The 56,112-nt window shown below is 68.4% G+C and carries 54 protein-coding genes (1 of these 54 only partly in view); 27 read left to right on the top strand and 27 right to left on the bottom strand.

All coding sequences use genetic code 11. The annotated features are described in order from the left end of the window. The 9 genes from AC3FOF_RS28040 to glnH all read right to left on the bottom strand — a co-directional run. On the bottom strand, positions 1-610 hold the beginning of the coding sequence (locus AC3FOF_RS28040; RefSeq protein WP_488728458.1) for an amidase family protein. The gene continues 800 nt to the left of window position 1, outside the view; only the first 610 of its 1,410 coding nucleotides appear in the window; its start codon is at positions 608-610; its stop codon lies off the left edge, out of view. Positions 611-717: 107 nt separating this feature from the next. Further along, entirely contained in the window at positions 718-1,494 is a 777-nt protein-coding gene (locus tag AC3FOF_RS28035; protein ID WP_276264743.1) for a FadR/GntR family transcriptional regulator, read from the bottom strand. A 641-nt stretch (positions 1,495-2,135) separates the two neighbouring features. Continuing rightward, positions 2,136-4,421, bottom strand: coding sequence for a hypothetical protein (locus AC3FOF_RS28030; RefSeq protein ID WP_488728457.1), 2,286 nt, complete (start codon positions 4,419-4,421; stop codon positions 2,136-2,138). A gap of 86 nt (positions 4,422-4,507) precedes the next feature. Then, positions 4,508-5,314 carry a hypothetical protein gene (locus AC3FOF_RS28025; protein WP_488728456.1) on the bottom strand — a complete coding sequence of 269 codons (807 nt, stop codon included), beginning with the start codon at positions 5,312-5,314 and terminating at the stop codon, positions 4,508-4,510. A 50-nt stretch (positions 5,315-5,364) separates the two neighbouring features. Further along, positions 5,365-6,333, bottom strand: coding sequence for a MurR/RpiR family transcriptional regulator (locus AC3FOF_RS28020; RefSeq protein ID WP_276264748.1), 969 nt, complete (start codon positions 6,331-6,333; stop codon positions 5,365-5,367). 226 nt (positions 6,334-6,559) lie between these two features. Then, positions 6,560-7,606 (bottom strand): C45 family autoproteolytic acyltransferase/hydrolase, encoded by a 1,047-nt coding sequence (locus AC3FOF_RS28015; RefSeq protein WP_017225493.1) that lies wholly within the window; start codon positions 7,604-7,606, stop codon positions 6,560-6,562. 1 nt (position 7,607) lies between these two features. Then, positions 7,608-8,336 (bottom strand): glutamine ABC transporter ATP-binding protein GlnQ, encoded by a 729-nt coding sequence (gene glnQ / locus AC3FOF_RS28010; RefSeq protein WP_017225494.1) that lies wholly within the window; start codon positions 8,334-8,336, stop codon positions 7,608-7,610. Further along, the gene (gene glnP, locus AC3FOF_RS28005; protein WP_488728455.1) at positions 8,333-8,989 is read right to left on the bottom strand and encodes a glutamine ABC transporter permease GlnP; all 657 of its coding nucleotides are present in this window, start codon (positions 8,987-8,989) and stop codon (positions 8,333-8,335) included. The genes glnQ and glnP overlap by 4 nt, the downstream gene beginning before the upstream one ends. 25 nt (positions 8,990-9,014) lie before the next feature. Beyond that, entirely contained in the window at positions 9,015-9,761 is a 747-nt protein-coding gene (glnH, locus tag AC3FOF_RS28000; protein WP_488728492.1) for a glutamine ABC transporter substrate-binding protein GlnH, read from the bottom strand. A gap of 303 nt (positions 9,762-10,064) precedes the next feature. Between glnH and AC3FOF_RS27995 the strand changes: the two genes are divergently transcribed. After that, entirely contained in the window at positions 10,065-10,454 is a 390-nt protein-coding gene (locus AC3FOF_RS27995; RefSeq protein ID WP_017225497.1) for a nuclear transport factor 2 family protein, read from the top strand. Between the two features lie 124 nt (positions 10,455-10,578). Here AC3FOF_RS27995 and AC3FOF_RS27990 read toward each other — a convergent pair whose 3' ends face one another. Continuing rightward, complete coding sequence (locus AC3FOF_RS27990; RefSeq protein WP_488728491.1) at positions 10,579-11,694, bottom strand: J domain-containing protein; 1,116 nt, start codon at positions 11,692-11,694, stop codon at positions 10,579-10,581. 353 nt (positions 11,695-12,047) lie between these two features. Here AC3FOF_RS27990 and AC3FOF_RS27985 point away from each other — a divergent pair, with 353 nt between their 5' ends. After that, positions 12,048-12,332 carry a DUF1488 family protein gene (locus tag AC3FOF_RS27985; protein ID WP_017224876.1) on the top strand — a complete coding sequence of 95 codons (285 nt, stop codon included), beginning with the start codon at positions 12,048-12,050 and terminating at the stop codon, positions 12,330-12,332. A 33-nt stretch (positions 12,333-12,365) separates the two neighbouring features. Here AC3FOF_RS27985 and AC3FOF_RS27980 read toward each other — a convergent pair whose 3' ends face one another. From AC3FOF_RS27980 to AC3FOF_RS27965, 4 genes are all read right to left on the bottom strand, one after another. Next, positions 12,366-13,052, bottom strand: coding sequence for a phosphoribosyltransferase (locus tag AC3FOF_RS27980; protein ID WP_488728454.1), 687 nt, complete (start codon positions 13,050-13,052; stop codon positions 12,366-12,368). Next, positions 13,049-13,741, bottom strand: a complete 693-nt coding sequence (locus tag AC3FOF_RS27975) for a dienelactone hydrolase family protein (protein ID WP_488728490.1) — start codon at positions 13,739-13,741, stop codon at positions 13,049-13,051. Before AC3FOF_RS27975 ends, AC3FOF_RS27980 begins: the two co-directional genes overlap by 4 nt. Positions 13,742-13,795: 54 nt before the next feature. After that, positions 13,796-14,428 carry a SagB/ThcOx family dehydrogenase gene (locus AC3FOF_RS27970; protein WP_035813850.1) on the bottom strand — a complete coding sequence of 211 codons (633 nt, stop codon included), beginning with the start codon at positions 14,426-14,428 and terminating at the stop codon, positions 13,796-13,798. Positions 14,429-14,576: 148 nt separating this feature from the next. Beyond that, on the bottom strand, positions 14,577-14,957 hold the full coding sequence (locus tag AC3FOF_RS27965; RefSeq protein WP_017228473.1) for a TraR/DksA family transcriptional regulator: 381 nt from the start codon (positions 14,955-14,957) through the stop codon (positions 14,577-14,579). Positions 14,958-15,274: 317 nt separating this feature from the next. Here AC3FOF_RS27965 and AC3FOF_RS27960 point away from each other — a divergent pair, with 317 nt between their 5' ends. Next, positions 15,275-18,010 carry a bifunctional acetate--CoA ligase family protein/GNAT family N-acetyltransferase gene (locus AC3FOF_RS27960; protein WP_488728453.1) on the top strand — a complete coding sequence of 912 codons (2,736 nt, stop codon included), beginning with the start codon at positions 15,275-15,277 and terminating at the stop codon, positions 18,008-18,010. A gap of 152 nt (positions 18,011-18,162) precedes the next feature. After that, positions 18,163-18,405: a hypothetical protein gene (locus AC3FOF_RS27955; RefSeq protein ID WP_017231261.1), complete on the top strand. Its 243-nt coding sequence runs from the start codon at positions 18,163-18,165 to the stop codon at positions 18,403-18,405. Positions 18,406-18,441: 36 nt separating this feature from the next. Here the strand turns inward: AC3FOF_RS27955 and AC3FOF_RS27950 are convergent, their stop codons facing one another. Further along, on the bottom strand, positions 18,442-19,419 hold the full coding sequence (locus AC3FOF_RS27950; RefSeq protein WP_488728452.1) for a GlxA family transcriptional regulator: 978 nt from the start codon (positions 19,417-19,419) through the stop codon (positions 18,442-18,444). 146 nt (positions 19,420-19,565) lie between these two features. Between AC3FOF_RS27950 and AC3FOF_RS27945 the strand changes: the two genes are divergently transcribed. Then, complete coding sequence (locus AC3FOF_RS27945) at positions 19,566-20,231, top strand: DJ-1/PfpI family protein (protein WP_488728451.1); 666 nt, start codon at positions 19,566-19,568, stop codon at positions 20,229-20,231. Positions 20,232-20,264: 33 nt separating this feature from the next. Here the strand turns inward: AC3FOF_RS27945 and AC3FOF_RS27940 are convergent, their stop codons facing one another. The 3 genes from AC3FOF_RS27940 to AC3FOF_RS27930 all read right to left on the bottom strand — a co-directional run bounded on the left by AC3FOF_RS27940 (position 20,265) and on the right by AC3FOF_RS27930 (position 23,435). Beyond that, on the bottom strand, positions 20,265-20,909 hold the full coding sequence (locus tag AC3FOF_RS27940; RefSeq protein WP_488728450.1) for a BON domain-containing protein: 645 nt from the start codon (positions 20,907-20,909) through the stop codon (positions 20,265-20,267). Positions 20,910-21,028: 119 nt separating this feature from the next. Then, entirely contained in the window at positions 21,029-21,868 is an 840-nt protein-coding gene (locus tag AC3FOF_RS27935) for a universal stress protein (protein WP_488728449.1), read from the bottom strand. Positions 21,869-22,094: 226 nt separating this feature from the next. After that, positions 22,095-23,435, bottom strand: coding sequence for a phosphoribosyltransferase (locus tag AC3FOF_RS27930; protein ID WP_488728448.1), 1,341 nt, complete (start codon positions 23,433-23,435; stop codon positions 22,095-22,097). Between the two features lie 122 nt (positions 23,436-23,557). Between AC3FOF_RS27930 and AC3FOF_RS27925 the strand changes: the two genes are divergently transcribed. From AC3FOF_RS27925 to AC3FOF_RS27905, 5 genes are all read left to right on the top strand, one after another. After that, complete coding sequence (locus AC3FOF_RS27925; protein WP_276264758.1) at positions 23,558-23,941, top strand: hypothetical protein; 384 nt, start codon at positions 23,558-23,560, stop codon at positions 23,939-23,941. Positions 23,942-24,094: 153 nt separating this feature from the next. Beyond that, complete coding sequence (locus AC3FOF_RS27920; protein WP_017225048.1) at positions 24,095-24,427, top strand: ElaB/YgaM/YqjD family protein; 333 nt, start codon at positions 24,095-24,097, stop codon at positions 24,425-24,427. A gap of 23 nt (positions 24,428-24,450) precedes the next feature. Then, positions 24,451-26,733: a heavy metal translocating P-type ATPase gene (locus tag AC3FOF_RS27915; RefSeq protein WP_488728447.1), complete on the top strand. Its 2,283-nt coding sequence runs from the start codon at positions 24,451-24,453 to the stop codon at positions 26,731-26,733. A gap of 117 nt (positions 26,734-26,850) precedes the next feature. Next, on the top strand, positions 26,851-27,336 hold the full coding sequence (locus AC3FOF_RS27910; protein ID WP_276264760.1) for a hypothetical protein: 486 nt from the start codon (positions 26,851-26,853) through the stop codon (positions 27,334-27,336). A 159-nt stretch (positions 27,337-27,495) separates the two neighbouring features. After that, positions 27,496-27,699, top strand: coding sequence for a YgaP family membrane protein (locus AC3FOF_RS27905; protein WP_488728446.1), 204 nt, complete (start codon positions 27,496-27,498; stop codon positions 27,697-27,699). 30 nt (positions 27,700-27,729) lie between these two features. Here AC3FOF_RS27905 and AC3FOF_RS27900 read toward each other — a convergent pair whose 3' ends face one another. Continuing rightward, the gene (locus AC3FOF_RS27900; RefSeq protein WP_488728445.1) at positions 27,730-28,977 is read right to left on the bottom strand and encodes an MgtC/SapB family protein; all 1,248 of its coding nucleotides are present in this window, start codon (positions 28,975-28,977) and stop codon (positions 27,730-27,732) included. Positions 28,978-29,456: 479 nt separating this feature from the next. On the opposite strand from AC3FOF_RS27900, the gene AC3FOF_RS27895 reads away from it, so the two are divergent. The 3 genes from AC3FOF_RS27895 to AC3FOF_RS27885 are packed head-to-tail and all read left to right on the top strand — an operon-like array spanning position 29,457 to position 32,474. Then, positions 29,457-29,954 (top strand): phasin family protein, encoded by a 498-nt coding sequence (locus AC3FOF_RS27895; protein ID WP_488728444.1) that lies wholly within the window; start codon positions 29,457-29,459, stop codon positions 29,952-29,954. Beyond that, entirely contained in the window at positions 29,944-30,690 is a 747-nt protein-coding gene (gene phbB, locus AC3FOF_RS27890) for an acetoacetyl-CoA reductase (RefSeq protein WP_488728443.1), read from the top strand. Before AC3FOF_RS27895 ends, phbB begins: the two co-directional genes overlap by 11 nt. Further along, on the top strand, positions 30,687-32,474 hold the full coding sequence (locus tag AC3FOF_RS27885; RefSeq protein WP_488728442.1) for a PHA/PHB synthase family protein: 1,788 nt from the start codon (positions 30,687-30,689) through the stop codon (positions 32,472-32,474). The genes phbB and AC3FOF_RS27885 overlap by 4 nt, the downstream gene beginning before the upstream one ends. Positions 32,475-32,543: 69 nt before the next feature. On the opposite strand, the gene AC3FOF_RS27880 is transcribed toward AC3FOF_RS27885, so the two are convergent. From AC3FOF_RS27880 to AC3FOF_RS27860, 5 genes are all read right to left on the bottom strand, one after another. After that, positions 32,544-33,902, bottom strand: a complete 1,359-nt coding sequence (locus AC3FOF_RS27880) for an MBL fold metallo-hydrolase RNA specificity domain-containing protein (RefSeq protein ID WP_488728441.1) — start codon at positions 33,900-33,902, stop codon at positions 32,544-32,546. 12 nt (positions 33,903-33,914) lie between these two features. Continuing rightward, on the bottom strand, positions 33,915-34,751 hold the full coding sequence (locus tag AC3FOF_RS27875) for a universal stress protein (RefSeq protein WP_276264766.1): 837 nt from the start codon (positions 34,749-34,751) through the stop codon (positions 33,915-33,917). A gap of 75 nt (positions 34,752-34,826) precedes the next feature. Continuing rightward, the gene (locus AC3FOF_RS27870) at positions 34,827-35,249 is read right to left on the bottom strand and encodes an Hsp20/alpha crystallin family protein (RefSeq protein WP_017229033.1); all 423 of its coding nucleotides are present in this window, start codon (positions 35,247-35,249) and stop codon (positions 34,827-34,829) included. A gap of 132 nt (positions 35,250-35,381) precedes the next feature. Continuing rightward, positions 35,382-36,026: a response regulator gene (locus AC3FOF_RS27865; RefSeq protein ID WP_017229032.1), complete on the bottom strand. Its 645-nt coding sequence runs from the start codon at positions 36,024-36,026 to the stop codon at positions 35,382-35,384. Next, positions 36,023-37,276: a PAS domain-containing sensor histidine kinase gene (locus tag AC3FOF_RS27860; protein ID WP_430869524.1), complete on the bottom strand. Its 1,254-nt coding sequence runs from the start codon at positions 37,274-37,276 to the stop codon at positions 36,023-36,025. The genes AC3FOF_RS27865 and AC3FOF_RS27860 overlap by 4 nt, the downstream gene beginning before the upstream one ends. A gap of 284 nt (positions 37,277-37,560) precedes the next feature. Between AC3FOF_RS27860 and AC3FOF_RS27855 the strand changes: the two genes are divergently transcribed. The 4 genes from AC3FOF_RS27855 (at position 37,561) to AC3FOF_RS27840 (ending at position 41,582) form a co-directional block, all read left to right on the top strand. Then, positions 37,561-38,106 (top strand): response regulator, encoded by a 546-nt coding sequence (locus tag AC3FOF_RS27855; protein WP_488728440.1) that lies wholly within the window; start codon positions 37,561-37,563, stop codon positions 38,104-38,106. Between the two features lie 116 nt (positions 38,107-38,222). Beyond that, entirely contained in the window at positions 38,223-39,017 is a 795-nt protein-coding gene (fnr, locus tag AC3FOF_RS27850; protein WP_017229029.1) for a fumarate/nitrate reduction transcriptional regulator Fnr, read from the top strand. Positions 39,018-39,317: 300 nt separating this feature from the next. Then, a complete protein-coding gene (locus AC3FOF_RS27845) occupies positions 39,318-40,820 on the top strand; it encodes a bifunctional aminoglycoside phosphotransferase/ATP-binding protein (protein ID WP_488728439.1) in 1,503 nt (500 codons plus the stop codon). 102 nt (positions 40,821-40,922) lie between these two features. Beyond that, the gene (locus AC3FOF_RS27840; RefSeq protein WP_488728438.1) at positions 40,923-41,582 is read left to right on the top strand and encodes a SagB/ThcOx family dehydrogenase; all 660 of its coding nucleotides are present in this window, start codon (positions 40,923-40,925) and stop codon (positions 41,580-41,582) included. 71 nt (positions 41,583-41,653) lie between these two features. Here AC3FOF_RS27840 and AC3FOF_RS27835 read toward each other — a convergent pair whose 3' ends face one another. After that, positions 41,654-42,484, bottom strand: a complete 831-nt coding sequence (locus tag AC3FOF_RS27835; RefSeq protein WP_276268193.1) for a universal stress protein — start codon at positions 42,482-42,484, stop codon at positions 41,654-41,656. A gap of 88 nt (positions 42,485-42,572) precedes the next feature. Further along, entirely contained in the window at positions 42,573-43,055 is a 483-nt protein-coding gene (locus AC3FOF_RS27830) for a universal stress protein (protein WP_488728437.1), read from the bottom strand. Positions 43,056-43,357: 302 nt separating this feature from the next. On the opposite strand from AC3FOF_RS27830, the gene AC3FOF_RS27825 reads away from it, so the two are divergent. From AC3FOF_RS27825 to AC3FOF_RS27805, 5 genes are all read left to right on the top strand, one after another. Continuing rightward, a complete protein-coding gene (locus AC3FOF_RS27825) occupies positions 43,358-44,365 on the top strand; it encodes a zinc-dependent alcohol dehydrogenase family protein (protein WP_488728489.1) in 1,008 nt (335 codons plus the stop codon). A 108-nt stretch (positions 44,366-44,473) separates the two neighbouring features. Next, entirely contained in the window at positions 44,474-44,929 is a 456-nt protein-coding gene (locus AC3FOF_RS27820) for a universal stress protein (protein WP_017224840.1), read from the top strand. A gap of 83 nt (positions 44,930-45,012) precedes the next feature. Further along, the gene (locus AC3FOF_RS27815; protein ID WP_488728488.1) at positions 45,013-46,572 is read left to right on the top strand and encodes a L,D-transpeptidase family protein; all 1,560 of its coding nucleotides are present in this window, start codon (positions 45,013-45,015) and stop codon (positions 46,570-46,572) included. A gap of 38 nt (positions 46,573-46,610) precedes the next feature. Continuing rightward, entirely contained in the window at positions 46,611-47,171 is a 561-nt protein-coding gene (gene mepK / locus AC3FOF_RS27810; protein ID WP_017228598.1) for a peptidoglycan L,D-endopeptidase MepK, read from the top strand. A 45-nt stretch (positions 47,172-47,216) separates the two neighbouring features. After that, complete coding sequence (locus AC3FOF_RS27805; RefSeq protein WP_488728436.1) at positions 47,217-47,630, top strand: hypothetical protein; 414 nt, start codon at positions 47,217-47,219, stop codon at positions 47,628-47,630. Between the two features lie 6 nt (positions 47,631-47,636). Here AC3FOF_RS27805 and AC3FOF_RS27800 read toward each other — a convergent pair whose 3' ends face one another. Continuing rightward, a complete protein-coding gene (locus tag AC3FOF_RS27800) occupies positions 47,637-47,951 on the bottom strand; it encodes a hypothetical protein (RefSeq protein WP_276268196.1) in 315 nt (104 codons plus the stop codon). Between the two features lie 413 nt (positions 47,952-48,364). On the opposite strand from AC3FOF_RS27800, the gene AC3FOF_RS27795 reads away from it, so the two are divergent. The 5 genes from AC3FOF_RS27795 to AC3FOF_RS27775 all read left to right on the top strand — a co-directional run bounded on the left by AC3FOF_RS27795 (position 48,365) and on the right by AC3FOF_RS27775 (position 55,424). Continuing rightward, positions 48,365-48,595, top strand: a complete 231-nt coding sequence (locus AC3FOF_RS27795; protein WP_488728435.1) for a hypothetical protein — start codon at positions 48,365-48,367, stop codon at positions 48,593-48,595. Positions 48,596-48,970: 375 nt separating this feature from the next. Beyond that, positions 48,971-49,957, top strand: coding sequence for an HlyD family secretion protein (locus AC3FOF_RS27790; protein ID WP_488728434.1), 987 nt, complete (start codon positions 48,971-48,973; stop codon positions 49,955-49,957). A gap of 4 nt (positions 49,958-49,961) precedes the next feature. After that, positions 49,962-52,772: a ribosome-associated ATPase/putative transporter RbbA gene (rbbA, locus tag AC3FOF_RS27785; protein WP_488728433.1), complete on the top strand. Its 2,811-nt coding sequence runs from the start codon at positions 49,962-49,964 to the stop codon at positions 52,770-52,772. Between the two features lie 15 nt (positions 52,773-52,787). Next, a complete protein-coding gene (locus AC3FOF_RS27780) occupies positions 52,788-53,915 on the top strand; it encodes an ABC transporter permease (protein ID WP_488728432.1) in 1,128 nt (375 codons plus the stop codon). Between the two features lie 69 nt (positions 53,916-53,984). Then, the gene (locus tag AC3FOF_RS27775) at positions 53,985-55,424 is read left to right on the top strand and encodes an efflux transporter outer membrane subunit (protein ID WP_488728431.1); all 1,440 of its coding nucleotides are present in this window, start codon (positions 53,985-53,987) and stop codon (positions 55,422-55,424) included. Positions 55,425-56,112: the final 688 nt, after the last annotated feature.

Below are 56,112 nucleotides of genomic sequence, written 5' to 3'. Positions count from 1 at the left end.
CGGGCACGCGGCCTATCGTCGGCCGCAAGCCGGGCACGCCGCAGGCATAGGCTGGATAGCGGATGGAGCCGCCGATGTCGTTGCCGTGCGCCAGCGCACCCATGCCGCAAGCCACCGCGGCAGCAGCGCCGCCGCTGGAGCCGCCGGGCGTGATATCCGCATCCCAGGGGTTGAGCGTGCGGCCGTGCAGGCCGTTGTCCGTGAACCAGCGCGACGAGTAGGTGGCGGTGTTGCTGCGGCCGACGATGATGGCGCCGGCATTGCGCCAGTGCGCCACCACCGGCGCATCTTCGCGCGCGATGTTGTCCTTCAGCGGGATCACGCCATTGGTGGTGGCGTGCCCGGCCTGGTCCACGTTGATCTTGATGGTGACCGGCACGCCGTGCAGCGGGCCGAGTGGCGCGCCGCTCATAACCTGCTGGTCAGCCGCATCGGCGCTGGCCAGCGCCTGCTCGGCCAGCACCTCTGCCAGCGCGTTGATGCGCGGGTTGAGCTGCGCGATGCGTGCAAGCACGCTGGCGGTAGCCTCGCGGCAAGAGATGTCGCGGCTGCGCACGGCGGCGGCGATGTCGACGGCGCTCCAGCGCCACAGCGTTTCGGGGGTGTTCACGTGGGACTCCAGGATGTCGGGCAAAAGGGATCCCGCCCCCCATGCATGGTGGGAGTTCGGAGAGGCGGACGGTGGGTGCCGGCGGGCCGTGCCCGCGCGGCGGCGGGTTAGTCGCTCGGGTTCATCAGCAGGCTTCCCCGGTCGACGCGTGATTCGGCCTCGAGGGCGAGGGCTTCGGCGTGCTCCATATGCGCGTGCATGAGCGCGCGGGCGCGATCGGCATCGCGGGCGCGGAATGCGTCCATCAGGTCCGAGTGGCTGTGGAGGATTTCATCGTCGAAGCGGTCGAAGCTTTGCTGCGCATTGCGCACCACGATCACGCGCCGGATGATGTCGTTGAGCAGGCGGCAGAACAGCGCCAGCATGGGACTGCTGCACGCATCGGTCAGCCGGTCGTGAAACAGCAGGTCCGCTTCGCGCCGCTCGTTCCAGTCCGCGCTGCCGCCGTGCGCCGGATGGCTCAGGCCGATCAAGGCATCGAGTTCGGCCAGGTCGGCGTCGGTCAGGCGCGGCGTAACGTTGGCCGCCAGTTCCGGCTCCACCGCGCGGCGCAGGGCGTACAGCGTGGCGATATCGACCGGCTGGAAGTACAGGAAGTTGGAGACGGCCTCCAGGCAGCGGTCGTACGAGGGCTGCGCCAGCGTGGCGCCGCCGTTGGGCCCGGTGCTGACGGTCACCAGGCCTTGCACCTGCAAGGCGGCCAGCGCCTCGCGCACGGTCCCGCGCGCCACGCCCATCTGCTCGATGAGGGCCGCCTCCTGTGGCAGCTTGTCCCCCACCTTCTGCTGCGTCTGGACGATCCAGCGCTTGATGTCGGCGACCACCTGGTCGGAGCGCTTGACGCGCCGGGTGCCCGAGATCCTGGGCTTGGCTTCCTTGGACATCGCTGACAGCCTATTTATGATCATAATTATCAGAATTATGATCGGCTGGATGGTTCTTCCAATACGGGTATTCCCTGCGCCGCGCGCGGTTGGCTCAACGAACGAATCTCACTGTTGAGCATCGATTCCAGCCGCTGACACAGATTCTCTATGCTCCAGCGTCGCCGGGTATAGCCAGGCGACAGCGGCCTCGGTTGGAATTCTTCAGGACCAACTGATTACCGTATGCTAGACGGCTCGCCTTGAATCCTGCGAGCGGCAGCCCTTGCTACCGGCTGTAGTCGGCTCCAGAAATATTTGTATGAGAATTCGGCGGCGATAACGGCGCCCATGAAACCAAGAAGGCATTCCAAGCGCCGCACGTGCTTTCAGCGGGAGCATCAAGGTCATCGTATGCATTGGCGATGCTCGAAAACCGTAATGCGCATAGAAATGCTTTGCGCGCGCATTCAACGCATGGACGAGCAACGCTCGAACACCGACATTCTCGGCAACAGATCGCACACGGGTTACCGCATCCTGGAGCAAAGCCGCGCCGAGCTTGTTAACAGAGGATCCACACTTCGGAGCTGCGAAGTGTCTCGACCGTACCCGGAAGCGCAAAAGCGCCGTGCAAAGAATGGACGGCGGCCCTGCTTCCATCAATAGAAATAGCGCGTGTCGGCCGCTTCCGGGCTCTTGGAGTACAGCTTGTGCAGCAAGGTGAAGGCGCTGCGCGAGGTGGGCGTATGGCGCTCGCCATAGCGCGACTGCCTCACCAGGCGCGCCAGCACCGTGGCGCCTTCCGGCAGCCGCGGGTTGGCGCTGATGTAGGGCAGGATCTGCCGGCCCATCCATTCGGTCGTGCTCAGGTCCTGGTAGCGCTTGAGCTGCGCGGCGGCGTCGCGCGCCGCAGCCGCATCGTGGAAGGCCGGTGGCACTTGGGACAGCGGCTTGAAGCCGGCCTTGCCATCGGTGATCATCGCCTGCGAATAGTAGCTGCGCTGCATCCACTCGGCGCGGCCAAGTCCGGGCACTTCCTTGAGCAGCATCATGCGCGCCAGCAAGTAGCGCTGCTCGGCGGGATCGGCTGCCTGCACGGCAGCCTGCAGGTTCCTGCTGTCGCTCTCGGCCTGCCAGGCACGCAGGGCCTCGGCGGCCACGGCGGCCTGGCCGGTCATGGCGGCGCGCTGCCAGGCTTCGCTGAGCAGCCGCACCTTGAGGCCGCGCGCCAGCGGCGGCGATGCTGCCACCGAGGCCGCAGGCGTGGGCGGGACAGCCGAGGTCGCCCCCGCCTCCCCTCCCGTCCCCAGCCGCAGCAGTTCCACGGCAGTGAACTGGCTGTACAGCCAATCCTGCGTGTCCTGGTCGAGGAGCCCCTTGTCGCTGCCCTTGGGCAGATCTTCGGTGAAACCTCGGCTGCCATAGTAGGCGTCGAATCCAAGCGGCGTGCGCGGGAAATTCTGCGCCACGCCGTCCAGCGATAATGCCGCGCGCATCGCCAGCGAGCCGAACAGCTGGCGCGTGCCAAGCCCCTCTTCCGGCAGCAGTGGCGCGGCGCGGGTCAGTTCGGCGCGCGTCTCGTCATAGCGTAGCGCCATCAGCGCCAGGCGCGCGCGATGCCAGGCAAAGTGCAGGTAGAGCGGGCTCGATTGCGGCAGCGCGCGGCTGTCCTTGACCAGCTGCGCGGTGTGCGGCTGGCCAGGCAGTGCGACCATCACGGCACTGGCCAGCCACGGCAAGGCGCGGGTACGCTGCCAGCGCTCGAATACCAGCTGCTGGCTGCGCGCGATGCGCTCGGGTTCGGCGAAGATGCTGTCGGTGCTAAGGGTGCCGGTGAGATAAAGCCAGTCGTCGGCGTAGCCGGCGGCCGGCATCAGCGCCCACAGCCAGCGGATATCCGACGACCATTGCTGCAGCGAAGCCGGTGGCTGGCGGCCGTCCATGGCCTGCCAGCGGCGCTGCCAGACCTCGCCGGGGACCACGCGCGACTCGATCATGTCGATCATGTCGGCCGCTGCCGCACGCACCGCCGGGTCGCGCGCCTTGGACGCCAGCGTGTGCAGGCGCACCGCCATCGGATGCCCGGACCAGTCCCCGCCGAGCGTGTCGCGTGCCCGCGCGGTGTCGACCAACAGCTGGCGCCGCCAGTTGCGCGCCACCAGGTAGCTGGCCCACTCATGCCAGGGCGAACCGGCATCGGCAGCGATCTCGGTGAAGGACTTGCCGGCGGCGTCGTAGTCGCCACCATAGAATTGCATCGACGCCAGCTGATAGCGGCGATCGCGCTCCAGCCACTGTGGCGCGCCTGATGCCAGTGCGGGCAAGGCCGGCTGCGCCGCGCCTTTGCCGGCGGAGCAGGTGGCGAATACCGCGTCCTGCCCGGCGATCCACGTGCTGACCCATTGCTGCGCGTCGGCATGGTCGGCGCTGCGCCTGGCCAGCGTGGCGGCTGCGGTTTCGAAGGCCGCGGCGCCACAGTTCGGTGCGTAGGTAAAGTCCATGGTATTGCGCTCGCCGGGCCTAACCTCCACCGATTGCACGACACCGGCTTTCGCGCGCGCCTGCATCCAGGCCTTGATCGCGGCCTGGGTGCGGGTGTAGTCGTCGGCCTGCACCAGCTTGCCGGCCAGCAGGCTGCTGCGGTCCTCGTCGGACAGCGGCGGCAGCCCCAGCATCTGGCGGTAAGCCAGCAACAGGTACGGCGCGGCATAGCCGGGCCACAGCACGCCCAGGTGGCCGTCCATGTATTTCGGCAAGGCGGCCTTCTCCGGCTGGATGCGCGAGGTGGCGACCAGCGTGGACATCTCGCCGCCGCCGGAGGCGCGGGCGCCGCCGCACAACAATGCGGCGGCCAGCGGCAGCAGCGCCAGCAGGCGCAAAGAGTGCGGCCGGCGCTTGGGCCGGGCGGAATGCAGAGGGGAAAAGATGGGCAAGAAAACGGGCATATCGACAAGCTCCAGCATCATTCGGGGCCGCTGTGTCCATCACGGCAGCCAGGCATCGGTCAAGCGGATGGTCCATGGCCGGAACCTCATGGCGGCAACCATTGTCCCAGAACCTCCACATGCTCGCGCCGCCACGATGCCGGCACGAACACATACCAGCGCCGGCGGTCTCCGGCAGCCGGGCGGCCAAGCGCCTGCAGCTCATCCAGCGCAACCCCGGCAGCCGCGCGGCAGGGCGCGGGCAGCGTAGCCGGACCGGCCAGCCTGGCGCGCCAGTGGGCGCGCTCGCCGGCGCCCATGCGGAAAAACATCGGCACCACCTCATCCACCGGCAGGCTGGCCAGCCAGGCCGGATCGCTGCACCACCAGGCCAGCGCCGTTACGGACAGGCGTACGCGCCCTTGCAACTGCTGTTGCAGGCGAGCCAGCAAAGCCCGGTAGAAATCCTTCTGCGAGGCGCGGGCTTCGAAATCGATCTGCACAGCCGGCGTGCCCAGCCGTGCGATGGCCTGCGCCAGCGCGCGGGTCCAGTTGGCGAGCGCCACGTCGTTGAACAGCGCCGCGTGACGGGCCGAGAACGCCTCGATATGCAGCACCGGCAGCAGCGGCGTGCCCGTGGCGACGCGCAGCGGCGCACGCCGCCAGGTGGCACGCAGATTGTCGCCATCGGCATCGAACTGCACGGCGAAGTAGGCGACACCATAGCGCCTGGCATCGCGTGGGGCGCTGGCCGCGGCCTTGCCATCCTGCAGCCAGCGCAGGTCTTCGGCACGGTCCCAGGCCCACAGGTAGACCGGCGCGGCACCAGCCGCCGCACCGCCGTGCGAAGGCATCAGCAGACACGCCGCCAGCCACAAGGCCAGCCAGCGCGGCGTGTCAGCGCGAGCGGCCATCGCCCGCGTCGATATCAGCCAATGGCGCTGGCATCCGAATGGGGCGGCATTCAGTCCCACTCGATCCGCAGATCCGCGATGAAGCGCTCGCGACGTTCGAGCGCCTGCAGCGAACTTTTGCCCAGATGGGTGGCCACCAGGTTCAGCAGCCCTTCGCAGAACACCATATACGCGCCCATGCTGTTGCTGAAGAAGCTGCTGTCATGCGGAATAAAGAAGGCGTGGCGCGCCGGGGCGACCAGCGGCGAAGCCCGGGTGTCGGTAATCGCGATCACGGTGAGTCCTGCTTCGGCCGCGGCGATTGCCGCTTCGGCGACACCACGGGTGTAGGGCGAAACGCTGGTAACCACAACCACGTCGCCACGCTGCAGTTGGGCAAGGCCTTCGGCAACCCCCAGGCCCTGTGCATCCAGCAGCCCGACATCGGTGCGGATCATGCCCAGCCCGTAGCTGAGAAAACTGGCCAGGGCACCAAACTGCCGCAGCCCGTGGATCCTCACGCGCCGGGCGCTGGCCAGCAACTTGGCGGCGGCACGCAGGTCCGCTGCCGATAGCTGGGCCAGAAAGGCCTCGACGTTGTCGATCGACTCGCGCGCCAACTGCACCACGGTGTCGATTTCCGGTGCCGCCCCGGGCGCGCGAAGGCCCTGCGCCCGCTCCACCAGCCGCCCCGCCTGCTGGCTATAGAAATGGCGATGCTGCTGGGCCAGGCTGTCGCGGAAGACGCGCTGGAAGTCGACGAAGCCGCCATAGCCCAGCTTCGTCGCGAGCCGCGTTAGCGTCGATGCGTTGACCCCAAGCGACTCCGCGAGGTCGGTGATCTTGCGGACGGCGACTTCCTCCGGCCGCTCGACCAGCTTTGCCAGGACGGCATGGGCTTTCGCGCCCAGGGTGACGCCACCCTCATCGCGGCCAATGCTGACCGCCAGATTGCGCAGCCCTTCGACCGTGCGCGGCGGCGAGCCGTGGGCATCCTCCTCGGCCGCGGATCGGTCTGCAGTACGTTTGCGCGTGTCCATGGGTCATCCGAAGCCAGGCGGCGTCATGTGGGATCAATTGAGCCCGCCATTGTAAACACCTTGCCTGGACCTGGGCATCGGGAGTGCACAGTGCGCGAATGCTGCAAGGCTCGGCACCCGCCCCGGCGGGAGGCCGCCTGCGCCGCTCCGGTCGCATCCAGACGTATGACGCATGCCTGCGACAGCGCCACGCCAGGCTGGTGCGCGACGAGCCCGCGACTCAAGGTCAAGGATGCGATTGCACGCGTCCGTTGGAGATCCGGAACCGTGCGGGTTCCTGGCGATCTTCGTAGACCTGCCACTCGATATGGGTGGCGTGAATCAGGATATCGGCCGTCGCCATCGTGTTCTCGTCATCGCTGTCCGCCGGGTCGTTCCGGTAGATCGGAAACTCGGCATCCATGGCATCCGCAAGGATCGCCAGCGGATCCACGGCTCGCCCCTGCGTCCGGGCTTGCGCGAGCATGGCGTCGCCCCGGCTCTGCCGGTGCCGGGAAGACCCGGTGATGATTTGCGGCAGGTCGCGCATGGCAGGGTGAATCGCGTGATTCGCGTGCATCGAGGGCGTTTCGATGTCAAGCACCGAACAGGCTTCGGAACTGAATTCCACGCTGAGAATCCGCTGGCTTTGACAGTGTCCCAGCGTCAGGTGGAAGCCGCCCGCGCGCGGCGCATCCCGCAGCACGGCAAGGGCGTCATTCAGCGTGGGGGCGTCGAGCATCGCGCGTGTCAATACCATGCGGGGAACGCCCGGGGTCACCTGGAGCGCACGCAGGTTGTTGACGGTCATGGCGAGGCCCACGTCCGTCGCGGCGAAGGCATGGCCGGGCAACGAACCGGGATACACGAACGAAGCGATGGATGGGCGCCCGGCGATAGCGCATTCCGCGATCGCGCAATGGCCCGCGAATCCGGGGTCGCCATCCTCGTTGTGGCTGATCCGCTGGCACAGATCCCCCGGAAGCTGCACGGTCGTGCAGCCGTCCGGGGCCATTGCCCATAGATCGCCCCGGCAGTTCCAGAGGAACACCTCATCGAGCGGCAGGCGCAGTCCCGCCGCGAGCCCTTCCAGTTCCGACCAGATGCCCGGGAAGCGGTCGCGCACCAGTGCAGCCATCGTGGCCGCCGCCGCGCTGCCCCGCCATTGCATGATGCTGCGCCAGGCCCTGGTGTGCAGCAGGTGGCCATGAACGGCCGCCGCGCCGAAGCGGCCGAGCGCCTGGCCCGCCTCGAAAGGAGAATCGCCAATCTTCAGGTAGGAAAGTGCCGGCATGTTATTCAACGTGTTGAAGGAAGTCACGCAGACGCTGGTTGGGCGGGTTGTCCAGCAACTCGGCCGGGCGCCCGTCTACCGTGATACAGCCGTGTTCCATGAAAATCAGCCGCGTCCCGACCTTGCGCGCGAAGGCCATCTCGTGCGTGACAACCACCATCGTCATGCCCTCCTCCGCCAGCGACTGCATGACGCGCAGCACTTCCTGGCGCAGTTCAGGATCGAGCGCGGACGTCGGCTCGTCGAACAACATCAGCCTGGGCCTGACCGCCAGTGCGCGGGCAATCGCCACGCGTTGCTGCTGGCCGCCGGACAGCTCGCCGGGATAGTGGCTTGCCCGCTCGGCCAGGCCAACCTTGGCGAGCAGCTCGCGTGCGAGCGCCTGCGCCTCATTCTTCGCCGTGCGACGCACCTGGCGCGGCCCGAAGGCGACGTTCTCCAGCGCCGTCATTTGCGGAAAGAGGTTGAATTGCTGGAAGACCATCCCAGCCTCCTGGCGGATCTCGCGAACCTTTCGCGGCCCGCCGAGCACGCTGATGCCGTCGACGCGCAGGTCGCCACCGTCAATCTGCTCCAGTGCATTGATACACCGCAACAGTGTCGACTTCCCGGAGCCCGACGGCCCGATCAAGACAACCACCTCTCCCTGCCGGATGTTCAGATTCACGCCATCCAGGACCACTGTGTTGCCGAACCGCTTGGTAACGCCGGCGAATTCCACCATGCTCATAGTATGCGCATCCTCTTTTCCATCGTACGCAGCGCGAAGGTGATTGTGCCGATCAGGCACAGGTAGATGAACGCCACCGCTGACCAGATCTCGACGGCCCGGAAGTTGGAGGCCATGATCTCCTGGCCCTGGCGCGTGAGTTCGCCCACCCCGATGACGATGAACAGGGACGTGTCCTTCACGCTGACGATGAACTGGTTGCCCAACGCCGGTGTCATTCTCCGGATGGCCACCGGGCCGACAACGAAGGCCAGTACCCGCCACCTGGGCATGCCCAGCGCCAGCCCGGCTTCGCGCAGGCCGCGGGGCACGGACAGCAACGCGCCGCGTACGATCTCCGCGATATAGGCGCCGGCATTGACGATGATGGAAGCCACCGCCGCCGTCATCGCGTCAACCCGCACGCCAAGCAGGACAGGCAGGGCGAAGTAGATGAACATCACCTGCACGACGATTGGCGTGCCGCGCACCAGTTCCACGTAGGCGAAGCCGATCTTTTGCGCAAGGCTGTTGCCGTAGGTCCGCATCAGGCCGAAGCACAGGCCGACCAGCACCCCGCCGGCAAGGCCGGCCACCGCGATGAGGACCGTCAGCCTGGCTCCCTGCAACAGCGCCGGCAGCGCCTCCAGGATGACCGATGGATCGAATTGCATATTCAGGCTCCGGAGTCCGTCATGCTCAGGGCTTCGGCGGCTCGCTGCCGAACCACTTCCTATAGATCACCGTGTAACGGCCATCCGCCTTTATATTCGCCAGCGCCACGTTCACCCTCGGCACCAGGGCGCTGCCCTTGGGAAAGGCCATACCGTACTGATGCGCCATCATGCGCGCGCCGACCGCCCTGGCCTTCCCCTTGCCCGCTGTCGAGATGTAATAGAGGATGTTGGGCGTGTCATGCATCGCTGCGTCCACGCGCCCGGCTTCCAGCTCCAGGTAAGCGTTATCGATGTTCGGAAACAAACGCAGCTCCGTGCCGGGGAAGTTGGCTTTGGCGTAATCGGCGGCCGAGGTGCCTGTCTTGAGGGCGAGCGATTTGCCTTTCAGTTCCTCGGCCCCCTTGATAGGGCTGGATGCAGAAACCATCAGCGTGAAGCCGCTGTCGTAATAGCCATCCGAAAAGTCGATGACCTTCTTGCGCTCCTCCTTGATGGTGATCCCCGCGAGCGCAACGTCCACGTTCCTGGTTTGCAAGGCCGGCAGGATGCCGATGAAGTCCATCGGTTGCAGCTTGTAATCGAGCTTCAGCTCCTTTGCCACGGCGTCCCACAGATCGATGTCGAAGCCAACGTATTTTCCGCCTTGCTTGAACTCGAACGGGACGAACGCCGTATCCACCGCGACCAGCAACGATTCCGCGCGCGCAGCATGGCCCGCCAGGGAGGCCGCGGCGAGCACGGCCGCTATCAGCTTTGCCAAAAATTTCATAGGGGTGCCTTTGTTTGAGAAGACCCGGAATTCCCGCAACAAAATTTGCACAAACACCGTCAATGCAAATCTATTTGCTTATTGTGCGATGTCGCAAAGGAGGTTGCAACCTCGGGTTTCCCCGATGCCCGGGGGCCAGGGGCCGGCAGGCGGGTGGCTATCCTACGGCTGCCGGATCCGCCGCCGATCGAATACGGCAAGCCGCCTTGCCGATAAAATTGTATGCAATAATGGGGTGCAATAAAAACTCAAACCCCGCAGCGCAGAGACACTGCCCTGCGGATTCCTTGATCTGGAGACGACATGACACTCAGCCATTCCGGCCTGACATCGCAACATACGGCGGCACTCGAGCCGATCGAGAATTACCTGAGAGCGCATATCACCGGCGATGCCGCCTACATGCGCAAGGCCTTTCATCCGGATGCCCGAATCGTCTCGTTTCGCGACGGCGCGCTGCATGCCTTGAGCGTCGATGCGTTTTCCGCGCGTTTCCAGGGTCAGCCCGCGGCCGATGAGGCGCAGCGCAAGCGCTTCATCACCCATTTCGACGTTACCGGCAACGCCGGCACCGCCAAGGTCGTACTGGAGTATCCGGAAGTGACCTTCACCGATTACATGACGCTGCTGGAAATCGACGGCGTATGGAAAATCGTCAACAAGACCTTCAGCGCGGCGCCGCCGAAGAAATAGCCGGCTGCGCGGTCCTGCGTTGCACCAGGCGCCGCCACCCGGCGCCTGGCCTGCCTCTCGCGCGCTTGTCGCTGCGCACCGGATCACTTGCGGACTCGTCGCCGCGATGCCCTTCCCCCGGGCTTCAGAATTCCTGCTCGGAGATGGGCACTGTCTTCGTATTGCCGCCCTGCACCGTGTACAGCGTCAGCCGCACGTCACCATAGCTGATCCCGTCGGGCTGCCGGATTTCCTGCAGGACGAACCGCTCCGATCTTGAAATAGCGCCCGTGTCCAGGCTGCGGTACCGAACGTCGTAGGTGCCCGGGGCAATGTTTTCCATCTTGAAAGACGTCCCCCTCCTGATCAGGCTGAAGCGGACCGGAAGTGCGCCGCCGGCGCCGAGCGAGACCAGTTTCAGGAACACGTCGGAGGCGTTCCCGGAGTTATTGACGGTCAGCGAGGACAACCCGTTGGCACGCAGCACGGGATAGCCGGACAGGTAGCCCGAGCGGTCCGGCCATGGGTGCCCGAGCGGGGTCGCGGATGGGCGCACATAGCCCTGTTCGCGCGCTGCCGGCACCGGCATGGGGACCGGCACGAGAGCTTGCCCGGGCGCGCTGGCGATGGGGGCAGCGGACATCGGCGGATTCAGAACCTCGCCGGGAAGCGGGGGCGCCGTCGCCGTGGGCTGGCCTTGATTGCGTGCCGTGCCGGCGCATTCGCTCAAGGACGATACCAGGGCGATGCCCACGAGCAGGTACAGCAGGTAGACGAACTTCCTTGAGGCTCCCTTTGCCGTACCGGTCTGACTCGCGTTGGCCGCGTCACGGTCACCGGCCTGCCGCCCCGCGTCTTCGGCCCGGCGGACCTGTTCCGCTCGGGCTTGCGCTGCCTTCCTTCGCGCCTCGGCCGCGGAGGCGGCCGCTGCGCTTGCCCCTGCCTGGGAACGCCCCTGCGGCCGCGCTGCCGGATTCGCATGCGGATCCTGGGCCGCCGCCCTGCGCCCTTGCGCCTGCCTTGTGGCCTGCGCCGCCTCCTTGCGCTCCTGCGCGGCAATCCATGCGTCATGCTCGGCGCGCCTGGCAGGGTCGCTCAACACCTCGTAGGCAGCGTTCAGCAGGCTCATGACGCGGTGCGCCGTCTGCTGGTCGGGATTGCGGTCGGGGTGGTATTTCAGGCTCAGCGTTCGATAGGCGGCGCGAATGACCTCCGGCGGGGCATCTCGCGAGACCTTGAGGTTGTCGTAGTGAGTGTGCATTGGCACCGGGCAAGTTCGGACAGTGGCGGCAATCCGGTTAACGACACGGCATCCGGCTTCTGAACCCCGGGCCTCCCCGGTGCATAGGATAACCGCCCTCGCGCGGGGCGACTGCGGGCATCCTTGTCCTCGCCATCCGTCCAACGCGATCCCGCTCCGAAGCGGCCGCGCTGGGCAGCGCAGCGGGAAGGGAATCCGCCGTCCCTTGCGCTGGCTTGACCGCCATCAGGAACGCGCCTGTTTGGGCTTGCGGCTGCAACCGTACTGGCTAGACTGGCAGGTAGTTGGTGCGGCACGCATGCGGGCCGGCTGCTGCCCTGGCTATCCTGTCTCTCGCCCCAGGAGGTTTCTCCATGACCACGAAACAGATCGTCTTTCCCAAAGGCAGCCCGTCCTATTGCACGGCCGATCTCTCGCTCGAATGCGCAGTGACCGTGAACGGCACACCGGCCAGTTACGCGATCACCGCCGAGGCGCTGGAAGACCACTTCGGCGCCCGCTCGCACCGGGCGGAAGACCTGCTTCAGGCCTTCGAGGGGCATCGCGAGGATATCGAAGGCGTGGCCCGGCAATTGTTCGAGATCACGGCGTCGCACAATATCGTGCTGCATAGCGGGCACTTCCGCTTCGCGCTGTGAGCGCTGCCGGGCGCGTGCCGGGTGCCTGACCCGCTACGCCGTGCCGCCACGCTGCCGGCGCAGCGGACGCGCGGGCTTGGGATGCCCGGCCGCCGCATCGCCGGCCAGGCAGGCCACCACCTCGCTATCGTCGACCTGCGCAAACGCCTGGTAGTGTTCGCCGACCGCGCGAAAACTGGCGGGCGCGTACAGGCAGACCACCTCGTCCGCATGGCCCCGCACCAAGGCAAGGGAGTCCGGTGCCGCCACCGGCACCGCGCATATCAGCCGGGCGGGCTGCTGCTGCCGCGCCGCGTGCAGCGCGGCAATCATGGTGGCGCCGGTGGCAAGGCCGTCGTCCAGCACGATGACCGTACGGCCGCCGAGCGGATACGCGCTGCGCCGGGGCGTATAGAGCGCCCGGCGCTGGCGCAGGAGCGCCAGTTGCCCATTGCGCTCCTGCTCGATATACGCCGGACTGGCGCCGACCGCCTCGGCAAACGGCGTGACATAGATCCAGCCGCTCTCGTCGACCGCGCCCACCGCCAGTTCGGCGTGCCATGGCGCGCCCAGTTTCCTGACCAGCACGACGTCGAGTTCACCGCCGAGCCGGTCGGCCACGATCCTGCCCATCGGTACGGCCCCGCGCGGAATGGCCAGCACCATGGGATGCGAGCCGTGGTACGTCGAAAGCGCATCGGCCAGCCGCGCGGCGGCGTCCGCCCTGTCCTGGAACATCATGATGTCTCCTGTGCGCCGGTTGGCGCATCCTGCCGCGGCCCGGCCAGCCGCGTGGCGAACCATCCGGCCGCCAGCCGCGCCACCACTTCCAGCGCGCCCGGCTCCTCGAACAGGTGCGTGGCACCGGCAACGACCTCGAAGTGCTTCTCGCAGGACATCCATCCATACGCGCGCTGGTTCAGGTGCAGCACCTCGGTGTCCGCACCGCCGACGATCAGCAAGGTCGGCGCGGACAATGCCGTGAGGGCGTCATGGCCGGCCAGATCCGGCCGGCCGCCGCGCGACACCACGGCATCGATGCGATACCTGGCGCCGCCCATGGTCGCCGCCCGGATGGCGGCCGCGGCGCCGGTGCTCGCGCCGAAGTACCCCAGGCGCAGCTGACCAGGCTGCGCCATGCCGCAAACAGCGTCGGTAATGGCCTGCAAGCGCTGGGCCAGCAGGCCGATGTTGAAACGCTGCGCCAGCCCGACGTCCTCCTCCGGCAGCAGCAGATCGATCAGCAGCGTTGCGATGCCGGCATGGTTGAGATGTCCGGCCACGTAGCGATTGCGCGGGCTGAGCCGCGAACTGCCGCTGCCGTGCGCGAACAGCACCAGCCCGGCGGCGCGCGGCGGACAGACCAGATCGCCAGGCAACACCACCCCGCCAAGTTCGATGCCGATTTCCTGTCGCATGGATAGGTTCATCATGTCCTCGCCATTCAGTGAAGCCGTGACGCGCTCATGGATGCCCGCTGGCCATCATGCGCGGTGATCCGGACCCTGGTCCGCGGCGGCAAAGCCCACGCTTTGCGCCAGCACCACGCGCTGGTCCGGATCGAGCCGCAATGCGGCGGCCATGGCCCGCCTGTCCAGCAGGCCGCGCGCCACCGTAGCCAGGCCGGCGGAAGCGCAGAACAGATACACGTTCTGGCTGATGTAGCCGGTGTCCAGCGCCATGTAGAACTGGCGCACCAGGCTGGCCTGCTCATCCATCCTCGACAGGCGCGCCACGAATACCAGGTCCAGAGGCGCCTGCGCCACGTAGTCCTGCAGCCCGGTGGCCGCGCGCACGTCCTCGCCGCTCACCAGGCGCAGGCGCCACGCGGCCGGCTCCAGCGCATAGAGGCCGTCGGCGAGCGCCAGGTACAAATCGACCTCTTGCCAGTTGCGCGCCGATGGCGCGGTACGGTGGCCGGCTTTGGCATCGCTGATGCCGTACCCCGCCCACAACAGGTCGGAGAGCATCGCCGGCGCCAGCGGCGTCGCGGCAAAGCCGCGGGTGGATCGCCGCAGGCGCAGGGCCTGCATCAGCGGCATGCCGCCTTCCATCTGCGGCGCAGGCAGCGCGACGTACTCCGGAACCGCATCGGGTGTCACGATGGAATGTGTCATGCTGGTCTCCAGGCATTGCCGCGCTCCGGCCCTGTGCCGATGCACGCGCAGCATATCCTCCGCGCTCGGCCAGCCGATCTCCAGCTTGCCGCGATGGCGTGCATGCGGCACACCCCGGGCAGCGAAAAGACAGCCGGCCGCGCCATGTTCAGCGCCGGCCGTCCGGCCCGGCATGCATGTGTTCGTGCCGGCGCTGGCACGGCGTACAGCGCTTGGCCGCCGGATAGGCCTGCAGGCGCGGATACGGAATCGGCTCCCCGCAGTCCAGGCAGACGCCGTAGGTTTGCCTGGCCAGCCGGATCCGCGCGGCGGCGATATCGCCCAGTTCCGCGCGGTAGTGATCCACCACGGCGTCGTCCATGCGCTCCTCGGCACCCTGCTCGGCGAGATCCGCCATGTCGCTCGCTTCGGGCCCCGCGGATACGGTGCGGGCAACGTTCGCCGCGTCCATCTGGGCGCGGATCCGTTCCTCCCGGCTATCCAGCAGAATGGCCAGGCTGTTGCGTTGCGCTTGGGTCAATTCCGGCATCGTGGTCTCCTGCGCGCATCGATGCGCGTCCATTCCATTCTGCGATGACGCCGGGCGATCGGTTTGCGCTGGATCAAGCGTTGCCGCGTCGCCTGGTTAATACTCAGACCAACGCCAGGCCGCGCGGGTTGCGCACCTGCCGCCGCTGCGCGGCGAGTGAGCCCGGAAACACCCGAGCGCCGCGATGCGGCAGGGACGGCATGCCCGCCGCCGTCCATGACGCGACGCCAGGCGCACTGCCCAAGCATGATCTGGCGCAAGCCCGGGCCTGAACCAGCGCGTATGCTGAGGCCTGCCCGGCAACCGCCCCGACCACGATGAGCATCCACAACCTAGAGCATCTGTTTCATCCGCGTTCGGTCGCGGTGATCGGCGCGTCCGAACGCCCGCACAGCGTCGGCGCGACCGTGTTCGCCAACCTGCACGCCGGCGGCTTTGGCAGCCCGGTGTATGCGGTGAACCCGAAATACCGCGCGCTGGATGGCCGGCCCTGCTACCGCTGCGTCGCCGCGCTGCCCGAGGTGCCCGAACTGGCCGTGATCTGTACCCCGCCCGCTACCGTGCCGGGCCTGATCGCCGAACTCGGCGAGCGCGGCACGCGGGCGGCGGTGGTCCTCACCGCCGGACTGGCGCACGCGTCCGGCGCCCGCCGGCAAACGCGGCAGGAGGCGATGCTCGGCGCGGCCAGGCCGTATCGGCTGCGCATCCTCGGCCCCAACTGCGTGGGGCTGATGGTGCCGGGGCTGGGGCTGAATGCCAGCTTTGCGCATGCGTCCGCCCTGCCCGGCAAGCTCGCCTTCGTCTCGCAGTCCGGCGCGCTGACCACGGCGGTGCTTGACTGGGCGAGATCGCGCCAGATTGGTTTCTCGCACTTCGTCTCGCTGGGAGACAGCGCCGACATCGACCTGGCGGACGTGCTCGACTACCTCGGCAGCGACCCGGGCACGCAATCCATCCTGCTCTATGTGGAAGCGGTCGGGTCCGGCCGCAAGTTCATGTCCGCCGCGCGCGCGGCGGCGCGCAACAAGCCGGTGCTGATCATCAAGGCCGGCCGCGTTCCGGAAGGCGCCAAGGCCACCACCTCGCATACCGGCGCGCTGGCCGGTGCCGACGATATCTACGACGCCGCGATACGCCGCGCCGGCATGCTGCGCGTGCACTCGACCGAGGAAATGTTCGACGCGGCGGAAACGCTGGCGCGCGCGCGGCCGCTTGCCGGCGAGCGCCTGGCGATCATGAGCAACGGTGGCGGCGCGGGTGTGATGGCCACCGACGCCCTGATCCTGGGCGGCGGCCGGCTGGCCGCGCCCGGCGCCGGCACCGTGGCGCAGCTGGACGCGGCGCTGCCGCCCACGCGGTCGCACGGCAACCCCGTCGATATCGTCGGCGACGCGCCCGTCGAGCGCTACCTCGACACCCTGAAGATACTCGGGGCCGACCCGGGCAGCGACGCCATCCTGCTTATCCATGCGCCCACGGCGATGGTGCCCGGCAGCGAGATCGCCATGGCGCTCACCGGCGCGCCGGCGGCGGCGTCCCGGCCCGTCTTCACGTGCTGGATGGGCGGAGACGCCGTGTCGCGCGCCCGCCAGATCTGCCGCAATGCCGGCCTGCCTACCTATGACACGCCGGAACAGGCGGTGCGCGGCTTTCTCCAGGCGGTGGCCTACGGCCGCAACCAGGAGCTCCTGATGGAAACGCCGCCCTCGGTCGCGGCCGGCCCCGAGCCGGACAGCGAACGGGCACGCCAGTGCGTCCGCGCGGCGCTGGCCGCCGGCCGCGCCATGTTGACCGAGCCCGAGGCCAGGACGGTGCTGGGAGCCTATGGCATCCCGGTGGTGGAGACCCGCGCCGCCGGCGATCTCGATGCCGCCGTCGCCGCCGCCGAGGCCATCGGCTTTCCGGTGGCCGCGAAGATCATGTCGCGGGACATCACGCACAAGTCGGATGTCGGCGGCGTTGCGCTGGACCTGCAGTCGGCCGCCCAGTTGCGGCAGGCCCTGGAACGCATGCAGGCCCGCATCCGCGCCGAGCGGCCGGATGCCCGGCTGGACGGCTTCACGGTGCAGCGCATGATCATCCGGCCGGGTGCGTTCGAACTGATCCTCGGCGCCACCGCCGACCCGGTATTCGGGCCGGTGGTGCTGTTCGGCCAGGGCGGTACGGCCGCCGAGCGCATCGGCGACCGCGCCATCGCCCTGCCGCCGCTGAACGTCAACCTGGCGAAGGAGCTGGTCGGCCGCACCCGCATTGCCGGACTGCTGGCCGGCTACCGCGACCGGCCCGCGATCGACCATGACGCGCTGTACCAGACGCTGATGCAGCTGTCGCAACTGCTGTGCGACCTGCCGGAGATCGTCGAACTGGACATCAATCCGCTGCTGGCCGACAGCGCCGGCGTGCTCGCGCTCGACGCACGCATCGGCGTGGCCCCGGCCGCGCAGCCAGGCGCCGCCCGCCTGGCGATACGTCCCTATCCCAAGGAACTGGAGGAGACGGTGACATGGCGCGGCGCACCGCTGCTGCTGCGCCCGGTGCATCCGGAAGACGAGCCGGCATACGAGGCATTCTTTGCCGCCATGACGCCGGAGGATATCCATATGCGCTTCTTCTGCATGATCCGCCAGCCGGCCCACAGCCAGCTCGCGCGCATGACGCAGATCGACTACGCGCGCGAAATGGCATTCGTCGCAATCGGCGCGGCGGATGGCGGCCAGCCGGCCATCCTGGGAGAAGCACGGGCCGTCACCGACCCCGACAACCTGCGCGCCGAGTTCGCCGTGGCCGTGCGCTCCGACTGCAAGCACCGCGGCATCGGCGGCCTCTTGATGAACAAGCTGGTGGCCTACTGCCGCGCGCGCGGCACGCGGGAACTGGTAGGCACCACGCTGGCAACCAATACGGCGATGCTCAGGCTGGCCAGCACCAGCGGCATCCATGTGGTACGCAACGGGCAGCCCGCCAGCGATGGCGTTGAACTGAGCCTGGTGCTGGCGCAGCCGGATGCCGGCGACGCGACTCCGCGTAACGGCTCGCGGCCCGTGGCAATATGAATCATGTCCGCGAGCAGCCAGGCGCGGGGTACCCCACGAACGGGGGTCTCCCGATCGGAGCGGCGAAACCGTAGAGTTGGAATCAGGAAGATTCGCGTCGTTGCCACGCATTCAATTCAATTCAATTCGATTCGATCGCACGGAAAGGAAACATGGCCAAAGTGAAAGTCGAGAAATTCGTCGACGGCAAGCACGAGACATCGTTCAGCGTTCCCACCTCGGTCCTGCGCGTGGCCAACACGCTCCTGCCGGAATCCGCGCTGGGTTCGCTCGCAGGCATCGGCCTCGATGTGCGGGAAATCCTGGCGGCGACGGACAAGGGCATGGCCTACGAGACATCCATCGATGTCCGCGAGCACGGCATCAGCAAGACGGTCGTGGTGTCACTGGCCTAGTCCGGCCGGCGAAATGAAGCCGACGCAGACCGCAGGCTACTCGCCATAGAGGGCGCGATACTGCGACGGCGTGAGCGCATACCTGCGCCGGAAGATCTTTGCCAGATGCGCCTCGGAACGGAAGCCGCTGGCCTGCGCCACGCTCTTGAGCGGTTCCCCGGCTTCCAGCCGCGTCTTGGCGGCTTGCAGGCGCAAAGCCTCCAGGAAGGCATGCGGCGTCAATCCGGTCACCTTGACGAAGTGGCGATGAAAGCTGCGGGGGGATTCCCCTGCCTTCTCCGCCATCCGCTCCACGCCGATCGGCTCCCCGAGGTGAGCCCGCATCCAGTCCACCAGTGCGGCGTACTGCCCGGCCTGCGCTTCCAGGGTCGCGGAAAACTGCGACTGGTTGCCCAGGCGCCGCGCGGCAAGGATCAATTGCTTGGCCACGCGCATGGCGATCCACCGGCCGAGATCCTGCTCGACAAGGGCAAGGCTCATATCGATGCCGGAGGTGACGCCGCCCGAGGTCCATACCTTTCCGTCCTGCACATAGAGCGCGTCTGGTTCCACCTCGATACCGCTGAAATGGCGCCGCAGCAGTGACGTGCCCTCCCAATGCGTAGTGGCACGATGCCCGTCCAGCAGCCCCCAGTGCGCGAGCGCGAATGCGCCCGTACAGACCGATCCATAGCGGCGCGCCAGCTTGCATGCGCTGCGGGTCCACGCCGCCAGCCGTTCGTCGCGGATGGCCTCGCCGAGCCCGTTGCGCTCGCCGCCGGCGATGATCAGGGTATCGACCGAATCCGGCGCCACTGCGTCGAGCCCCTCGGTCTGCAGCACCATGCCGCTCGAGGTCGCCAGCGTGCCGCCGGCGCTGGACACCAGACGCACGCGAAAGAAAGGCTCCACGCTGTAGACGTTGGCCATCGCGAACACATCGGCGGGACCGGCAATGTCCAGCAGTTGAACGCCGGGAAACGCCACGAGTGCAATGGTGCGCATGCCCCGGGGGTTACGCTTGCTTGTAGTCATGAGCGGTACCTGATGGCATGGTGACTTGGCAGGATTTGACAAAAGATTGTCATTGCCGCCAGCTGCTCACGTCAAGATACTTGGCATATCGCAGCGCACCGGCTGCCCCGACACTGACACTGACACTGACACGCTCGGCCATGACCATGGAAAAACCCATCAGGATCGGCTTTCTGCTGTACCCGTACCTCACGCAGCTCGACCTCACCGGGCCGGCGCAGGTGTTCTCCCAGATGAGCGGCGCGCAGCTCCATTTCGTATGGAAGGACACGGCGCCCGTCCCCAGTGACAGCGCCCTGCGCCTGATGCCGTCCGACACGTTTCAACAATGCCCGGCCCTGGATATTCTCTGCGTGCCAGGCGGGCCGGGCACGCAGGCGCTGATGCGGGACCCGGAGGTCCTTGCATGGCTTCGCCAGCAGGGCAGCCAGGCCAGCTGGGTGACCAGCGTGTGTTCGGGATCGTTGCTGCTGGGGGCGGCAGGCTTGCTGGATGGCTACCGCGCGGCATGCCATTGGAACTATCGAGAGTACCTGCCGAAGTTCGGCGCCGTTCCCGATCCCGCCAGGATCGTGCGCGACAGGAACCGTATCAGCGGCGGCGGCGTGACCGCCGGCATCGATTTCGCATTGCAGGTCGTCGCGCTGATACGCGGCGCGGCGCAGGCCAGGGAGATCGAACTGCTACTGGAGTACGCGCCGGAGCCGCCTTTCCGATGTGGGCGCCCTGAGCTGGCGGGCGCCGGGACAACCGCTCGCGTCAGGCAGCGCCTGGACGATGCCGCAGCCCGGCTGGGCGGCGCACCGGCGTGACCGCGCGGCCCGCCGCAGCTCGGGGCCGCGGGCTCAGGACAGCGCGAGCTTGTCGATGACCTTGGTCACGCCCGGAGCCGAATACGCGGCGCCGATGGCCGCTTGCCGCTCCTGCGGCGAATCCACCCGTCCTTCCAGCGTCACGACGCTGCCCAGTATCTCGACACGGATATGGCGCGCCTCGCGTTCCGCATGGCGCTGCAACGCCGCGTCGATCCGCCTGGCCACGTCCGGCGGCGCGATGCGCGGCTTGATCGTGATCTCGTTGAGCACGCCGGCCACGCCGCGCAGATGGCTGACGGAGCGCTCGGCCAGTTCGCGCTGGTAGGACCATTCCACCTCGCCTGCCAGCGAAATCCAGCCTTTCTCGACCCGCACCCTGATACCCGTCGAAGGCAGGCTCGCATGCCATTGCAGCGCTGCGCGGGCGGCTTCGGCGATGGCTTCGTCGTCATGCACGCCGGGCAGCCGCACATCGAGCTCCACCACCACCGCCTTGACGCCCGCCACGCGTTCGGCGGCACGTTCCGCCGCCAGTTTTTCGGCGTAGGAGCGCAGGTGGCCGCTCAGGGTCACCACCCCGTGACTGACTTCCACGCCGACCGAGGCGGCGTCTATCGCAGGATCCCAGTCGAGTTCGTCGCTTACGTCCTGCCTGATCTGCAGATCGGTCTTCATCTGTCCTCTCCTTGCCTTGACGATACCGGCGCCAGACACACCCCGGCGCAGCCGCTCTCTCAGCTTAGGCGCCACGGGTACCGGCCGTTGACACGCGTCAAGCGCGGCGGCCGGCACCGTCAATGCGAGAACAGCACAGGAACGGTCATGCAGTCCAGCAGCGTTCTGGTCACGCCGCCCAGCACCAGTTCGCGGAAGCGGCTGTGTCCGTAGGCGCCGGCCACGATGAGATCGGCTTGCACATCCGCCGCCGCCGACAGCAGCCGCTCGCCGATATCGGCCCGCGCGGCGGGCGCAAGGTGCTGCACATCGGCGCTCACGCCATGCGCCGCCAGCCAGCTCACGGCGTACTCGGGCGGTGCGCTCCATTCGTCGTCGGAGTTGCCTGCCGCGGCGCAGCAAGCCAGGGTCACTGCCCGGGCCTTGCGCAGCAACGGCAGCGCATCGAGGATCGCGCGCGCGGCCTCGCGGCCGCCGTCCCAGCACACCAGCACGCGGCTGCCTATGGCCGCGAACCGTCCGACACGGGGAATCGCCAGCACAGGCCGGCCGCTGCCCAGCACGATCGACTCGACAAAGTCCTGCGCCACGAAGGCGGCCGGGTCCGCCGGATCGTCCTGCCCGACTACCAGCAAGTCCGCCAGGCGTGCCTCGCGCTGGCCGATAGCCAGGGGATGCCCGTCGAAAGCATGCCATTTCGCCGCGATCGGCAACGCTTCGGTCGCGCGGTCGAAGGCGCGGCGCACCACCTCGCAGTCTTGCTGGTGCCTGGCGCGAATGTCAGCCAGATAGCGCACGCCGTCGGGCAGCCGGTAAACCCAGGCCGGATCCGGGCGCTGGCTGGCAATCATGCCGATCAGCGCGGCATGGTGCGTGGCTGCCAGCTGCGCGGCGACCTCCAGCCGATGATGGGACCTGCGGCTGGGATCGAGCAGTACCATGATGGTGGCGTAGGACATGATGAAACTCCACAAACCGGGCGGGCAGGTAGTTGGTGGCGGCAAGGGCGAGGGCCATGCCGGAGCACTCGGGTCCACCTCAGTATCGGCCGGATGGAGGCGGACGGCTTGATCCAGCGCAAGCCCTGTGTCGCGTGGCGGGCGAAGGCCGGCCCGGTTGCGCTTGCACCGTGGCTTGCGCCGGCCGGGCGCCGGAACGGTAACGACGGCGGATCGTGCGCGCCGGCTATGCGGCGCCAGGCTCGGCGCCGGCTATCGATTGCAACAGCCAGCCATTGGCCAGCGCAACCAGATCCTCTATCGCGGCGGGCTCCTCGAAGACCCGGCCCGCCCCCGCCACCAGCCGCAGTTGCCTGGGGCAATGCAATGCCGCGAATGCCAGGTCGTTCACCCGGATCCCCTCGGGATCGCCTGCGCCGATCACAAGCAGGGTGGGTATGGCCACATTGCGCAGGCTTTCCGCGCCGGCCAGATCCGGCCGTCCCGCCGCGAGCACGAGCGAGCGCAGTCGATTGCCCGCCTCCCCGGCCACCCGCAGTGCGGCGGCGGCGGCAGTGCCGGTGCCGAAGCAGGCCAGCGGCACGGCAGGCAGGCGCAGCCGCGCCAGCACGAGGCCGGGCACCGCCTGCATCACTTTGCGCAGCCGCCCCGTCAGCAGCGCGACATCCTGGCGCTTGTCCTTGCGCATCGGCTCGCGTGGCGCGATCAGGTCCACCAGCAGCGTAGCGAGCCGGCTGGCATTCAGCTTCCTCGCCACATACTGGTTGCGCACCGTGTGCTCGCCGTGGCCGTTGGCCTGCACCATCAGCACCAGGCCAGCCGGGTTGGCCGGTGCATCGAGTACGCCGTGCAGCACCGCCCCGCCGCAGTCGATGTCCACCGGCATGGCATCCGCCAGCGCCCTGCCGCCCTCGGCGCCGGTTGCCGCATCGTGCCGCAGGAGCATGCGGACCTCGGCATCCCCCACCTCGGGAAAGCAATGGTAGAGATGGCTGATATCGGGGCCCGGCCCGGCCACCCGCAAACACACGATTTCGTCCGCGTAGGGCCTGACAGCCGCCAGGCCGTCCGCCAGGCCTGCCGGAACGGCACACACCACGCGCGCCGGATGCTGCCTGCGCACCATGTGGATCGCTGCCATCATGGTGGCGCCGGTCGCGAGGCCATCGTCGGCCAGGATCACGATGCGGCCGCGCGGATCGGGGCGCGGGCGATGCGATGTGTAGATCGCGCATTGCTGCCGCAGCCGGTCCAGCTTTGCCACCTGTTCCTTCGCCACGTCGGCGGGATCGGGCTGGCCGCCCGCCGGGCCATCGAGGAGATAGGTCCAGCCATGCTCGGTGATGGCGCCGATCGTTGCCGCGGCATTGCCGGGGAGGGCAAGCCGGCTGACCAGCGCCACATCCAGGTCGCCCGCCAGCGCATCCGCGAGTTCGCGCCCGAGCGGGACGCCGCCGTTCGGAATGGCAAGCACCAGCGGGCTTTGCCCGCGGTAGGCATGCAGCGCCCCGGCGAGTTGTGCCGCGGCATCCTCCCGGCTCTCGAAGCGGGCAAGTGGTGTGTTCATCGGCTTGCTCCCATCCCTGGCGCGGCGGCGCGCCTCGCCGCAACGCGCCGCGGCCGGCTTCCGGGCAGCACCGGCCCGGCTTGCGCCCAGCTTATGCCGTTGTCGGCGCCATTGCTTGCGCTATGTCAAGGACGTTCGCCGGGACGTTCACCGGCCACGAGGCCGGCAGCGCGCGCCGGCTTCCATCGATGGAAATGTGCCGCAGCGGACAGCCGCGCAACACGAGAACCCGCACGCAAGCGCCGCCCATGACCGGCCCCGGCAGCCGGCGGGTGGTGCCGATGGCGGGCCGCGAGGCCTTCGCCAGGCTGTTCAAGCATCGGCGCACGGGCGCCAGCCTCGGCAATGTGCTCCCCGCGCCATCATGGCGCCTGCGCCTGCCCGTCTCCTGCATCCCGTCCACCACCCGGCGAATGCCGGGGACCATGACGCTTTGCCTGGTTCCTGCCCGCGGCTGGCCCGCCAGCGGCGATATGTACGGCTTGCGCCATCCGGCCCGGCCTTGATACGGGTCAACCGGCATGCGCGCACCCTGTCTATAGTGGGTGGTGGGAGACGATCCGCCAACCGCACCACGCGTCACGCACCACCCGCCATGCCGCACCGGACAGCCTCCGTCCCGCCGCATCGGCTTCGCATGCAACCGCCAGGAGAACCCCATGAACGACGTCCGCGATTTTTCCGTCCACCGCGCCGCCCTGACGCACGATATCAACGTCTTGCTGGCCGATGTGCAGGCCTTCCTGCGCGATGCAGCCGCCGAGGCCGGCGATCAGACCGCCCAGACACGCGAGCAGTTCAAGGCACGGCTGGGCACACTGCAATCGCGCCTGCAGGAATTGCAGGCGCAAGGCCGCGCGCAGTTCCGGGATCTGGCCCAGGCCGGCGACGAGTACGCCCATGCGCACCCATGGCGCGTGCTTGGCGCGGGCGTTGCCATCGGTGCTGCCTGCGGCGCGCTGTCCATGCTGGCGCTCGGGCGCCGCGGCTAGCCGTGGCGGCAGTCCCGGAGTCCTTGTCAGGCCGCAACATCGACCTGGGGCTTCTGGCGGTTTCCGCGCTCACGCTGATCGCGGGCTCGCTGCTGTACTGGTCCGGATCCGCCGCGCTCGCCCGACTCGCATGGCTGGCCGGCGTATTGCCGATCCTGCTGACGCTGACCGCCAGCAGCCTCCTGGCGGTCTGGCGCCGCCAGGCCGGGGTCGATGTGCTGGCGCTGCTCGCCATCGGCTTCGCCTGGCTGCTGGGCGAGCACTTTGCCTCGGCGGTCATCGCCTTGATGCTGGCCAGCGGGCGGGCGCTGGAGAGTTACGCGCAAGCGCGCGCCTCGAACGAGATGCGCGCGCTGCTGCGGCACGCCCCGCGCGAAGCCAGCCGGCATGAGGACGGCGCGTGGCGGACCGTGCCGCTGGACCGTGTGCTTGCCGGCGACCGGCTGCTGGTGCGTACGGGCGAGGTGGTCCCTGTCGATGGCTCGCTGATACAGGCCGCCGAACTCGACGAATCCACGCTGACCGGCGAAGCCATGCCGCAGCACCGCGAGCCAGGCGAGCCACTGCGCAGCGGCACGGTGAACGCGGGGGCGCCGTTCGAGATGCTCGCCGGCGCCACGGCGGCGGATAGCACCTACTCGGGCATCGTCCGCCTCGTGGCGGCAGCGCAACAAAGCCGCAGCCCGTGGACCCGCATGGCAGACCGTTACGCCTTGCTGCTGGTGCCGCTGGCGCTGGCCGTGGCGGGCGCTGCCTGGCTGATGACCGGCGACGCACACCGCGCGCTGGCGGTACTGGTGGTCGCCACGCCCTGCCCGCTGATCCTGGCGGTGCCGGTGGCGATCGTCTGCGGCATGTCGCGCAGTGCCCGCCGGGGCATCCTGGTCAAGAGCGGGGCCGCGCTCGAGAAGCTGGCGCAAAGCCGCATCCTGTTCTTCGACAAGACGGGCACCCTGACCGCCGGCCAGGCGCGCCTGGCCGCTATCGAAGCGGCCCCGGGATACGCCCCCGACACCGTGCTCCGCCTGGCTGCCTCGCTGGCCCAGGCGTCGGTGCATGTGAGCTCGCGCGCGCTGGTGGCCGCCGCGCGCGAGCGCGGTCTGGCACTGGCATTGCCGCGCGAAGTCCACGAAACACCCGGCGCCGGCCTGGGCGGAATGGTCGATGGGCGCGCGGTCAGGATAGGCTCGCTTGCCCACGCCTCGCCAGCGAGCGCCGCCGCGCCGTGGCTCGCGGCGTTGCTGCGGCGGCTGAGCCACGAGGGTGCCTCCGCCGTGTTCCTCGGCGTCGATGGTGTCACGCTGGGGGCGGTACAGCTGGCAGACCGGATCCGGCTTGAAACGCCACGGGCCATCAGGATGCTGAGGCAGGCCGGGATCCAGCACATGGCGATGCTCACCGGCGACCGCGACGACGTTGCGCAGATGACCGGTGCCATGCTCGGCGTCACGGAAGTGCTGGCCCGTCAGACGCCCGCGCAGAAACTCGCAGCCATCCGCGAGGCGCAGCGCCACGGCACCGTCGTGATGGTCGGGGATGGCGTCAACGACGCGCCCGCGCTGGCCGCCGCCGACGTTGGCGTGGCGATGGGCGCGGCGGGTGCCGCCGCGTCGGCCGAAGCCGCGGACGTGGTCCTGCTGGTCGATCGCCTGGACCGGCTGGCCGAGGCCATCGGGATCGCCCGGCGCACGCACCGCATCGCGCTGCAGAGTGTGGTGGCAGGCATGGCGCTGTCGCTGATCGCCATGATGGCAGCGGCCTTTGGCTATCTGCCGCCGCTCGCCGGCGCCGTGCTGCAGGAACTGATCGACGTGGCAGTCATCCTGAACGCACTGCGGGCGCTCAGGGCGGGGCCGGAGGGGCGGCCTGCCAGCATCCCGCAGGCCCAGGCACGCAGGCTGCAGTCCGAGCACGACGACCTGGAGCAGGTGCTCGACCAGGTGAGATGGCTGGCGGACAGCGTAGCAAGCCTGCCCAGGGAGATCGCTTGCGCCAGACTCGCGCAGCTGAACCAGGCGCTGCGCGAGCAATTGCTCGCGCACGAGCTTCGCGACGATGCCAGCCTGTATCCGGAGCTGGCCCGGTTGCTGGGCGGCAGCGATCCGATGGCCGCGCTGTCCGGCGGGCACCGCGAGATATTCCGCCTGATATGCATGCTGGAACGCATCGCCGCCGACCAGCCGGCCGAGGGGCTGGACCAGGAAAGCACACCGGAGGTGCGCCGCTTGCTGTACGAACTCAACGCGATCCTGCGCTTGCATTTCGCACAGGAAGACGAGCTCTATCATGCGCTGGGAGACGCCTGACGGCGGCGGCAAAGCGGGGGGCCGGCGTCAATCTCAGCGCGGCGGCATTGCCTGCGAAGCAAGTGCTGTACCGGCGCAGGCAATGCGGCCGCGCCTCACGCCTTCAGGAGTCAGACCATGTACCGTCATCGCCCTTTGCGAGCCCGATGGGCCGGGATGCTGGCCTGCCTGTGCACCTCCACGCTGCTGGCGGCGCCCTATGGGGCCAACCCGCCCCAGGTCCGGGATCACGACGGCATCGCCTATATCTCCGGCGGCATCGGCAGCGACGAGGCCGGACAACTGCGCGCCATGGCCTCCCGTTTCAACGTGCATATGCGCTTTGTCGACGCCCGCACGGGCGAGTCGATGTCCGATGTGGCCGTGGTGGTGGTGGACACCCAGGGCAAGAAACGGCTCTCCCTCGTCACCGAGGGCCCGCTGCTCTACCTGAAGCTGCATCCCGGCACCTACCGCGCCTATGTCACTTACCAGGGCAGCACGCAGGCCAGGCCATTCACCGCGGGAAGCAAGCCCGTGGCCCTGGCCTTCCGCCTCGCGGTGAATGAGGCCGAGCGCTCCTGGCTCTACTGCGCCAGCCAGTGCACGCGTTCGCAGCGGTAGCCCCGCCATCGGCGCCCGCGATGCCTTTGCCATGGATCAAGGCTGCGGACAACCATCGGGCTATAGTCGAACCGCGAGATCGATCGTTCGGTTACCCGGCGGGAACGGGCCAGCGACGCGACGCGCAGCCACCTTATCGATGAAAAAAGGGAGTACGCCGTGCGAGCCAATATCGGAACCATTGACCGGACCCTCAGGATTGTCGTCGGCCTGACCCTGATCGGACTTGCCGTCACCGGCACCATCGGCGTGTGGGGATGGATCGGCGTGATTCCCATCCTGACCGGGCTTGTCCGCATCTGCCCTCTCTACAGCGTGCTCGGCATCAGGACATGCCCGGCCTCGGGCGGCAAGGCCGGCTAGCGCAGTCCTGAGCCTGGCACGGCGCTGCCATCAGCGCCAGGCAAGGAGCGCCAGGGCGGCGCTCCAGGTCGCGGCGGCGGCCAGTAACAGCCCGCTGCCGACGCGCCAGGCAAAAGTACGCCCGCCTGCCGCTGCCACCACGATCTTGGTCAGGGTGTTGGCGGAGAATGCCGCCAGCACGGGCCAGACCGCGGCCTCGGCGGACAGGCGTCCCGCCGCCACCTGAGCGGCGACCGATACCGTCGCGGCGTGCGCATCGGCAAACCCGCCGGCCACCGCCACGCCAAGCAGCAGCCCGGGCCCGAACCATGCGCGGCTTGCGGCGTTGGCGAGCAGCAGCAGCGCCATCAGCAGCACGAAGCCCGCGGCCACCCGCCAGTCAATGGACGGGCCGGCCAGCTGCGCGCGGTCTCGCGCGGCCGGCTGGCGGGCCGCCCGCCAGAGCCAGACGCCCGCGTAAAGCAGCATTGCGGCCAGTCCGGCCGCGAGCGGCAGCGCCAGCACCCGGAACGCGGCCGCGCTGGTTGCGGCAAGCAACAGCAGCATCTGCGCAAAGGTGGCCACGCTGGAGAGCAAGGCGGCCGCCACCGCCGCATCATGGGTGCCAGGCGCCTTGCGCACCATCGCCGCCATCGAGCCGATGGTCGCCACGCTGGAGACAAAGCCGCCGAACAAGCCGGTCAGCGGCAGCCCCGCCTTTTCCCCGAACAGGCGCGTGGCGACATGCCCGGCCGCACCCATCAGCATCACCAGCACCGCCACCAGCCAGAGCGTGCGCGGATTCCATGCATCGAGCGGCCCCATGTACCGGTCCGGCAGCAAGGGCCAGATCACCAGGGTGGCGGCAGCGAGCATCAGGGCATCGCTCACTTCCTGCCGCGTCAGCGCATCGCGCACCAGCCGGTGCAGGGTTGCCTTGCCATGCAGCAGGATCACCAGCACCGTGGCGATGCCCGCGGCAAGCGTGGGCTGCGAGACGGCGAGCGCGCCGAGCAGCACCGCGCACAGCAGCGCGATTTCGGTGGTCAGCCCCGGATCCCTGTCCGCGGTGTGGCGGTACCCGACGGCGGCGAGTACGGCCACCGCCAGCAGTACCGCCGGCAGCAATCCGGCTTCAGGCAGGAACGCACCCAGCGCGCCGCTCACGCTGGCAATGGCAAACGTGCGCAGGCCGGCGGAGGCCTCGCCGCCCTCCGCTGCCTGGCTGCGCTCCCGCTCCAGCCCGAACCCCAGGCCGATCCCCAAAGCGACGCAAAAGACAACCACCGTTTGATTCATGCCGGCTTCCCGAAGCAACAGCGAACAAGAAAACAAGAAAACAAGAAAACAAGAAAACAAGAAAACAAGAAAACAAGAAAGACAGGACAGGCAAGCACGAACAGAGTGAAAAGGGGCAGGCGCAATGCCGGCGTGCTTGCCTACAGTCTGGACCATGCCTGCGCGACATGCTTGATGCGTCGCAAGCTTGATGCTCGCCGCCACTGGCCGTTGGCACCCCAGCGATGCCACGCCAGGCGCCCGTGCGCGCGCCAGCCCCTAAGCTTGATGCGGATCAACAAGCGCGAGCGCCACCGCCCTAGAATCATCTGACGGGCCAAACGCGTGCATGGCATCGCATGCATGGCGCCCACCCTGTTCCACGGCGGCAAACCCAGGACGGCTCCGGTGCCGCTACGCGCACCGCCGGCCCTTGCCCGCCCTCCCGCGCAGCGTTGCAGCACACATCACGATGCGCGCGCAAACCAAGGAGACTCACCATGGCAGACCAGACCAACGTCCCGCTCGACTTCCTGACCTTCAATTACGAGGCGGGCCTGCGGGCACTGACCCTCCTGCAGGAGAGCCGGCAGCGCTTTCTTGAAGTCCAGCTCGACGCGATACGCAAGGACATCAAGACGTCGCACGAAGCGAGCGCGCAACTCGCCAAGGCGAGCGACTTCGCCGCGCTGGCCACGCTGCCCGCCGCCTTCCTGCGCAACGCGGCCGAGCAATGCGCCGAGACCATGCAAGCCTGGATGAGTCTCGCCATCCACAACCAGAGCGCCATGGTCGAGCAGATGCGGGAAACCGGCGAATCCTGGCAGCGGTGCCAGGCCGCGACCCTGCAACAGGCGGGGAATGCGTCGCCCCTGTCGGCGCCCATGCAGGATATCTTCGAGAAATTCAGGCAGGCCGCGGCGTGGACGCCGGCGGGCAACGCCGCCGACGACAGCACGGCGGCCACGACGCGCAAGAGGGCAGTCCATGCCAGCTAGGCGAACCGCGCTGGTGACCGGCGGCATGGGCGGCCTGGGCGAGGCCATCGCAATCCGCCTGCATGACGCCGGCCATCGGGTGGCCGTCACCCACTCGATCGGCAATGACCATGTGCAGGCCTGGCTCCAGCGCCAGCTGGCAGATGGCCGGGAGTTCCACGCGTTCGCGGTGGACGTGGCCGATTTCGACGCCTGCCAGCAATGCGCCGCGCAGGTGCTGGCCGCCATGGGCCAGATCGATATCCTGGTCAACAACGCCGGCATCACGCACGACGTGACCTTCAGGCGGATGACCAAGGCCGACTGGGACGTGGTGCTCAGGACGGACCTGGACTCCGTCTTCAACATGACCAGGCCGCTGTGCGAGGGCATGGTCAGCCGCGGCTGGGGGCGCATCATCAATGTTTCCTCGGTCAACGGCTCCAAGGGCGCCTTCGGGCAGGCCAACTACTCGGCCGCCAAGGCGGGCATCCACGGCTTCAGCAAAGCGCTTGCGCTGGAGCTGGCCACCAAGGGAATCACGGTGAACACCGTGTCGCCCGGGTATCTCGCCACGCACATGGTCACAGACATCCCCGCCGACATCCTCCAGACCAGGATCCTGCCGCAGATCCCGGTCGGCAGGCTGGGGCGGCCGGACGAAGTCGCCGCGCTGATCACCTTCCTGTGCTCCGATGACGCGGCCTTCGTCACCGGCGCCAATATCGCCATCAATGGCGGGCAGCACATGCAATGAACGCTCCGACACCAGGCAAGGAACTCGCCGCCGCGCCCGAGGCGGAATATGGCTGCGGCCCCGCCGGGGCCGCACCGGACCAGCTGGACGAGCAGGTCCGCTCCACGCTGGCCGGCGTCACCCAGGGCATGTCGATCGCCTCGCTCTGGCTGGCCGGGCTGGACTGGGCATTGCACCTGGCCGTCTCCCCCGGCAAGGTGGACACCGCCCTCGGGCAATGGGTAAGCGGTGCGATTGCGGCGAGCGCCGGCATGTGGCCCGGTCCGGCGGCGGCGCAGCCGACGCCCGGCGTACCGGCGCCGCCAGCCGACCTGCGCTTCGCCGACCCCGCCTGGCTGCAGTGGCCCTACCGCTGCTGGCGCGACGCCTTCCACAACAACGAAGCGTTATGGGAAGCGCTCACGCGCGGCCTGCCCGGCGTATCCCCGCACCATGAGCGGCTGGTCTCTTTCTGCGCGCGGCAGGTGCTTGATACCTTTTCGCCAGGCAATGCCTGGTGGCTCAATCCCGTGGTGCTGCAGGCCACCGCCGCCAGCGGCGGCGCCAATCTGCTCGATGGCGCCTGCCACTGGCAACACGATATGCAGAACGTGGTGGCCGACCTGACGCGCGAGCCGAAGCTGCGCCGGCCGCCCGCCTTCAAGGTCGGACAGGACGTTGCGGCCACGCCGGGCAAGGTGGTGTTCCGCAATGCGCTGATCGAACTGATCCAGTACGCGCCGGCCGGCGCCGAGGTGTGGCGAGAGCCGGTGCTGATCGTGCCATCCTGGATCATGAAGTACTACATCCTGGACCTGCAGCCGCACGACTCGATGGTGCGCTACCTGGTCGAACAGGGCCACACGGTCTTCATGATCTCGTGGAAGAACCCGGGCGCCGAAGCGCGCGACCTGGGACTCGCCGATTACCTGCGCCTCGGTGTGCTGGCCGCGTTGCACGCGGTGCAGGAGCGCTGCCCCGATACGCGCATCCACGCCGCCGGGTATTGCCTGGGCGGCACGCTGCTGTCGATCTGCGCGGCAGCGCTCAGCCGCGACGGCAGCGGTGCGCCATTGCAGAGCCTGACCGTATTCGCCAGCGAGACCGACTTCTCCGAGCCGGGAGAACTCGGCCTGTTCATCGACAGCAGCGCGTTGTCGGCGCTGGACGCCATGATGCGACGGCAGGGCTACCTGGATGGCCCGCAGATGGCCGCCGCCTTCCAGATGCTGCACTCGCGCGACCTGGTCTGGTCCCGCATGATGAGCGAGTACCTGCTCGGCAAGCGGCTGCGCCCCAACGACCTGGAGTCATGGAACCGCGACCTCACCCGCCTGCCCTTCCGCATGCACTCGGAGTGCCTGCACAAGCTGTTCCTCGACAACGACCTGGCGGAGGGGCGCTATTGCGTGGATGGCCGCCCCGTCGCCCTGTCGGACATCGGCATGCCGATCTTCGCGGTAGGCACGGAGCATGACCACGTCTCGCCCTGGCGCTCGGTCTACAAACTGCACCTGCTGACGCCGGCGCCGCTGACGTTCCTGCTGACCTCCGGCGGACACAATGCCGGCATCGTCTCCGAGCCGTCGCGCCCGGGCCGGCGCTACCGGGTGGCGACGCGCGCGGCGCAGGCAACCTATGTCAGCCCGGAACGCTACCTCGCGAACGCGCAGCGGCACGACGGATCCTGGTGGCCCTGCTGGCACGACTGGCTGGCATCGCACTCCACGGGCCGGGTCCCCGCGCGCGACGCGGCGCCCGGCGCGCTCGCCGACGCGCCGGGCAGCTATGTGCTGGAGCGCTAGTGCCCCGCGGGTGGTCACCGGGGTGCGCAGGCGGTGACCGCCGGCGCACCGGATGTGCGCCTGGCCTTGCTAGTCCAGCGGATACGAACGAAGGTACTCCGGCATCGTGACCGGCCAGTGCAGATCGCGCCCGATGCGCTGGCGCAGGGCATCGCTTGCCGCGGGCTCGCCGTGCACCACGAAGGTCTGCCGCGGCGGCGCGCCGAAGCCGCCCAGCCAGGTCATCACTTCGTCGGCATCGGCATGCGCGGACAGGCTCCCGATCTGCGCCACCGCGGCCTGGATGACCACCTGCCGGCCATGGATGCGCAGCTCGCGCATGCCCGCCGCCAGCGCCGCGCCGCGCGTGCCGGCGGCCTGGAAGCCGCAGAGGAGGATGGTATTGCGCGCGTCCTGCCCATAGCTCTCCAGGTGATGCACCACGCGCCCGCCGGTGGCCATGCCGCTGCCGGCCAGAATGATCTTGGGCGTGCGGTCGCGGTTCAGCCAGATGGACTGCTGCATGCTCTGCACCACGATGGCCAGATTGCAGGCCGCCGTGCAGTCGGCGCGGTCGATCCGCAGTTCATCCGGGTGCAGCGCGAAAACCGTGGTGGCATCGATGGCCATCGGGCTGTTGAGATAGACCGGCACATGGGGAATGCGGTTCTGCTGGCGCAGCTTGTGGAGGCAGTACAGCAGCGACTGGGTGCGCCCGACCGCGAAAGCCGGAATCACCACGCTGCCGCCGCGGCCGATGGTGCGGCTGACGACTTCGCCCAGCGTGTCGAGCGGATCGTCCGCGGGGTGGGCGCGGTCGCCATAGGTGGACTCCACCAGCAGGTGATCGGCCTCGCGGATGATTTCCGGCGCGCGCATGACGATGTCCTGCTGCCGCCCCAGATCGCCGGAGAACACGATGCGCTTGCCCTGCACGTGCAGCGTGACGATGGCCGAGCCGATGATATGCCCCGCGCGATGAAACTCCGCCTCCACGTCCGGGGTCACCGCCACGCGGGTATCGTAGTGAAACGGGTCGAGCCGGCGCAGTGCGCGCACGGCATCCGCGCCGTCGTAGAGCGGCAGCGCCGGCTGGTGGCGCGAGAAGCCCTTGCGGTTGGCATAGTGCGCGTCCTCCTCCGCCAGGTGCGCGCTGTCCAGCAACAGGATATTGCACAGCTGTGCGGTGCCCATGGTGCAGAACACCCGCCCGCGAAATCCATTGCGCACCAGCAGCGGCAGGTAGCCGCTGTGATCGATATGCGCATGCGTCAGCACTACCGCGTCCAGCCCGGCTGGATCGATCGGCAGGCGATCCCAGTTGCGCAGGCGCATCGTCTTGTAGCCCTGGAACAGCCCGCAATCCACCATCACGCGGCTGCGGCCGGTATCCAGCACATACCTGGAACCCGTGACGGTATCCGTGGCGCCGAGAAATTGCAGTTCCATGGCCGCGCTCCGTCAGTGGGACAACAGCAGCGGAACCTCGGCATGCCGCATCAGCGTGCGGGTGGTGCCGCCCATGACCAGCTCCCGCAAGCGCGAGTGCCCGTAGCCGCCAGCCACCAGCATGTCGCCCCCCACTGCGCTCACCGCTTCGAGGATATTGCTGCCGACGGGCCCCGCCTTTTGCACATTGCGGACCCCGGCAACGATGCCATGGCGCTGCAGATACTGCCGCAGGCCCGCCACCGGCTCCGTGTCCGCCTGCGGTTCCTCGCGCACGTCCCATACGGCCACGATGGTGACATGGCTGGCGCGCAACAGCAGCGGCATGGCGTCGGCCACCGCGCGCGCCGCCTCGCGCTGGCCGTCCCATGCGATCACCGCATGCCCGCCGTGCAGCGGCTGGAACGCCGGCGGCACCAGCAGCACCGGACGTCCGGCATTGAGCAGCACGTACTCGGCCGGATCGGCCGCCAGCGAGCTCACTTCCTGCGTGGCCACCGGGCGCGCCATCACCACCAGGTCAGCGACCCGCGCCTCCTGCGCCAGCACCCAGCCGGCTTCTTCCTCCACCACGCGGTGCGAAAACGGTACGCCCGGCGCGTGCGCGCCCATGGTCTCGCTCAATATCCCGCGCTGCAGCTCGGCCTGCGACAGCAACCTGCGTCTGGACGCATCCAGATGCCGGGCGGCGTTGTCGCCGAAATCCCGGATCGGGTCCAGGCGCAGGCCAGTGGCGCTGACACCGACCACATGCGCGCCGAAACTGCCCGCCAGGTCGGCGGCCATCCTGATGCGGGACGCGCAGGCGGCATCCGCCCCGAGCGCGACCAGCACGGTCCGGTAATCCATGATGTACTCCGTATAGCGGTTTCGCCGGATCCCGCGATTCGTGACCTCGGCGCTGGCGGGTCCGGCGCTCCCTTGTCAGCGGATCGTCACGCGCTGCTGCGGCGACGCTTCTTTCTTCGGCAGTACCACGCGCAGCACGCCGTTCTCGTAGCTGGCATCCACCTTGCTCTCGTCCACGGTGCTGTCCAGCGTAAAGACGCGCTGCATCGAGCCGCTGTAGCGCTCGCGGCGAATCACGCGTTCGCCTTCCTTCTGCTCGGAGGATTTTTCGACCTTGGCGGAAATCATCACCGTGCCGCGATCGACGGAGACTTCGATGTCTTCCTTCTTCGCGCCCGGGATCTCCGCGACCAGGTTGTAGGCCTTGTCGGACTCCGTCACGTCCACCTTGAAAGCGAAGCCGCCTTCATTGGCGCCACGAAACGCCCGCAGCATCCCCTGCAACATGTCGCCAACGGGTTCGATCGATAGCGGATCGTAAATCCTGAGATTGCTCATGGTTGCCTCCTTGAGATGAAAGGCCGCGACCGGGCCTCCACTTCATGGTGGCACAGAGGGTGTATGGCATCTTGTTCCAGATCAAGAGGGGGCAATGGAGGCGATCCGGGTTCCGCCGTTGCCGCGCGCCTTCTAGATCTCTCCCTCGTCGAACAGGCGATGCCGGATCGCATACCGCACCAGCGCCGCCTCGCTGGGCAGCTGCAGCTTGTCCATCAGCCGCATCTTGTAGGTGCTGACGGTCTTGGCGCTGACGCAGAGCCCGGCGGCGATCTCGGTCAGCGGCTCTCCCAGCACCAGGCGCCGGTAGACTTCCATCTCGCGGTCCGACAAGCGCAGATGCGGCTCGTCCCGGTGCTCGTCCTGCAGGCTGTTGGCCAGTACTTCGGCCATGGCCGGGCTCACGTAGGTGCCGCCCGCCGCCACCTTGCCGATGGCGCTGACCAGTTCGGTGGCCGCGCTTTCCTTGGTCAGGTAGCCCGCCGCCCCCGCGCGGAACGCGCGCACCACATACTGCTCCTCCGCATGCATGGTCAGCACCAGGATGCGCAGCGCCGGCTGCTCCAGGCGCAACTGCTTGATCAGCTCCAGCCCGCTGCGCCCCGGCATGGAAAGGTCCAGCAGGATCACGCGCGGCTTGCAGTCGCGCGCCATCTGCAGCACCTCGGTACCGTTGACGGCCTCCCCCACCACGTCGAAGCCGCCGGAGCGGCCCAGGATATGGCGCAGCCCGTCGCGCACCACGGCATGGTCATCGGCAATCATCACGGGAATCATGGACTCGCCTCCGGGATCGTCGTCATGTCCTGCTGGAGAGGGAAGCACACGGTCAGGCAAAAGCCCTGGCCCGGTGCCTGCGTCGTCGCCACCGTGCCGCCAAGCAGGCGCGCACGCTCCCGGATGCCGACCAGGCCCAGCGACACGCGCTCGCCACCGGCGGCATGGCTGCCATCGGCGCCGCGGCCATTGTCGCGCACGGTCAGCTCGTAGTGGTCGTCATAGCGGACCAGTTCGATATCGACCCGGTCGGCATCGGCGTGCTGCACGACATTGCTGAGCGCCTCCTGCACGATGCGGAATACCGCGGTGGCCGCGCGCTCGCCAACGTTCTCCTCCTCGGCGGCATGGGTCGCGACGACGATGCCATAGCGCACCGAGAACTCCTTGGCCAGCCAGTCTATCGCCGGGATCAAGCCAAGCTCGTCGAGCAGCGCCGGCCGCAGGTCGGCCGCGATGCGCCGCACCGAGGCCACGGTTTCATCGATCACCAGATGCATGGCGGCGGCCTGGTCCAGCAGGGCGGGAGCCGTTCCGCCATCCTTCAGGTCGCTCGCCAGGATGGCCAGGTCCATTTTCAGTGCGCTCAGGCGCTGCCCCAGGTCGTCGTGCAGTTCGCGGGCAATGCGGCGGCGCTCCTCCTCCCGCGAGGCCTGCACGCGATCGGATAGCTGCTGCAACTCCTCCCGCGAGTGACGCAAGGCCGCCTCCGCCCGCACCCGCTCCGTGGTATCGCGCAGGATCACGGTAAACAGCTTGCCGCCGCCATCCTGGGTCTGCGAGATGGAGGCCTCGATCGGAAACTCGGTACCATCCTGATGCAACGCATGCAGCACGCGCTGCTGACCCATCTTCCGCTCCGTGACGCCGGTCACGCCAAAGCGGCGCACGTGTTCCTCATGCGCCCCGCGAAAGCGCGCCGGGATAAAGTCGCCCAGGGAGCGGCCGATCGCCCCGGCGGCGCTGCAACCGAACAGACGTTCCGCCATGGGGTTGAACAGCACGATGCGCTGCGCTTCGTCCACGGTGATGATGGCCTCCATCGACGAACGGATGATCCCGGCCAGGCGGGCTTCGCTTGCCTGGGTCCGCGCCAGGTGCGCTTCCGCCGCCCGCCGCAGCCGCCGCAGGCGCGCCAGCAACAGCGACAGCACGATGGCAACCGCCAGTCCCCAGGCGCCGAGCATCGGCGCGGCCAGGCCACCCGGCCGCGGCGCGAGCGCAGTGACAAACCAGAGCGCCAGCAGCATGAGCAGCAACAGCACGGCGCCGCCGGCAGCCAACTCCCCCAGCGTGGCGTGCAGCGACGCTTTGGGCGGCGGGGGCGGCGAAGACGGAGGGGGCGGATTCGGTGGCTGGTTGGCGGCCATGAGTGGATTGAAAGTGCTCCCGGATCAACAGCGAGCCACACGGTGATTGCCGAGGGCTCTTGCTACAAAGGTAGCCGATTTGCACGGAATGCACACGCCTCATTGTGATGCGCGCGTAATTTTTCCGCACGCGGGCAGGCTGCCGCCATCCATCGGAAGGCGGGTTGCGTTTCGATAGCCCGTTGTCAGGATTCCCTGACAAAGACCTTCCCTTTTCCGACGGCACTCTCAGCCAGCGCTGCTTTCGGGCCGCCGCGCCGTCTCGCATACTCAATCGCATGAACCCGCCGCCCCATTCCGAACCGTTAACGATCCTGGTGCTCGAGGATTCTCCGCTGATCGGCTCGCGGCTGGCCAGGATGCTGCGTCCGATGAAAGAAGTGGAACTGCTTGCCTCGGCGCGGGAGCCGCGTGCGGCGCTGCTCGCGGCGCTGATCCTGCTGCCCGACGTCGTCATCCTGGGGCTCCATGCGCACGGCGAATCCGGACCAAGCACCTTGCGGGAGCTGGCGCGGATGCGCCGCCGCGCCGTCGTGGTGGTGCTGAGCAACTGCGCGGTGCCGCCGATGCGCGAGGCCTATATGCAGGCCGGCGCGACATACTTTTTCGACAAGACCATGGAGTTCGACGCGTTGCGGGCCACACTGCTGCGCCTTGCCGCGGAGAAAAAGGCTTTGCAGCAAACGGGACTGGAGAATGCCGTGGCGTAGACGGCGAAACATGCGAGACACGCGCCACCCGCGCAGCCGGTCATGGGCCGGCTGCGCGGGTGCGTCCGAACAGCGGCAGGCCGCACCGGCATGCCCAGGGGATAAAGGAATCCACCATGTCAGACTACCTGCATCAGGAAGCCCCGCCGGCAACGTCGACCGCTCTTCACGGCGAGCAAGTCCTGCAGTTCCTGCAAGTGGACACCGTGCCGCGCGCCAGCACCGCCCGCAAGGCGAGTTGCTCGAATTGCGCGATGCGGGCCATCTGCATGGGTGGCAACCTCAACGACGCGGAACGCAACAGGCTGGATACCGTCATCCATAACTGGCGCATGATCCGCCGCGGCGAAGCGCTCTACCGCGCGGGCGATGCATTCCAGAGCATCTACGCGCTGCGCTCCGGATCGTTCAAGACGGTGGTGGCGCACCAGAACGGTTGCGAGCAGGTCAGCGGTTTCTTCCTGACCGGCGAGACGCTGGGGCTCGACGGCATCTGCACCGAGCGGCATGCCTGCGACGCCATCGCACTGGAAGACAGCGCGGTATGCGTCATCCCCTTCCACCTGCTCGAAGCGCTGTGCCGGGAGATGCGCTCGCTGCAGCAGCACGTGCACCGCATGCTCAGCAGCGAGATCGTGCGCGAATCCGGGGTCATGCTGCTGCTGGCCAGCCTGAACGCCGACCAGCGCGTGGCCGCTTTCCTGCTCAATATCTCCGCGCGGCAGAAGGCCCGTGGCTACTCGCACCGCGAACTCACGCTGCGCATGACCCGCGAGGAAATCGGCAGCTATCTCGGCATGAAACTCGAAACCGTCAGCCGCACCTTGTCGCGTTTCCAGCGCGACGGGCTCATCTGCGTCAAGGGCAAGCGCGTGATCCTGCAGGACCTCGACGCGCTGGACCGCATCTAGCGTCCGCTTCCTGTCCATCATCCCGCCGTAGCGCCGGCAAGCCGCGCAGCCGGCGCAGAGCATGGCGGCCAGACCAGCCGCAAGGCAGCGCACCCGCGCCGGGCGCTTCGGGAACCCGTCCCCTCTCGTTGTCATGGTCAACGCCATTCCCCCTTCGTGCGCGAGCGCACCGCTCTTTTCCACGATAGGAGCGGCGGTCACGCTTCTACTTGACCCCGGTCAAGCCAGTTCCCGGCCACATGCATAGCATGGAAGCATGCCCTGCCCGAGAGCGCGGGCAGACACCCGGGAGAACCCAGCATGGAATCGGCGGTACTCGCGCAGGCTTTGATGCGTCCCGAGGCTTACCCTCACCCGGTGAGCCAGGTCAGTCTCATCGAGACGCATATCTCGCAGGTGTTCCTTGCCGGTGCCTTCGCCTACAAGACGCGCAAGCCCGTGCGTTTCGACTTCGTCGATTTTTCATCGCTGGCCGCGCGCAAAGCCGATTGCGAGACCGAACTGAGACTGAACCGCAGGCTGGCGCCATCGCTCTACCTGGATGTGGTGCCGGTCACCGCCGGTCCCGGACCGCTCGATGCCAGGATCGGCGGCGACGGCGCGCCGCTGGAATATGCGGTGAAGATGCGCCGCTTCCGCCAGCGCGACCTGTTCTCCACCATGGCCGAGCGGGATCAGCTGAGCGGCGCCCATGTGGAAGCGCTGGGCCGCACGCTGGCGGCGTTCCACCAGGCCGCACCGGCCGCCCGTGGCGATACGGACCACGGCACGCCGGCGCGGATCGGCGCGGTGATGGCGCTGGCGCTGGGCGGCATCGCCGCGCTCGACCCGGGCCAAGGCATGACCGCGCGCGTGGCCGCGCTGCTGCGCACCCGTGCCGCGTCGCTGCATGCCGCCTTTGGCAAACGGCGGGCAAGCGGCCATGTGCGCGAATGCCATGGCGACCTGCACCTGGGCAATGTGGCCCTGATCGACGGCGAGCCAACGCCCTTCGACTGCCTGGAGTTCGATGCCGGGCTGCGCTGGATCGACACCATCAGCGACACCGCCTTCCCCTTCATGGACCTGCTGCATCGCGGCAGGCAGGATCTCGCCTATCGCCTGCTCAATGCGTACCTGGAGCACAGCGGCGATTACGCCGGCCTGGCCCTGCTGCCCTACTACACCGCCATGCGCGCCGTGGTGCGTGTGCGCGTGCTGCTCGAGCGCGCGCACCAGCGCGAGGTGGCCGGCACCATCACCGCCGCGGAAATGGCGACGGCAAGGATGCGCTGCACGGACTTGCTGGAGCTGGCGTGCTCAGCCCTGACACGGCGCCCGGGCGCGATCACCATCATGCACGGGCTCTCCGGCAGCGGCAAGAGCACGGTTGCCCAGCGGCTGGCGCTCGCCGGCGCGATGGTGCGCGTGCGCTCCGACGCGGAACGCAAGCGGGCGCCGGCCGGCAGCGATCTCTATACCGGCAGGCAGACCGCACGGGTGTACCGGCGATTGCTGGCCATCTGCCGCCTGGGCAGCGCGGCCGGATTCCCGATGATTGCCGATGCGACCTTCCTCGCGCGCCGCCAGCGCCAGCAGTTTGCGGCGCTGGCGGCGCGGCGCGGCGTGGCTTTTTCCATCGTGGACTGCGATGCGGACCTGGCCACGCTACGCGAACGCATCGCCGCGCGCGCCTGGCAGGGGGGCGATCCGTCCGACGCCACCCTTCAAGTGCTGGAGCGGCAGCGGCGCGTGCAGGAGCCGCTGGACAGCGACGAGTGGTGCCATGTGGTGCGGGTCGGCGACCCGGTGTCGGCCGGCTGATGCAGATCAATGCGCCGGCCTGCCGCGCGCCTAAGCTGGAAACGCCCCGGCCCGCGCCAGCCAGCCGGCCCGCAACTTCCATCTGCCACGACGAGGTGACACATGAGCGAAGTCGAGCCCCTTTCATTCGAAGCCCGGCCCGGATTGCAGCCGCGGCCGGCAAGCGGCGAAGGCGGCGAACGCATCGCCCTGCCGGCGCCGGACATGAGCGGCGGCCTGCCGCTCATGGGCGCCCTCTGGCAACGCAAGAGCAGCCGCGCGTTCGGCAACGAAGCGCTGAGCACCCGGCTGCTCGGCGACCTGCTGTGGGCGGCCGATGGCGTCAACCGCAGCGCCGGCGGCGGACGCACCGCGCCCTCGCCGCACGGCCTGAACGAAATCGATATCTACGTGGCGCTGCCGCAGGGTCTCTATCGCTACGACACGGCCCACCACCGCCTGGACCTGAAGCGCGCGGTCGACGCGCGCAACCTGACCGGATACCAGGATTTCGTCGGCGAAGCGCCGCTGGACCTGATCTATGTCGCGAACTTCAGCCGCATGACCGCGCTGGCCCCCAGCCAGCGCGAGATGTTCTCCGCTGTCACCGCAGGCGCGATCGCGCAGAACGTCTACCTCTATTGCGCGTCCGCGGGGCTGGGCGCGGTGGTACGCGGATGGCTGAACCACAGACGGCTTGCCGAAGCGATGTCGCTCAACGAGGACGAGGTCCCGTTGCTCGCGCAGACCGTGGGCTTTGCCGTGGGCACCGTGACGCAATAACCGGCGGTCACAGAGGCGGTCATAGCCGCAGCGCCCGCGCGCTGCGCCCCTGATGCGCCCCTGATGCGCACCTAATGCGACATCAGAACCGGCAACGTCATGCTGTCCAGCATGGTCCGTGTGACGCCGCCCAATACCAGTTCGCGCAGGCGGCCGCGGCCGTACGCGCCCATCACCACCAGGTCGGCGCCGAAGTCCGCCGCGCGCGACAGCAGCATTTCCCCGATGGCAAGGTCGGAGCCTTCCTGGCAGTGCTCGACATCGGCCTGCACACCGTGGCTCGCCAGCGCCGCCACGGCGTGGCCAGGCAGGCTTGCATCCGGCCGCGGGCCGGCGCCCTGCGCGCACAGCACCCTGGCCGCGCCCCCTGCAATCAGCGGCATGGCGTCATGCAGGGCACGCGTGGCTTCGCGGCTGCCATTCCACGCCACCATGGCGCGCGCGCCGGGCACGTCGAACTTCCCCGCGTACGGAATGACCAGCACCGGCCTGCCGCTGTCGAGCACCAGGGTCTCCAGGAACCGGGTCGCGACAAAGCTGTCCGGGTCGGCCGGATCGTATTGCCCGGCGACGACGAGATCGGCCTCGCGCACCTCGCGCAGCGCCGTCGTCAAGGGTGCGCCCTCCACCGCGCGCCACCCGGCCTCCACGCCCAGGTCCCTGGTTGTTTCGAGGAAACGCTGCCGCACAGCCTCGCGGGCGTCGTCGCGCCGCTGGTGGTCTTCCTCGACGTAGGTCGCGGCGCCCTCCATCAGGTAGAACCAGGCGGCATCCGGCGCAAAGCCGGCATACAGCCCGATCAGCCTGGCATTCCGCGCCGCGGCAAGGCGCGCGGCGATGCCAAGCCGGTCCAGCGCGCGCGGGCTGGTGTCCAGATGGACCATGATGCTGGCGTATTCCATGATGTTCCCGCCGTGTTCGAGAGAGCCCGCTTCCAGTCTAGGGAGCGTGAAGGGGTGGCCCTTGATTCAGGTCAATTCAGTGCCGCCCCTACTGCGCGGGCTCGGCGTCCGCCTTGACCTTCGGCACCGGCGCATGCACCAGCAGCACCGGCAGGCGGCACTGCCGCACCAGGCCCTCCGCCACGCTGCCCATCAGCAGGCGGCGCACGCCACGGCGGCCATGCGTGCCTACCACCAGCAGTTCGGCGCCCGCCTGCCTGGCGGCCTGCTCGATCGCCGTGGCAACGTCGCCGAGCGCCAGCACCTCGTCGATCATCAGGGTCGTGCATTTCACCTGGCTGGCCGCCGCCTTGGCCTTGGCCTCGTCGAGCAGCATCTGCCCGGCTTCGATCAGGCTGGTGCGCAAGTCGGTCAGGTCGACATATCCCACTTCGTACCGCAGATAGCTGTTATCGATCACATGCACCACCGTCAGCCCGGCGCCCAGCGCCGCGCACAGGCGCAGGGCTTCCGTCAACGCCTGCGCGGCCGATTCGCTGCCGTCCACGGCAACCAGGATCTTGCTGTACATCTTGTTTCTCCCTCCGGAATACCGGTCGGCACCCGGCCGCTGCCAGGTCACTGCCGATGCGCGGTCACAGGTCATGGACAAGGGCATGGCGCCGCCACCCTGGCGGGCCCGGTCCCGATGCCTCCAGTTTGTGCGCGCCGGCCGCCCGCATATTGATGTGGATCATGCCTTTCGCAGCTTTCCGGGTGCGCCGCGTCGCACACGGCCTCGCGGTGGCCTTGATGCGGGTCAAGCGGCGCCGCGGCGCGTGGCCTAGCATGAAGGAGCAAACCCCCGTGCCCCTGGCCGGAGAGGAGAACGCCATGCAGGAATCGATGCGCGCCATGGTCTTCGACGGCACCGGCCCGGTGCTGCGCCTGGCCCGCGTGCCGGTGCCGGTGCCCGGCCCGGGCGAGGTGCGGATCGCGGTGAGCGCCTGCGGCGTCTGCCGCACCGACCTGCACATCCTCGACGGCGAGCTCGCGCACCCGAAGCCGGCGCTCGTTCCCGGCCACGAGATTGTCGGCAAGGTGGAGTCGTGCGGCGCCGGCGTGACCGGCTTCGCCGCGGGCGACCGGGTCGGCGTGCCCTGGCTCGGGCAGACCTGCGCACACTGCGGGTTCTGCACCACGCATCGCGAGAACCTGTGCGACGCGCCGCAGTTCACCGGCTATACGCGCGACGGCGGCTATGCCGAGTACGTGGTGGCCGACAGCCGCTACTGCTTTCACATCCCGGACCACTACGACGACGTACACGCCGCGCCCCTGCTGTGCGCCGGCCTGATCGGCTATCGCACGCTGCGCATGGCGGGTGGCGCGCGGCGCATCGGCATCTACGGTTTCGGCGCGGCGGCGCACCTGGTGACCCAGATCGCCGTGGCGCAGCAACGCGAGGTCTTTGCCTTCACGCGTCCCGGCGACACCGCCGCCTGCCGCTTCGCCCTCGATACCGGCGCATGCTGGGCCGGCCCCAGCGACCAGCCGGCGCCGCAGCCGCTCGATGCCGCGCTGATCTTCGCGCCGGTCGGCGCCCTGGTGCCGCTGGCGCTGCAGGCCGTCGCCAAGGGCGGCACGGTGGTTTGCGGCGGCATCCACATGAGCGACATCCCGAGCTTTCCGTATCGCCTGCTGTGGGAAGAACGCGCCCTGGTCTCGGTCGCCAACCTCACGCGCGCCGACGGCGTGGCGCTGATGCGCTTCGCCGACGCCACCCCGCTGCGCACCAGCGTCACGGTCTATCCGCTGGAGCAGGCCAATGCCGCGCTTGCGGACCTGCGCGCCGGCAGCCTGAGCGGGGCCGCGGTACTGCGTGTCGAAGCGGGCGCTTGACGTACGTCAACACGCCGTCCGTGCCGCCCCTTATGCTGCTGATCAGGAGGCCCGTCACCGACGGTCGCCTTGCGAACGTTGCGACAGCTTAGCCAGGAGAGACGCATCATGTACCAGAGGATATTGCTTGCGGTGGACGGCAGCCGCTCTGCAGAGCTTGCCTTGAGCCAGGCCATCATCGTCGCCAAGGCGACCGGCAGCGAAGTGCAGGCGCTCTACGTGGCGGACGACAACGACGTGTTCTTCCTGGCCGGCAGCTACGACCCCCGCCAACTGACCGATGCCATCCTCGCGGCCGGACGCGAGGCGCTGGAAGCCGCCGCCAAGCGCCTGGCGGAAGCGGGCATCCCGCATACCACGAAACTCCTGGAGAAGCCCGTCTCGCCCGGGCAGATCTCCTCCACCATCGTCGAGGAAGCCGAGCGCTGGGATGCCGACCTGATCGTGCTCGGCACCCACGGCCGCCGCGGCATCCGCCGCCTGATCATGGGCAGCGTGTCCGAGGGCGTGCTTCACAGGAGCAACAAGCCGGTGCTGATGGTGCGCAGCGAAATCAAGGAGTGACGGTACCACGGCCCGGACTCGCCACGCATCGGCTGCGGCGTGGCGCCGCCTTCCTCCGCCCGGCGCCTGGCTTGCTGGCCGGCCTGCTGGCCGCCTTGGCCGCAAGCTGGCATGCCGGCGCGCTGGCCGCCGACACCGCGCTCTGGTTTGCGCAGGGCCGTCCCGCCGCCGCAGCGCGGCAGGCCGTCGACATCCTCGCCGCGTCCGCCGCCGACGGGCTGGAACCGCGCGACTATGACGCCGACGACCTGCGCCGCGCACTGTCCCAGGCCGAGAACGGACCGCTGGCGCCGGACGCCGAAACGCTGCTCGACGAGACGCTGACGGCAGCCATGCAACGCTATCTCGCCGACCTGCACGGCGGCCGGGTCGACCCGCGCAGGATCCACGAGAATTTTTCCGCGGCGCCGGACCCGCACTTCGATCCCCCTGGCTACCTGCGCGCGGCCGTCGCCGCGCACCGCTTGCCCGAAGCGGTGCGGGAAGCCGCGCCGTCGTTCCCGCTCTATGGCACGCTGCGCCAGGCGCTTGCCCGCTACCGCGCGCTGGCCGCCAGCCCCGCCTGGCAGGCGCCGCTGCCACCGCTGCCCGGCAAGACGCTGACACGCGGCCAGGCCTACGCGGGCCTGCCCATACTGACGCAGCGCCTGCTTGCCCTGGGCGATCTCCCCGCCGGCACGCCCGTCCCCGCGCGCTATGAAGGCGCGCTGGTGGAAGGCGTCAAGGCGTTTCAGGCCCGCCATGGCCTGGAAGCCGCCGGCACGATCGGCGCGGGGACCTTCGCGCAACTGAATGTGCCGCCGGCCAGCCGGGTGCGCCAGATCGAACTGACGATGGAACGCCTGCGCTGGACGCCCCTGCTGGAGGGGCGGCGCATGATCGTGGTCAACGTGCCGGAGTTCGTGCTGCGCGCCTATGAAGTCCGCGACGGCAGCGTGCAGGTCAAGGCCGAGATGAAGGTCATCGTCGGCAAGGCGCTGGATACGCGCACGCCGCTGTTCAAGGAAGACATGCGGTATATCGAGTTCAGCCCGTACTGGAACGTGCCGCCCTCCATCGCGCGCGCGGAGACCGTGCCGCGGCTGCGCCGCGATCCCGGCTACTTCGCGCGGCAAGGCTTCGAGTTCGTCGGCGCCGACGGCAAGGCGGTGACCACGCTTTCGGCGGCCAGCCTGGATGCCGTACAGCGCGGGGAACTGCGCATACGGCAGCGCCCGGGGCCGAAGAACGCGCTGGGCGACATCAAGTTCATCTTTCCCAACAACGACAACATCTACCTGCACCACACGCCCGCGCCGCAACTCTTCACGCGCGAGCGCCGCGACCTGAGCCATGGCTGCATCCGCGTGGAGGCGCCGGTGGCGCTGGCCAGCTTCGTGCTGCAGGACACGCCCGGCTGGACCGACACGCGCATCCGCGAGGCCATGGAGAAAGGTCAATCCAGCACGCTGCGGCTGCAGCAGCCGCTGCCGGTGGTGCTCGCCTACGGCACGGCGCTCGCCAGGGCCGACGGGCGGATCTATTTCTTCTCCGACATCTATGGCCTGGACAAGGTGCTGGACGACGCCTTGCGGCAACGCGGCGCCAGCCGGGCGGGCTTCCGTGCTGACCGAAACGCGCGCAAGATCGGGAACGTTGAATAGCGGATCCATTGCATGACGTTGCGCCAAAGGAGTCTCCGATGACCAAGCCGCCCAGCGATCCCCGCCGCCTGTTCCTGCGCCACACCGGCCGGCTGGCCCTGGCCGGCGCGCTGCTGCCGCTGTCGGCCCGCCCGGCCCTGGCGGGCTTGCCGGATGCACGCCGCCTGTCCTTCGACCACACCCACACCGGCGAGCATCTCTCCATCGTCTACGCGGTGGGCGATCAGTTCGTGCCCGAATCGCTGGCCGCGCTCAACCGCTTCCTGCGCGACCACTACTCCGGAGAAGTCGGTGCGATCGACCCGCAATTGTTCGCGCTGCTCTACCAGCTGAAGCAAACGCTGTGCTGCGACGCGCCCTTCCAGGTCATCTCCGGCTACCGCAGCCCGGCCACCAACGCCCGCCTGCGCAAGACGCGCGGCGGCGGCGTGGCCAGCCACAGCCTGCATATGGACGGCAAGGCCATCGATATCCGCCTGCCCGGCGTGCCGCTATCCGATCTGCGCGACGCCGCGCTGTCGCTGCACGGCGGCGGCGTGGGCTTCTATGCGCAGGAGCAGTTCGTGCATGCGGATACGGGGCGCGTCAGGAGCTGGTAGCTTTAGGGGGTTGCTGCTTCGATATCCTTAACACGCAACCCGACGATGAACAGACCACTCTTTTGTTCCGCCCTGCTGGCAGCCTTCACGGCCATTGTCCACATACTCGCCGGCGGCGCGGACGTGGCCTCTCCCTTGCTGGCATCTTCGCTCCCCGTGGCGCCCAAGCTGACGCTGTACGCCGTCTGGCATCTGGTTTCGGCTACGCTGGCGCTGACATCCGTTGCGCTGCTCGTCGCGGCGTTCCCTCGCCATGCCATCGCATCCCGCTACCTGGTCCTCTTTCTCTCGGTGCTCTGGCTGGGATTTGGCGGGATTTTCATCGCTGTTGCCTTGATGCGGCCGGAAGAGGGGCTCCTGCTCGAACTTCCGCAGTGGGCGCTGCTGCTGCCGGTTGGCCTGCTCGGGCTGTGGGGCGGCATGCGTAGTGGGGGTAGCGGGCAGCGCGGGATGCCATGAGTGGCTTCACGGCGCCGCATCCCTCAGCCCGGCGGTACGCGCCCACGCGCCCTCCGCCACACAGGCCAGGCCGGAGATCACCGAGGCGGTTTCCTCCATCAGCACGAACGCCGCCGCGACCACGTTCTGGTCGGGCGATCCGCCGTCCGTGTAGATCCGTGCCATCTGGCCCACGGCTTGCAGGCCCTCGGCCAGGCGCATCACGGCGCGGTTGGCTTCCAACGCCACGGCTTCGTGCTCGTCGGCCGTGCGCAGATAGGCGCTGCTCTCGTCTTGATGCAGGTGCGACAGGAGATGGGCAATGCTGGCGTGCGCCGTCATGGTCGGCCCTCCGCATCAGCCGGCGACGCGGCAATGCCGCCGCACGGCGCGTAGCGGCCGATAGCGCGGACTCTGAGGTTTGGGGAATGCCCGGTACGGGCAGGCGGAGACTGGAGCATGCTGGGACCTCCACAGACAGCGGTGATCCGCTCCCCCGCTTTCGATTTTGGGGGGCGGGCGCATGGCAAGGTTGGAAGACCGGTTGCGAAAGAACCCGGCAGGGCCGAAGCCCTCCCTGCCAAGGCCCGCCCATTGAAGGCGTGCGAAGGCAGGCGGACATAAGAATGCCGCCGTTAGGCGGCTATCCGCCTTTCGCAAATCGGGCTTCCAAACCCGGTCGCTGTGGTTGCAGCGACGGTCACAGGATACGTTGGGGTCGCGCCGAAGGCAATGGCCGGGCCGGCAAAGTCACATTGATTAACAGAATCGATGCTGGCATGCCGCATGCTGGAGGCCATGATCACAAGTTGCCATCGAGTGCGAGTGTGGGCCTTATCGGTCTCTACATCGGCGGTGGCGCGGACACTCAACTCACGCTTGGAGATGGCGGCGGCGGCAAGGGCCTTGTCATTGCGCCTTATCGCGTCGTGCTGGCAAACTGGGCGCTGTACCAGCGTATCGCCTCCTTCGCCTGTGCCGCGTAAGCTGGGCCAACTCGCAAACGAGCCAGGGCTGCGCCGCCCTGGCCCGCTTGCGGGAACATCGTGCAGCCTGGCACCGATGCCGTTGCAGCAAATGGCGCTACGGGCTCGGCGGCGCCGGGCGAGCCACAAACCCACACCATAAGATCCAACCCCGCGCCAATTAGAACCCTCCTTCAAAAAAGTGCCGCCACCGGCACCGACTTGCGCTAGATCAAGTCCGCGCCCCACCCCGCCCGATAGCATTGAAACCTACGCCGCCGCCCCACGGATCAAGGTCTGTCTTTGTCGTCTCCCCTCCCCTTCGCCCGACACCCTGAAACCCTGGAGCCCTCCGGCGGCATTCCATCATTCAGCGCACAGGTGCACAGGTAGCCGATGAAACTCAAAACAGGCTGGGGTATAGCGGTATTGTTCGTTGCCGCCGCCATTGGAACCGCCATGTGGTGGCTTGGCAGCCAGCGCGATCCGTGGCCGGCTTATGTGGTCCACAGCAACGGGCGCATGGAGATCGGCCGGCTCGACGTGGCGGTGAAGTATCCGGGCCGCGTCGTCGATCTGCCGGTTCGCGAGGGCGATGCCCTGGCCGCTGGCGCCGTGGTGGCCCGACAGGATGACGCCGAGCTGCTGGCTCAGCTCAGCCTTGCCACCGCCGCCCGGGAGCGCGCCGTGCAGGCTGCGTCGCGCGCGCAGGCGGAGATCGAAGGGCGTGCCAGCCGTCAGCGCCTGGCGCGGCTGGAGCTGACCGAGGCGGTCAAGCTTTACCAGGACCGCCAGATTTCTTCCGTGGAGCGCGATCGCCGGCAGCTTGGCCTGGATGGCGAGAGCGCGGGCGTGAGCGGCGCGCGCGCGGCGCTTGGCGAGGCTAACGCGGCGATCGCGGAGGCCGATGCCCAGATCGCCCGCCTGAAGGTCCTGCTGGACGAGGCCACCATCCATGCGCCGGTGGCCGGCCGCGTGGAGTATCGCGTGGTCGAGGTCGGTACCGTGCTGCCGGCGGGCGGCCGCGTGGTGTCGCTGCTGAACCTGGCCGATATGTATTTCACGGTGTTCCTGCCCGCCGGCGCGGCCGGCAGGCTGGCCATCGGCGACGAGGCGCGCATCGTGCTGGATGCGATGCGGGACGAGCCGATTCCGGCGCGCATCAGCTTTGTGGCCAGCGAGGCGCAGTTCACCCCCAAGTATGTCGAGACCGATGCCGAGCGGGCCAAGCTGATGTATCGCGTCAAGCTGCAGCTGACGCCCGAGGTCGCCCGGCGTTATGCGGCCAGGCTGAAAGCCGGCATGACGGGCGATGGCTTCGTGCGCCTGGATGCGACCCAGCCCTGGCCCGCCGCGCTGACGCTGCGCCAGCAGCCGGCCTGACGCCATGCCAAGCCCGCACCCCGACGGTGCCGCGGCCATCCGCATCGATGGCTTGTCGCACCGCTACGGCGCCAGCGTGGCGCTGGACAGTGTGTCGCTCACGCTGCCCGGCAATGCCACCATCGGCCTGATCGGCCCCGATGGCGTCGGTAAATCGACGCTGCTCGGCGTGCTTGCCGGCGTCAAGCGCATCCAGCAGGGCAATGCCTCGGTGCTGGGCGCCGACTTGCGCGACCGGCAGGCCCGCGAGGCGCTGTTGCCGCGCGTGGCGTTCATGCCGCAGGGGCTGGGGCGCAATCTGTATCCGACGCTGTCGGTCTACGAGAACGTGGATTTCTTTGCCCGGCTGTTCGGCCTGGGCGGCGCCGAGCGGCGCCGGCGCATCGAGCGCCTGCTGGCCGCCACCGGCCTGGCGCCTTTCCCGGACCGTCCGGCGGGCAAGCTCTCCGGCGGCATGAAGCAGAAGCTCGGCCTGTGCTGCGCGCTGGTCCACAACCCGGACCTGCTGATTCTCGACGAGCCCACCACAGGCGTGGATCCGCTGTCGCGGCGCCAGTTCTGGAGCCTGGTGGAGGACCTGCGCGCCGAGCATCGCAATATGACGGTGATCGTCGCCACCGCGTATATCGAGGAGGCGCAGCGCTTCGAGCACCTGGTGGCCATGGATGCGGGCAAGGTGCTGGTGTGCGACCGCACCGCCGATGTGCTGGCGCGCGCGGGCACCAGCGACCTGGAGCAGGCCTATATCTCGCTGCTGCCGGCAGCCCGGCGCGGCGATGCCACGGGGCTGGTGATACCGCCCCGCCCGCCCGACGGCGACGAGCCGGCCATCGAGGCCGAGGGGCTGACGCGGCGCTTTGGTGCCTTTACCGCCGTGGACAATGTGAGCTTTCGCATCGAGCGCAGCGAGATCTTCGGCTTTCTCGGCTCCAATGGCTGCGGCAAGACCACCACCATGAAGATGCTGACCGGGCTGCTCGATGCCACCAGCGGCACCGCGCGCCTGCTCGGCCAGACCATCGACGCCGGCGATATGCGCACCCGCATGCGGGTGGGCTATATGTCGCAGGCGTTCTCGCTCTACGAGGAACTGACGGTACGGCAGAACCTGGACCTGCATGCCAGGCTCTACCGCATGGAGGGCGAAGCCGCGCAGCAGGCGGTCGGGCGGGCCCTGCTCGATTTCGAACTGGACCAGCACGCCGATGCGCGCCCCGCTTCGCTGTCGCTCGGCATCCGCCAGCGCCTGCAGCTGGCTGCCGCCTGCCTGCACCATCCCGAAGTGCTGATCCTCGACGAGCCCACCTCCGGCGTGGATCCCGGCGCGCGCGACATGTTCTGGCGCCACCTGGTCCAGCTCTCGCGCCAGCAGCGCGTGACGATCTTCGTCTCCACGCACTTCATGAACGAGGCGGCGCGCTGCGACCGCATCTCCTTCATGCACCGTGGCCGCGTGCTGGCGGTGGGCAGCCCTGAGGCGCTGCGGGAAAGCTGCCATGCGGAAACGCTGGAGGATGCCTTCGTCAGCTACCTGGAGCAGGCGGAGAATCCGGAGAACGGCGCCGTAGCCGCAGCGGCGGCCGCAGCGAAGGCAGCGCCCGCGCAACCCGCCCCGGCCCCGGCACCGGCACCGGCACCGGCACCGGCAGCGGCAGCGGCAGCGGAGGCCGGGCCGGCAGCCCACCCCGGCGGCTCGCCCCTGGCGCGGACCTGGGCGTTTGCCCGGCGCGAGGCCATGGAACTGGCGCGCGACAAGCTGCGGCTGGCGTTCGCCATCCTCGGTCCCATCGTGTTGCTGTGCGCCGCGGCGTGGAGCGTGTCCTTCGACGTGGAGAACGTGCGCTTTGCCGTGCTGGACCGCGACCAGAGCCGCGCCAGCCGCGAACTGGTGGAGCAGTTCTCCGGCTCGCGCTATTTCGTGCGGACCGACGGCGTGCGCAGCGAGGCGGAGGCGGACCGGCGCCTGCGCGCCGCGTCCGACATGCTGATCGTCGAGCTGCCGCCCGGCTTCGAGCGCGACCTGCTGGCCGGGCGCCAGCCGCAGCTGGCTTTCCGCGTGGACGGGTCCAGCCCGTTCCCGGGCGCCACCACGCGCGCCTATGTGAGCGGCGTGCTGCTGGCCTACGCCAGCGCGCAGATGCGCGCGCTGCCGGCCCGCCCGGCCGCGCTGCCGCTCTCGATCGAAACACGCTTTATCTACAACCAGGAGTTCCGCAGCATCTACGCGATCACGCCGGGCATCATCATGCTGGCGCTGATCCTGATCCCGACCATGCTGACCGCGCTCGGCGTGGTGCGGGAGAAGGAGATGGGCTCGATCACCAACCTCTATGCCTCCCCCGCGAGCGTGGGCGAGTACCTGATCGGCAAGCAGCTGCCCTATGTGGGACTGGCGATGATCAGCTACCTGACGCTGGTGGCGCTGGCCATCGTGCTGCTGCAGGTGCCGCTCAAGGGCTCCTTCCTCGCCCTGTCGATCGGCGCGGCGCTGTTCGTGCTGGCGGCCACCGCGCTGGGGCTGCTGATGTCGACCTTCGTGCGTTCGCAGGTGGCGGCCATCTTTGGCACCGCGATCCTGTGCCTGATTCCATCCGTCAACTTCTCCGGCCTGCTCTATCCGGTGTCCACGCTGACCGGCAGCAGCTACTGGATCGGGCTGGGCTTTCCGTCGTCGTGGTTCCAGCTGGTCAGCCTTGGCAGCTTCACCAAGGGCCTGGGGACCGGCAGCTTCGGCACCATGTACCTGGCCTTGCTGGGTTTCGCGCTGCTGTACCTGGCGGGCGCGCGTTTGCTGCTGCGCAAGCAGGAGGCGTAGCCGGGAGATGCCGCGATGAATCAATGGTGCAAGAACGTGGCCCGGCTGTGCGGCAAGGAGCTGCGCAGCCTGTTCAGCGATGTGACGCTGATGGCGCTGATCGTCTTTGCCTTTACGCTGGCCGTGCATTCGGTCGCCAAGGGCATCAAGGCCGAGGTGTCGAACGCATCGGTGGCCATCGTCGATGCCGACCACTCCGAACTCTCGCGCCGCCTGCGCGATGCGATCCGGCCGCCGTACTTCAAGACGCCGGTGGATGTGGACCGGCACGCCGTGGACGCGGAAATGGACCGGGGGCGTTATATCTTCGCCGTCGAGATCCCGCCGCGCTTCGAAGCCGACGTGCTGGCGGGCAGGACGCCGGCGGTGCAGGTGCTGGTGGACGCCACCGCGATGACGCAGGCGGGCCTCGGGGCCAGCTACCTGCAGCAGATTTTCACGCGCGAGGCGCTTGAGTTCCTGCATGCGCGGGGCCTCGAGGCGCAACTCCCCGTGCGCGCGGAGAGCACGGTGATGTTCAATCCCAATACGGAGTCGCACTGGTTCACCTCGACCATGCAGATCGTGGTCAACATCACCGTGCTGGCCATCATCCTGGTGGGTGCGGCGGTGATCCGCGAGCGCGAGCACGGCACCATCGAGCATCTGCTGGTGATGCCGGTACGCGCCAGCGAGATCGCGGTGGCGAAGATCCTGGCCAATGGCGCGGTGATTTTCCTGGCGTCCCTGCTGTCGCTGTGGCTGGTGGTGCATCTGTGGCTGGACGTGCCGCTCACCGGTTCGATGGGGCTGTTCGCGCTGAGCGCCGCGCTCTATCTGTTCTCCGTGACCGCGCTCGGCATGTGGCTGGCGACCATTGCGCCGGCGATGCCGCAGTTCGGCCTGCTGGCGGTGCCGACCTATGCCGTCGCCTACCTGCTGTCCGGCGCCGCCACGCCGGTGCAGAGCATGCCGCAGGCCATGCAGCACGCGGTGCAGTTCCTGCCGACGACCCAGTTCGTCACGCTGACGCAGGCCATCCTGTTCCGCGGCGCGGGCGTGGACGTGGTGTGGCCGCAGTTGCTCGGCGTGACGGCTGCGGGCGGGATCTTCCTGGCCCTGGCGCTCACGCGCTTCCGCTCCATGCTGGCGCAGCAGGGGTAGACCACCATGCCTGGCCATGCTCACCGCTCCCATCGTTCCTTCCGCCCGCTCACCAAACGGATTACCGCCTTGAGTACTTATCCACGACGCGGCCTCCTCGCCGGCCTTATTGCATGCATCGCCGCCGGCCTGGCCGGCTGCGCCACGGTCGACGTCGCCGTGCCCGACGGTATCGCGGCGCCAGCCGCGTTCAAGGAAGCCCCCGGAGCGGACACGCCGGCGGCCACGCAGGACCTGGCGCAGTGGTGGCGGAACTGGAACGATCCGGAACTGACGCAGCGCGTGGCCGAGGCGCTGGCGGCCAATCTCGATCTGCGCGTGGCGCAGGCGCGCGTGGCGGAAGCGCGCGCGATCGGGCGGGTTGCGGATTCGGCGCTCTATCCGACGCTATCGGCACAAGCGCGGGCGGCGCGCGGCGTGGCCGACCTGCGCAGCCCCGCTGGCCTGCCGGATACCTCGCCCGGCCTGGACGGCCATCTTGCCGGACTGACGGTTGCCTGGGAGGTGGACGTGTTCGGGGGCCGCCGCAGCGACGCGCAGGCCGCCGCGGCCGTGGCGCTGAGCGCCGAGGAGCGCCTGCGCGGCACGCGCCTGGTGATCGCCGCCGACGTGGCCGAGAACTACCTGGCGGCGCGCGGCCTGCAGCGCCGCCTGCAGCAGCTTGACCGGAGCACGGAAACCCTCGGCCAGTTGCTGGGCTATACCCGCGCGCGCTATGCGGCCGGACAGGCGCTGTCTTATGACGTCGACCGCGTGAGCGAGCAGCTTGGCGCTCTGCAGGCGCAGCGGCCGCTGCTGACGAGCCAGATCTCGATCCGCGAACGCCGCCTGGCGGTGCTCGCCGGCCAGGTGCCGCAAGCCACGGCGGCGCTGTCGCCGCCGCCCGCGTTCTTCGTGCCGGCGGCGCCGGCCGGGCAGCTGCCGTCGGACGTGATCGAGCGGCGCCCGGATGTGCGCGCCATGGCCGCGCTGGTACGCGCGCAGGCCGCCAGGCTCGGCAGCGCCAAGGCGGACCGGTTTCCCCGCTTCTACCTGACGTTCCTGGGCCGGGACGGGCGCCTGCACGTGGACGGGCTGCCGGCGCTGAGCGGCACCGGCGGGCTGGTGGGCGTCGGTGTGCAGTTGCCGATCTTCACCGCGGGCCGCATCCAGGCCAATATCGACGCCGGCGATGCCCGCCTGCAAGCCGCCCAGGCGGATTACAACCAGGCGGTGCTGCGCACGCTGGAGGAAGTGGACAATGCCTACAGCCAGCGCCACGGCCTGGACCAGCGCGGCGCGCGGCTGGCCGACGTGGCCGCCACCGCGCAGCGCAACAGCCAGAACGCCACGCGCCTCTACGAAGGCGGCCGCCGCACGCTGCAGGACGTGCTGGACGCGCGCGTCGGCGCGCTGCAGCGCGAGGACGAACTGATCCAGACGCAAACGGCGCAGGCGCTGGCGGCGGTGCAGTTGTATCGGGCGCTGGGTGGGGAATGGCCGGGCGATCCCGGGTCAGCGCGGCGTTGACGCAGGCCGGCCCCGTCCCGGCCCCGTGCAGGTTAGGGTGCCCGTCGTGTCTGGACTGGAATACACGCGCCTGTAGGGTATCGCCGCCGTTTCCAGCGCTTGGACCGCAATGATTCCTACGACCTTGGTATCCGTTCGGTTTATCTCATCCTTTTTTCCATTCGGCTTACTGCTATCCAATCGTTCTGATTTAATGGCCTTTTCAGAATTGAACGATGTGGTTGGCGTTGCTGTTTCTGGATTTTTTAGTGAAATGATTTAGGGTTGCAGGGCCTAAAGGCGGTGTGGTGTCGGGCTATTTGGCTTGGGGGGGCAGGTCTGCAGGGCCTAAAGGCGAAGTGGCGTCGGGCTCTTGGGCACATGGAGGTGTCACTTTTCTTTACTCGTAAAGAAAAGTAACCAAAAGAAAGCGACCCCTTGCAGGGGGGCTGGCTTGTCGGGCTAAGGAGCTTTGCGGATTCGTGGTGGGCGCGTCAGTCCTGCCTGACTGCTGGCGCTACCGGCGCGAACGGCATTGCCGATGCGGATGGCATTGGTTTTATTGTAGCGCCCCTGATAGCAATGGTCCGTGGTAGTTCACGCATCTGCCGTTACCGGCACGGATGGCCACTGTCTCCCGATCCTTGCCGGTTTCGTCGTGGGCGCGGTGGCCCCGGCTTGAGGCGAGCCCCCAATCTGGAGCCACCGC

Source organism: Cupriavidus sp. 96C5-1, assembly GCF_057798855.1.
This window is presented reverse-complemented; position numbering and strand designations above follow the sequence as displayed.

Bases quoted from the DNA above. Each gene is read 5' to 3' on its own strand.
- AC3FOF_RS27870 (WP_017229033.1), bottom strand. From the start codon at position 35,249: ATGAGCAATCTCAGGATTTACGATCCGCTATCGATCGAACCCGTTGGC.
- AC3FOF_RS27910 (WP_276264760.1), top strand. From the start codon at position 26,851: ATGTACCGTCATCGCCCTTTGCGAGCCCGATGGGCCGGGATGCTGGCC.
- glnP (WP_488728455.1), bottom strand. From the start codon at position 8,989: ATGCAATTCGATCCATCGGTCATCCTGGAGGCGCTGCCGGCGCTGTTG.
- AC3FOF_RS27825 (WP_488728489.1), top strand. From the start codon at position 43,358: ATGCAGGAATCGATGCGCGCCATGGTCTTCGACGGCACCGGCCCGGTG.
- AC3FOF_RS27980 (WP_488728454.1), bottom strand. From the start codon at position 13,052: ATGATGTTCCAGGACAGGGCGGACGCCGCCGCGCGGCTGGCCGATGCG.
- AC3FOF_RS27805 (WP_488728436.1), top strand. From the start codon at position 47,217: ATGAACAGACCACTCTTTTGTTCCGCCCTGCTGGCAGCCTTCACGGCC.
- AC3FOF_RS27845 (WP_488728439.1), top strand. From the start codon at position 39,318: ATGGAATCGGCGGTACTCGCGCAGGCTTTGATGCGTCCCGAGGCTTAC.
- AC3FOF_RS27945 (WP_488728451.1), top strand. From the start codon at position 19,566: ATGGAAAAACCCATCAGGATCGGCTTTCTGCTGTACCCGTACCTCACG.
- AC3FOF_RS27985 (WP_017224876.1), top strand. From the start codon at position 12,048: ATGACCACGAAACAGATCGTCTTTCCCAAAGGCAGCCCGTCCTATTGC.
- AC3FOF_RS27995 (WP_017225497.1), top strand. From the start codon at position 10,065: ATGACACTCAGCCATTCCGGCCTGACATCGCAACATACGGCGGCACTC.
- AC3FOF_RS27880 (WP_488728441.1), bottom strand. From the start codon at position 33,902: ATGGAACTGCAATTTCTCGGCGCCACGGATACCGTCACGGGTTCCAGG.
- AC3FOF_RS27970 (WP_035813850.1), bottom strand. From the start codon at position 14,428: ATGACACATTCCATCGTGACACCCGATGCGGTTCCGGAGTACGTCGCG.
- AC3FOF_RS28030 (WP_488728457.1), bottom strand. From the start codon at position 4,421: ATGCCCGTTTTCTTGCCCATCTTTTCCCCTCTGCATTCCGCCCGGCCC.
- rbbA (WP_488728433.1), top strand. From the start codon at position 49,962: ATGCCAAGCCCGCACCCCGACGGTGCCGCGGCCATCCGCATCGATGGC.
- AC3FOF_RS28025 (WP_488728456.1), bottom strand. From the start codon at position 5,314: ATGGCCGCTCGCGCTGACACGCCGCGCTGGCTGGCCTTGTGGCTGGCG.
- AC3FOF_RS27835 (WP_276268193.1), bottom strand. From the start codon at position 42,484: ATGGAATACGCCAGCATCATGGTCCATCTGGACACCAGCCCGCGCGCG.
- AC3FOF_RS27965 (WP_017228473.1), bottom strand. From the start codon at position 14,957: ATGCCGGAATTGACCCAAGCGCAACGCAACAGCCTGGCCATTCTGCTG.
- phbB (WP_488728443.1), top strand. From the start codon at position 29,944: ATGCCAGCTAGGCGAACCGCGCTGGTGACCGGCGGCATGGGCGGCCTG.
- AC3FOF_RS27865 (WP_017229032.1), bottom strand. From the start codon at position 36,026: ATGATTCCCGTGATGATTGCCGATGACCATGCCGTGGTGCGCGACGGG.
- AC3FOF_RS27925 (WP_276264758.1), top strand. From the start codon at position 23,558: ATGTCAAGGACGTTCGCCGGGACGTTCACCGGCCACGAGGCCGGCAGC.
- AC3FOF_RS27960 (WP_488728453.1), top strand. From the start codon at position 15,275: ATGAGCATCCACAACCTAGAGCATCTGTTTCATCCGCGTTCGGTCGCG.
- AC3FOF_RS27875 (WP_276264766.1), bottom strand. From the start codon at position 34,751: ATGGATTACCGGACCGTGCTGGTCGCGCTCGGGGCGGATGCCGCCTGC.
- AC3FOF_RS27780 (WP_488728432.1), top strand. From the start codon at position 52,788: ATGAATCAATGGTGCAAGAACGTGGCCCGGCTGTGCGGCAAGGAGCTG.
- AC3FOF_RS27900 (WP_488728445.1), bottom strand. From the start codon at position 28,977: ATGAATCAAACGGTGGTTGTCTTTTGCGTCGCTTTGGGGATCGGCCTG.
- AC3FOF_RS27955 (WP_017231261.1), top strand. From the start codon at position 18,163: ATGGCCAAAGTGAAAGTCGAGAAATTCGTCGACGGCAAGCACGAGACA.
- AC3FOF_RS27820 (WP_017224840.1), top strand. From the start codon at position 44,474: ATGTACCAGAGGATATTGCTTGCGGTGGACGGCAGCCGCTCTGCAGAG.
- AC3FOF_RS27950 (WP_488728452.1), bottom strand. From the start codon at position 19,419: ATGACTACAAGCAAGCGTAACCCCCGGGGCATGCGCACCATTGCACTC.
- AC3FOF_RS27790 (WP_488728434.1), top strand. From the start codon at position 48,971: ATGAAACTCAAAACAGGCTGGGGTATAGCGGTATTGTTCGTTGCCGCC.
- AC3FOF_RS27920 (WP_017225048.1), top strand. From the start codon at position 24,095: ATGAACGACGTCCGCGATTTTTCCGTCCACCGCGCCGCCCTGACGCAC.
- AC3FOF_RS27895 (WP_488728444.1), top strand. From the start codon at position 29,457: ATGGCAGACCAGACCAACGTCCCGCTCGACTTCCTGACCTTCAATTAC.
- AC3FOF_RS27935 (WP_488728449.1), bottom strand. From the start codon at position 21,868: ATGTCCTACGCCACCATCATGGTACTGCTCGATCCCAGCCGCAGGTCC.
- AC3FOF_RS27860 (WP_430869524.1), bottom strand. From the start codon at position 37,276: ATGCTGCTGGCGCTCTGGTTTGTCACTGCGCTCGCGCCGCGGCCGGGT.
- fnr (WP_017229029.1), top strand. From the start codon at position 38,223: ATGTCAGACTACCTGCATCAGGAAGCCCCGCCGGCAACGTCGACCGCT.
- AC3FOF_RS27975 (WP_488728490.1), bottom strand. From the start codon at position 13,741: ATGAACCTATCCATGCGACAGGAAATCGGCATCGAACTTGGCGGGGTG.
- AC3FOF_RS27885 (WP_488728442.1), top strand. From the start codon at position 30,687: ATGAACGCTCCGACACCAGGCAAGGAACTCGCCGCCGCGCCCGAGGCG.
- AC3FOF_RS27840 (WP_488728438.1), top strand. From the start codon at position 40,923: ATGAGCGAAGTCGAGCCCCTTTCATTCGAAGCCCGGCCCGGATTGCAG.
- AC3FOF_RS28020 (WP_276264748.1), bottom strand. From the start codon at position 6,333: ATGGACACGCGCAAACGTACTGCAGACCGATCCGCGGCCGAGGAGGAT.
- AC3FOF_RS28035 (WP_276264743.1), bottom strand. From the start codon at position 1,494: ATGTCCAAGGAAGCCAAGCCCAGGATCTCGGGCACCCGGCGCGTCAAG.
- AC3FOF_RS27800 (WP_276268196.1), bottom strand. From the start codon at position 47,951: ATGACGGCGCACGCCAGCATTGCCCATCTCCTGTCGCACCTGCATCAA.
- mepK (WP_017228598.1), top strand. From the start codon at position 46,611: ATGACCAAGCCGCCCAGCGATCCCCGCCGCCTGTTCCTGCGCCACACC.
- AC3FOF_RS27990 (WP_488728491.1), bottom strand. From the start codon at position 11,694: ATGCACACTCACTACGACAACCTCAAGGTCTCGCGAGATGCCCCGCCG.
- AC3FOF_RS27930 (WP_488728448.1), bottom strand. From the start codon at position 23,435: ATGAACACACCACTTGCCCGCTTCGAGAGCCGGGAGGATGCCGCGGCA.
- AC3FOF_RS27830 (WP_488728437.1), bottom strand. From the start codon at position 43,055: ATGTACAGCAAGATCCTGGTTGCCGTGGACGGCAGCGAATCGGCCGCG.
- AC3FOF_RS27940 (WP_488728450.1), bottom strand. From the start codon at position 20,909: ATGAAGACCGATCTGCAGATCAGGCAGGACGTAAGCGACGAACTCGAC.
- glnH (WP_488728492.1), bottom strand. From the start codon at position 9,761: ATGAAATTTTTGGCAAAGCTGATAGCGGCCGTGCTCGCCGCGGCCTCC.
- AC3FOF_RS28015 (WP_017225493.1), bottom strand. From the start codon at position 7,606: ATGCCGGCACTTTCCTACCTGAAGATTGGCGATTCTCCTTTCGAGGCG.
- glnQ (WP_017225494.1), bottom strand. From the start codon at position 8,336: ATGAGCATGGTGGAATTCGCCGGCGTTACCAAGCGGTTCGGCAACACA.